This window comes from Nocardioides sp. BGA-UO-ETr-FS32, assembly GCF_059567905.1.
In genome coordinates this window covers 1-56504 of sequence record NZ_JCAQOX010000006.1, presented here as the reverse complement: position 1 = coordinate 56504, position 56504 = coordinate 1, and the positions used below count along the sequence as shown (strand labels likewise).

The following is a 56504-nucleotide window of genomic DNA, read 5'->3' as shown; positions in this document are numbered from 1 at the left end:
ACGCCACCCCGCCGCGCGAGCCGCGTGAGTCGCCGTTCGACGGTCCGCCGCTGTCGCTGGAGGAAGAGCTCGCGGCCGCGCGCGCCGAGCCCGAGGCCGGCCCCGACATCGACACCGTCAACGAGTCGCTGTCCGACGGTCTCAACCGCTGCCCGAAGTGCGGCTCCACCGACGTACGGCTGCGCGGGTCGACCGAGATGCTGGTCTGCCTGTTCTGCCGCCACCAGTGGCAGGAGGCGCGCGTCGAGGAGGAGCTCGGGCTCGGCGTGGGGATCGACGACCTCGAGGGGACCGTCGTGGCAGGCGGTGCCGAGGAGATCTCCAGCGACGACGACGTGATCACGATGACGTGCGGCGGGTGCGGCGCCGACGTCGTGGTCGACACCGCCCACGCGATGAACGCCCGGTGCCACTGGTGCCGGCACACCCTCAACGTCAACCAGCGCACGCCCAACGGCGCGGTGCCCGACGCGGTGCTGCCGTTCCGGCTGACCCGCGACGAGGCGGTGGAGAAGATCCGCGCGTTCGCATCGAAGCGGCGCCTCTTCGCCCACCCGCGGTTCAAGAAGGAATTCGTCCCGGAGAACGTGCTGGGCGTCTACCTGCCCTACCTCGTGATCGACGCCCGCGCGGAGGCGGCGTACGTCGGGCAGGGCGAGGTGCAGACGCGCCGGTGGACGGAGAAGCAGGGCGACAACTCGGTCACCTACTACGCCGCCGACGTCTACCGGGTCGACCGCTCAGTCGCCTTCACCGTCGACGACCTGACGGTCGAGGGTGCCGCGGACCGCGCGGACTTCGGCTCGGGCACGACCAACAACATCGTGAACACGGTCCTGCCGTTCGACACCAAGAACGCCGTGAAGTGGAACTCCAGCTACCTCGTCGGGTTCACCAGCGAGAAGCGGGACCTCGACGTGTCCGAGCTGCAGCCCGTCCTGGAGGACCAGCTGCTCTCGATCGGTCGCGCCCAGGTCCACGACACGCTGGGCGAGTTCGACCGGGGGGTGCGCTGGGAGGCCGAGAAGGTCGACGTCGGCGGCTCGCGGTGGGTCTCGATGTACCTGCCCGTGTGGCTCTACTCCTACTACCAGGAGAACACCCGCATGCTGCACTACATCGCGGTCAACGCCCGCACGGGGGAGACGATGGGCAGCGTCCCGGTCTCCCAGCCGCGCCTGATCGCCGCGGCCCTGACCGTCGGAACGGTGCTCGAGGGCATCGCCGGCGCGATCCTGGTGGCGACGGCATGATCGACGCGATCGTCTGGGCCACCTCCGGCGACGAGGCCCCGCTGTGGCTCCTCGCCGCGGGTCCTGCCGGCGCGGTCGCGACCTACTGGTCGCTGTACCGCTACTACCGCAACACCGACAAGTCCCACGCCTACGAGCGCGACACCCTGATCTCGGCGCAACCCGTGCAGGGGCACCGCGAGAAGGTGCGCCACATCTCCAGGACGCGCGACTCCGACATCGACGGCGACAACAGCGGCGACTACCGCGTACGCGTGCAGCGCCTGCAGTGACGACCGCTCAGGCCCCAGCTCCGACCCCGTTCACACGCCCTGCGAGACGCTCGACATGTTGAAGTCGGGGATCCGGAGCGCGGGCGTGGCAGTGCGTGAGAAGTAGTCGTCGCCCCACTCGCGGCTGAAGCTCGGCACCGTGTCCGTGGCGGCGCTGAAGCGGTTGAGCAGGTCGATCGGGCTCTCGTTCCAGCGGAAGTTGTTGGCGGCGCCGACGATCTCGCCGTCCTCGACGAGGTAGACGCCGTCGCGGGTGAGACCGGTCAGGAGCATGGACTGCGGGTCGACCTCGCGGATATACCACAGGCAGGTGAGCAGCAGGCCGCGCTGCGTCCCGGCGACCATGTCGTCGACGGTGCCGGCGCCGTCGCCGACCTCGAGGACCAGGTTGTCGATCATCGGGGTGACCGGCTGGCCGGTCATCCGGGCCGAGTGCCGGGTCTGGATGAGCCCGGTGAGGAGGCCGTCTCGGATCCAGTCGGTGCGCTCGAGCGGGAGACCGTTGTCGAAGACGGAGTCGGTGTTGTCCGAGGCCCCGGTGACCACGAAGGGCGCGCACTCTAGTCCGGCGTAGGCGGGGTCGGAGAACAGGCTCACGCCGGGCGCGGCGACCTTGTCGCCGATCCGGGTGCCGCCGCCACGGCGGCTGTAGACGGACTCGCCCTCGTGCGCGACGCGGGCGCCGGCGCCCCAGTAGGCGTCGATCATCAGGTCGGCGACCGAGGAGGGAGGCAGGATCGTGTCGTAGCGACCCGCCGGGAGGTCGACCCGCCGCTCGGCCCAGCCCAGCCGCTGCTTCACGGTGGCAGCCATCGCGGCGGCATCGACGTCGCGGAAGTCGCGCGTCGCCCCGCCCGTCCACGCGCTGCGTGTCAGGGCGTCGTCCTTGCCGGTGCACGCGTAGTGGCCGGTGGGCTGGACGTGACGCAGCCGCAGCCCGCGACTGGAGCCGAGGTAGGTCGTGGTCACGTCGTGGTTGACGAAGCCGTAGAGCAGTCGCCGCTCGGCGGTGGCCTCGGCGAAGGCATCGCCGAGCGCTGGCGCGAAGGCGTCGTAGACGCCGATGTCGGTGGTCTCCGGCTCCACGTCCCAGTCGGACGAGGCCACGTCTGCCACGAGCTCGGCCGCGTCCTCGGCGGGCGATGCGGCGCGTGCGGCGGCGTCCGCGGCCTCGACGAGGGCGGTCACCTGCTCGGTCGTCGAGGCACTGCCCGACACCGACCCGGTCGCCGTCCCGCCGTCGACCGCGACGAAGCTGACCACGGTCACCGAGACCTCGGTCATGACGCCGTTGGTGGTGAGGGTGTTGTTGGCCCAGCGCAGGTTCGCGCTGGTCACGTCGCGGACGATGGCGATGCAGTCGTCGGCGGTGGAGGTCGCCAGCGCGTGCTCGACGAGCTGCTGGGCCGTGGTGCGCAGGGTGGTCGTCATCAGCGGCCTGCCTCGTCGATGGTGTTGAGGATGTTGACGCCCCGGAAGAGCGCTGTCGGGCAGCCGTGGCTGACAGCCGCGACCTGGCCCGGCTGGGCCTTGCCGCAGTTGAACGCGCCGCCGAGCAGCCAGGTGTCCTGCCCGCCGACGGCCTCCATCGACCCCCAGAAGTCGGTCGTGGTCGCCTGGTAGGCGACGTCGCGCAGCATGCCGTCCAGCTTGCCGTCGGTGATCTTGTAGAACCGCTGGCCTGTGAACTGGAAGTTGAACCTCTGCATGTCGATCGACCACGACTTGTCGCCCACGACGTAGATGCCGCGCTCGACCCTCGAGATCAGGTCGTCGGTGCTGAGCCCCTCGGCGCCGGGCACCAGCGACACGTTGGCCATCCGCTGGATCGGGATGTGGCCGGGGGAGTCGGCGTACGCGCAGCCGTTGGAGCGGCCCTGCCCCGAGTCGAGCCCCGAGAGCTCGGGCTTGAGGTGAGCCATGGCGCGGTCGAGCTGGTAGCCGACCAGGACGCCGTCGCGCACGATGTCCCAGGCCTGGGTCTGCACGCCCTCGTCGTCGTAGCCCACCGTGGCCAGGCCGTGCTCCTGGGTGCGGTCGCCCCGGACGTTCATCACCGGAGAGCCGTACTGGAGCGTGCCGAGCTTGTCGTAGGTCGCGAACGACGTGCCGGCGTAGTTGGCCTCGTAGCCCAGCGCACGGTCGAGCTCGGTCGCGTGACCGATGGACTCGTGGATGGTGAGCCAGAGGTTGGAGGGGTGGACGACGAGGTCGTACGTCCCCGCCTCGACGCTGGGCGCCCGGAGCTTCTCCGCGAGGAGCTCCGGCACCTCCGCGAGCTCGGCGTCCCAGTCCCAGTGGCCGTCGGTGAGGTACTCCCAACCGCGGCCGACGGGCGGCGCGATGGACGCCATGGAGTCGAAGATCCCGGTCTCCGCGTCCTCGCCGGTGGCCTCGAAGCCCGGTTGGAGGCGTACGCGCTGCTGGGTCGTGCGGGTGCCGGAGAGGTCGGCGTAGTACTTGTTCTCCTGGACCTGCTGGAGGAACGCCGTGGCGTGCGCGACGGCGGCACCGGAGCGGAGGCGCTCGGTCCAGTCGACGAGGAGCGCGGACTTGTCGCGGGTGGGCACGTCGAGCGGGTTGACGTCGTAGCCGGAGACCCAGGTGACGTCGTCGTGGACGGGCTCGGGCGCGAGCTCGACGGGCGTGGTGGTCATCGCGGCGGCCACCCTGGCGACGGCGACAGCCGTCTCGGCCACGCGCCGGGCCTCGTCGTCGGTGAGCACCACGCCGGAGGCGAACCCCCATGCGCCCTCGTGGACGACGCGGACCGCGAAACCGAGGTCCTCGGCGTCGCTGGCGGTCTGGAGCACGCCGTCGCGGGCGCCGAGGTACTGGTAGCGGTTGCGCTCGAAGCGGAAGTCCGCGTGGCTGGCACCGAGCTCCTGGGCCCGGGAGAGGGCCACCTCGCCGAGCCGGCGGTGCGGCAGGTCGCTGAAGGTCGGGTCGAGCCCGGGCGCACTCATGGGCACGAACCTAGCCGAGCGTGCACGCGGCGTACGCACGACCTCCCGGGCGTGCGCGCGCCACGGCCGACTAGGCGAGGGAGAGGGTCGTGTGGCTGCCGGTGCGGCCCCGGTGCACCCGCAGCTGGGTGGGGATGCGGGTCTGGAGCTCGGGGACGTGGCTGACCACGCCGACGACCCGACCGCCGTCGCGGAGGGTGTCGAGGGTGTCCATGACGCCTTCGAGGGTCTCGGCGTCGAGCGAGCCGAATCCCTCGTCGACGAACAGGGTCTCGAGGTCGGTGCCGCCGGCCTCGTCGGTGATCACGTCGGCGAGCCCGAGGGCGAGCGCGAGGGACACGACGAACGTCTCGCCGCCCGACAGCGTGGCCGGGTCGCGGTTGTCGCCGGTCCAGTCGTCGCGCACGAGCAGGCTCAGCCCGCCGCGCGTCTCTCCGGCGCCGCGCCGGCCGGTGTGGACGAGCGAGTAGCGCTGGTCGCTCATCGTCGACAGCCGGAGGTTGGCGGCGTCGACGACCTGGCCGAGGCGGTGTGCGAGGACGTAGGCGGACAGGCGCATCTGGAGGCGGTTGTCGGCGTGCTTGCCCTCGACCATCGCTGCCACGTCGGTGACGAGGTCGAGCTCGGTGAGGACCGGCTGCCAGGCGGCGAGCGCCGACGTCATCTCCTCGGAGAGGCCGCGGAGCCGACGACCGCGGTCGCGCAGACCCATGTCGCGGTGGCGCGCCGCGGCGGCCTGCTCCTTGGCGCGGTGGTGGGCGAGGGCGAGCGCCTCGAGGTCGGGCGGTTGCGCGCTGGCAGAGCGGACGAGGTCGTCGTCGGCCAGCAGCTCGCTCACCCGGGCGACCTCGCGCTCGTGGCGCTCGATGGCCTGGACCAGGGCGGCGAGCTCGTCCTCGCCCAGCCAGGCCGCCGCCGCGGCGGCCGAGGAGTCGAAGCCGGCCGTCGCAGCCACCTCGTCGGCCGCAGCCTGGGTGCTGGTCGCGGTGGCGCGGGCGCGCAGGAGGTCGGCGGTGAGGTCGGCGTGGCGCTGGGCGAGTGCCTCGACCTGCTGGTGGTGTGCGGTGAGGGCGTCGAGGTCAGCGCCGTCGGCGCCGTCCACCCCGGCGGGGACGACGGCGGCGATCTGGTCGCGCAGGTCGTCGAGCCTCGACGCGAGCACGGCCGCCTCGGTGTCGTGGCGCGCGAGCGCGGCCGACAGCGCCTCGCGCTCGCGGACCAGGCCGTCCTGCTCCGCCTCGAGCTCGGCGACCCGGGCGGCGTGTGCCTCGACCGTGGCGCCGACGGTCCGTGCGCGGTCGAGGCGTGCGAGGACGTCCTCCTCCTCGACGAGGAGGCGCTCGACGGGCTCGCCGGACTCCGCGAGAGCCGCGGCGAGACGGGTCTCGAGCCCGCGGACCTGCTGGGCATGGGCCTCGACGACCACCTCGAGGTCGTCGACCTCACGGCGCGCCTCACGCTCGGTCGCGTCGTCGGGCGCGCCGGGCGCGGGGGAGGCGGGGGAGGGGTGCTCGGCGGAGCCGCACACCGGACAGCACGCCCCGACGGCGAGCTTGACGGCGATCTCGGCGGCCATCCCGTCGAGCCGTTGCTCACGGATCTCGACGAGCGCCTCCCTGGCCAGCAACCGCGCCGAGGTCGCCTCGGCGAGCGCCTTCTCGGCGGAGACCAGCTGCGAGGTCAGGGTCTCGGCAGTGCGCGCGGCACGGACCCGGCCGTGCAGCACGTCGAGGTCGCGCTCGAGGGTGTCGGTCGCCGCGAGGGCCTCGCGGGCGGCCTCGAGGACCGGTGCGAGGTCGGTGAGCTCGTGGGGCACGGCAGCCGCGCGGGCGTCGACCCGCCGCAGCTCGACGTCGGTCGCCTCCCGAGCCCGTGTCGTACGGGCAAGCTGCCGGTGCAGGTCGAGGGCTTGTCGCTGGAGCGGCCGGACCCTGGCGATGTCGGTGAGGGCGCGGGTGGCCGTGCGCCCGAGCTCGGCGACGGCCTGGGCGTCCAGCGGGGGGTCGTCGAGCAGGTCGACCAGGGTCGCGAGCGCCGCCGAGCAGTCGCGCTCGAGCCCGGCCACGTCGGCGCGGGACTGGGCGGCCAGCTCGTGCAACGACAGCACCGCGGTGGCCCGCTGGGCCTTGTCGGCACGGCGCTTGCGGCTCGCGTGCTCCTGCGCGGCAGCCTCGACGGCCGCCCATGCACGGCGGGCAGCCGCATGGGTGGCGCGCAGCCCGGCGAGCTCGATCCCGGCGGCACTCGCCTCCGCCGCCGCGACCTCCGCGGCCGCTGCCGCCTCGACGACGACGGCCTGCTCGACCGATGCGGCCACCGCGGACTCCGTGAGCCCGGTGAGCCATGCGTCGAGCGAGCCCGGGTCGGCCGACCAGTCCTCGGGGGCGACGTCCCCGCCGACCTCGCTGATGCGGCTGACGAGGTCGGCGACGGTGGCGCGGTGCTCCTCGGACGTCCGACGGAGCTCGACGCGACGATCGCGCAGCCACCGCTCGGTGCGGTCGAACCGGCCTGTCTGGAACACCTGCTGGAGCAAGGCGTGGCGCTCCTCGGAGCGGGCCCGGAGGAAGGCCTGGAACCGGCCCTGCGGGAGCATCGCCACCTGGCAGAACTGCGGCAGCGTCATCCCGACCAGGCGGGTCACGAGATGGCCGGTCTCGTCGAGGCGGGTGCTGAGCGGCTGCCAGGCGCCCTCGTCGGCCTCGGCGGAATCGCCGTCGGTGACTCCCGCCCGGTGCTCGGAGATCACCACGCGAGCCTGCTCGGTGGTGGTGCCGGTGCCGCGCTTCTTGGGACGGACCCACGCCGGCGAGCGGTCGATCCGGAACCGGCGGCCCGACAGGGTCACCTCGAGCACGACCCGCGGGACGACGTCGGGCCCGGCGTGGTCGGAGCGCAGGCGCTTGGCCACGGCGCGGTCGCCGGGGACGTCGCCGTAGAGGGCGAAGCACACCGCGTCGAGGACGCTGGACTTCCCGGCGCCCGTCGGCCCGCTCAGGAGGAAGAGCCCGGCGTCGGACAGGGTGTCGAAGTCGATGGAGACCGGGTCGGCGAAGGGACCGAAGCCGACGATCTCGAGGTGGTGCAGCCTCATGCCGCACCATCCGGACGTCCGGTCGCGGCCCCGGCGCGGACGGCGACGTCCTGCTCGGGGTCGTGGCAGCAGGCGTCGATGGCCTGGAGGAGGAGCGCCGACTCGGCCTTGGTCGCCTTCGACCCACGGACGTGGCGGACGAAGTCGAGGGCGATCGCGTGGTCGCTGGTGCCGGCCGCAGGACGGGCGGGGACCTGACCCTCGCCGGCCACGCTCGGGAACTGCAGGACGAGGGTGTGGGGGAAGCGGCGGCGCAGCTGCTCCATCGCGCGGGCCGGTCGGCGGCTGTCGGTGAGGGTGACCTGCACCCAGTCGTCCTCGTGCTCGGTGAGGGAGGCGTCGGAGAGCAGGCCCTTGAGGGTGCCGGTGAGTCGGGTGAGGCGCCGGGGGACCGGTGCGTCGACCCAGCTGGCCGAGCCGAAGCCCGTGGCATCGAGGTCGACCAGCCACGACCCCTTGACGTGGTCGGCCTCGGAGAAGGAATAGGCCAGGGGGGAGCCGGAGTAGCGCAGGCCGTCGGCCAGGACGTGGCGCCCGTGGAGATGGCCGAGCGCGGTGTAGTCGATGCCGTCGAAGACGCTGGTCGCGACGCGCGAGACCCCGCCGACGCTGATGTCGCGCTCGGACTCCGACGGCGTCGCGCCGGCGACGAAGGCGTGGGCGAGCACCACCGAGCGGGTCGACGCGGGACGGGCGGCGAGGTCCGTACGCACCCGGGTCATGGCCTCCGACAGTGCCGCCTCGTGACTGCGTGCACCCAGTGCCCACGGTCCGAGGAGCGCGGACGGGTCGAGGTAGGGGAGGGCGTGGATCGCGACGTCGCCGTGGCGGTCGGAGAGCACCACGGGGGTGCCCACCGAGGTGGGGTCGGTCCGCACGAAGACGCCCGCGGCGTCCATCAGGCGCGAGCCGAAGCCGAGGCGCTGGGCGCTGTCGTGGTTGCCGCTGCTGACGACGACCTGGGCGCGGGAGGCGGCCAGTCGCGCGAAGGTCTCGTCGGCGAGCGCGACGGCGTCGACGTGGGGGAGCGCGCGGTCGTAGACGTCGCCCGAGACCACGACGACGTCGACCTCCTCCGCGGCGACGACCTCGAGGAGGTGGTCGACGAACGCGGCCTGGTGGCCGAGCAGGTCCTCGCGGTGGAAGGACCTCCCCAGGTGCCAGTCGGAAGTGTGGAGGATGCGCACACTGCGACCGTAGATCGCGGCACCGACAGCGCCGGGCCACCACGCCGCGGGGAGCGCATCAAGCCCCGGTCGATCCTCGCCCCGGGCTCAGGTGTAGCTCACCGAACGACCCGCCGAGGTGAAGCCCCAGAGGTCGATGCCCGCCTCGACGGCGAGCCGCGCGGCGAGGCTGGTCGGCGCCCCGACCGCGACGATCGATCCGATGCCGCTCGCCGCGGCCTTCTGCACCAGCTCGAAGCCGACCCGGCCGCTCAGCACGAGGCACGCCGCCGCGGGCGACTCGCCCGCCAGCACCCGGGCACCGACCACCTTGTCGACGGCGTTGTGGCGTCCGACGTCCTCGCGCACGACGAGGATCGTCCCGTCGGCGTCGGCCAACCCGGCTGCGTGGACGCCGCCGGTCCGCGCGAAGAGGACCTGGCGCTCGCGCAGTGCTTCCGGCAGGCGGCGTACGACCTCCGCGTCGGGGCGCGTGCCCGACCACGGGGGAGCGGTGCGGGTGGCGAGCGCGTCGGCGACGCTGTCCTTGCCGCACACACCGCAGGCGGAGGACCCCGCTGACGCGGCGACGTGCCGGTGGGGCAGGTCCGTGCCGGCGGCGAGGGACACCGTGACGACGTTGAGCTCCTGGTCGGGCGTCAGGTCGGCGTCGGTGCAGTAGGCGACCTGCGTCACTGCGCCGGGTGCGGCGAGTCCCTCGTTGACCAGCCATCCCGCGGCAAGCTCGAAGTCGTGTCCCGGCGTGCGCATCGTGACCCACGCCCGACGCGGGTCGAGCCCACCGGCCCGGACGCGGATCTCCAGCGGCTCCTCGGTGACGAGCCGGTCCTCGCGGACCACCTCGGCGTCGACGGTGTGCTCGACGACGCGGGTGCGGACCGAGGGTCCGGGCCGTCGTGCTCGTTGCATCGTCACGCGTCGACCCTAGCCCTCGGGGCCACGCGACTGGTGGCCGAGATCACCCCGTCGCTGATGCATGGGGCGCGGCTCGCGCTCCGTAGAATGTAAGAGCCGCAAAGGAGCGGCTACCTCTTACATCATCTGCTCGCCACGTGAGGGCCGGACGCCCTCGGAAGGACTGACCTCCATGAACCCGCAGCTGCACCTCGCCATCAGCCTCGTTGACGCGCGAGCACGGTCGACCGAGGACCGGGCGCTCCTGCGCGACGTGGAGATCGCCCGCCGCGAGGAGCGGCGCGCCCGTCGCGCGTCGCGTCGCGCCACCCGCTGACCCTCGCAGGGGCCCGGGCCGCGTACGGCTCTGGCAGGGTGGTCGTCATGACGGACGACACCCACGACGAGAACCTCCGCAGCGTCGAGATCGCCCGGATCGGGCCCGCCCGGTTCAAGGCGACCAACGCCCGCGGCGGGGAGACCTTCTTCGGCACCGGGGGAGAGGACCCCGACTTCACGCCGGTCGAGCTGCTGTTGGCCGCCATCGCGGGCTGCAGCGCGCTCGACGTGGAGGCCATCACCCACAAGCGCACGTCGAGCACGACGTTCGACGTGCACGCGGAGGGACGCAAGGTCCGCGACGAGCACGGCAACCACATGACCGGTCTGCGGGTCTCGTTCGACGTCGACTTCCCCGAGGGGCCCGACGGCGATGCCGCCCGCGCCCGTCTCCAGGCGGCCGTCGAGATGTCGCGCGACCGCCTGTGCACCGTCTCGCGGACGGTGCAGCTGGGGGAGGACGTCGTGTACGAGCCGGTCAGCCGATCGTGACCTGCTCGATGGTGACGTCCTTGTTGGGCGTACCGCCGCCGGCGGGGTGGGCGTTGTCGTTGCCCTCCGCCGCGATGGCGTCGATGACCTCGAGGCCGGCCTCGTCGATCGTGCCGAACACGGTGTAGCTCGGCGGGAACTGCGAGTCGCGGAACACCAGGAAGAACTGCGAGCCGTTGGTGTCGGGACCGGCGTTGGCCATCGCGAGCGTGCCGGCTGGGTAGGTCTCGTCACCGCTGAGCTCGTCGGCGAAGGAGTAGCCCGCGCCGCCCGAGCCGGTGCCGGTCGGGTCGCCGCACTGGAGGATGCCGAAGCCCTCCTGGTCCCCGATGCGCGGGCACGGGGTGTCGTCGTAGAAGCCCTGCTCGGCCAGCGAGGCGAACGAGTTCACGGTGCACGGCGTCGTGGCGGCGTCGAGGGTGATGCCGATGTCGCCGAAGTTGGTGGTGATGGTCGCCGGGATCGTGCCCTCGGCCGTGGCCTCGGTGTCGGGTGCGTCGACCTCCCGGGCCGGCTCCTGGCCGTCCTCGGGGTACTCGCAAGTGGTGGTCTCGCCCGCCGCCGCCGAGTCCTCCGACGACTCGGAGGAGGGGTCCGTCGCGGTGTCCGAGCCGTCGGACTCGTTGCCGCAGGCGGACAGGGCGAGGACGGACAGGCAGGCGGCCACAGTGGCGAGTCGCTTCAGCATGCCGGTGATGGTAGCCAGCGCCCAGTCACATCTCCTCGTGGGTGTCGGGGTCGCCGCCGAACAGACGCCCGTCGGGCTCGGCGAGCCCGGACACGGCGGCCATCTCGGCGTCGGTGAGCTCGAAGCCGAAGACGTCGAGGTTCTGCCTCTGCCGCTCGGCGTCCGCCGACTTGGGGATGGGCAGCGAGCCGAGCTGCACGTGCCAGCGCAGGATGACCTGGCCGGGGGAGACCCCGTGCGCGTCGGCGGCTGCTGTGACGGCGTCCTCGTCGAGCGGTGCCCGCCGCTTGCCCATCGGGCTCCAGGCCTCCGTGCGGATGCCGAGGCGCTCGTGCACCCGGCGCAGCTCCTCCTGCGGGAACCGGGGGTGCAGCTCGACCTGGTTGACGGCGGGCACGACGCCGGTGTCGTCGATGATCCGGGTGAGGTGCTCCTCGGTGAAGTTGGAGACACCGATCGAGCGCACGAGCCCGTCCTTCTGGAGCTGCACGAGCGCGCGCCACGCCTCGACGTACCTGCCCTGGCTCGGGTTGGGCCAGTGGATGAGGTGCAGGTCGGTCTGCTCGACGCCCAGCCGCTGCAGCGACTCGCGGACGGACGCGATGGCGTCGTCGTACGCGTGGTGCCGGCCGGGGATCTTGCTGGCGACGAGGACCTCCTCGCGAGGGAGCCCGGAGCGACGGATCGCCTCGCCGACCTCGAACTCGTTCTCGTAGTTCACCGCGGTGTCGATGAGCCGGTAGCCGGCCTCCAGCGCGGACACGATCGCGCCCGTGCCGGCCTCGCCGCGCAGGGGATAGGTGCCGAAGCCGATGGCGGGGATGGTCGTGCCGTCGTTGAGGGCGTACGTCGGGATGTCAGCCATGGGTCCAACGTACGGTGAGGTCCATGCCGCGGTTCGTGCTCCATGACCACCGCAAGCCTCGCCCGCACTTCGACCTGCGGCTCGAGGAGGACGGTGTGCTGCGCAGCTGGGCGGTGCCCAAGGGCCTGCCGGACGACCCGGCGCGCGACAGGCTCGCGGTGGCCGTCGACGACCACGACCTCGACCACGTCGACTTCGAGGACGAGCACAAGACCGTCGCCGACACCGGGACCTGGGAGGAACACGACCGCAACGAGCGCCGACTCGTCTTCTCGCTCCACGGTCGCACCGGCGTACGTCGCTATGCGCTGATCGACACCGGGAACGGGCAGTGGTTGCTGCACCTCACCAAGGACCAGCCGCAGGGGACCGGTGGGTGAAGAGACTCGGGAGCCCGGGCTCTGTTTAGTGACATAATGTCAGTTATCGGCGATAAAAGGACGGGAGTAGAAGTGGATGCGACTACTCCCGTTCCTCGAGTCTGAACACGTTTCTGCAGGTCAACCCGGCCATCGTTGCTCAGCGGCCTCCCACGCTCCGTGCTGAAACTTGCCGGATCCGCGCAGGTCGCCGTAGGTTTCCTGCATTAGATGCAGGTTTCCACGACTGAGGTGCGTTCATGCAAGGTGTTCCGGGCTTTGTCCCTCGGGTCCTCCGAGATGCCGAGGTCGGCCTCTTCCGAGCCGACGAACGGGTGTTCGAGGCGNCGTCCCGACTGGCACAGACACACCCACCTTCAGCGCCGCCTCGGCCGAGGTGATGCCAGTCGCGATCAACCGCCAGAACTGCCGTTGCACGGCCCGCGATGGATCAGGCCGCCCGGGTGAGCGCATCGGCGGCCGAAGCGCTCTGTCAGCACGCCACTGCCGACGCGCACCCTCGGGAACATCGCTGGTCTTCTTGCTCCAGTCCGCCGTCGCCATCTGTGAACACCTCCGACATCAGGGGGTGTTGCGACGACCAGTTGAATCCGCCCTGTGACCCGCGGTCGGTGTGGACCACGCAGCCGGCCACATCACCGCCTTCGATGCGGCGGCGAGCGACGGCGTTGTTCAGCGCAGTGACCGCCAACCGAGACTTCATCCGTGAGTCGATCGAGTACCCGACGATCCGGTTGGAGTAGACGTCCTTGATCGCGCAGACGTAGAGCTTGCCTTCCCCGGTCCAGTGCTCGGTGATGTCGCTCAGCCAGAGCTCGTTCGGGCCCCCGGCCTTGAACTCGTGGCGGGTCACGCCGTGCTTGTCGACGACGGCGCACAGGTCGTCGTGGACCGGCGGTCCGGGCTTCTTGCCGTTGCTGCCTCGCTTCTTGCCGTGCGAGGACCACCAACCCAGCTCCGAGCAGATCCGCCAGGCCGTCCGCTCGGCCATCGACTCGCCAGCCTCCTGCGCTTCGTCGACCAGGAATCGGTAGCCGAACTCAGGGTCGTCGCGGTGAGCATCGAACAGGGCGTTGGCGCGGTACGCCTCGGTCAGTTCGGCGTCGGTGACCGGGTTCGCAAGCCAGCGGTAGTAGGGCTGGCGGGCGAGGCTGAGCACCCGGCACGTCACCGCCACGGGCACCCGCAGCGGGGCGTCCTTGGCAGCCAGCTCACGGACGAGCGGGTACATCATTTTCCCGGCAGGTTGGCCTGCGACAGATAGGCGGCCGCGCGACGCAGGACCTCGTTCTCCTGCTCGAGGAGCTTGATCCGCTTGTTCGCCTCACGCAGCGCATCGGATTCAGTCGCCGGGCTCGTGCGACCTGATGATGGTGACGAGTTCCGCTCGTCGATCGACAGCCACCGCTTCAGACACGACGGCGAGATGCCGAAGTCCTTCGCGACCTGGGCCATCGAGGCATCCGAGTCCTGGTAGACCCGGATCACGTCCTCGCGGAACTCCTTGGGGAACGCCTTCGGCATGGTGAACATCCTTCCAGCGCCGACACATCGACGCAGATTCAGATGTCACCTATCCGTGCAGCAGTCCCAAATGATGTCGCTAAGCACGAAGACGATTCGTCGTCGCATCAGCGACGGCTCGATCCCGGCCTACCGATGCAGACGCCGCAACATCCGAATCCGCCTGGACGAGTTGGAGACAGCCTTCCGAAAGCTCGCCGCTACCCGCCACTGATGGACCGTTGGTGGACACGTAGTGGACACGCGCGGCAGATCGACACAGCCCCCTGATCCTGCATTCCCGGAGGTCAGGGGCTGCTTGTGACTCGGTGGGCGATACTGGGTTCAAAGGAGTGATCCAGGATCGCTAGTCAGTCGGTCCGGTCATCCAGCCGTCGCGGAGCAAGCGACTCCAAGATCTCAGCGGTAACTGGATTCACGCGTTCGTCGGGTTCGATGTAGTGGGCCCGAGTGATGTCGGACGAGGTGTGGCCGAGCATTTCGGCGGCGAGGTCCGCTCCCCCGGCCCGGTCGACGACCGTTGCGACGGTCCGCCGGAACGAGTGCGGGGTGACGCCACCGATGCCGGCTTCCTCGAGGATTGCACGCAGACGCCGTCGCACGTTGTTCGTGGTCAGTGGGGTGCGGTTGCGGCTGAAGAAGACCAGGTGCTCTGGATCCTCGTTGGCGATCACGACCAGACGTTGCCGCAACACCTCGGCGGTGAAGGTGGGGATCGAGATGGTGCGCCGTGACTTGGAGGTCTTCGGATGATCCTGGCGATAGGTGGGCTTGCCTTTCGGAGAGATCACGGTGCCGCAGATCCGCACGGTGGGGGGCGAGCATGTGACGTCGACGTCGCGTTTCCGGATTGCCAACACTTCGCCGATACGCGCCGAGGTTCCCAACATGACTTCGATGATCGCTTCGAGCTGGCCATCAGGCTTGGGGCCGGAGAGCCCCTGTCCGCGACGCCATCTCCGGACCGCTTGTCGGATGGCTTCGACCTGGGTGATGGTCAGCGCCATGACTGTCGGGGGCGGTGGCCGCAGCCGGGCTGTCCCGACGACCGGGTTGCGCGGGATGGCTTCGTACCGCAGGGCCAGCCCCAGCGCGAGGTTGAGCACGACCTTGGAGTGCTTCGCTCGGCTGTAGCTGATCTTGGCTTGTGCTTTCAGGAAGCGATCGATCTTGCTGATCGACATCTCTCGAAGCGTGTGGTGCTCGAAGGCCGGCAGCACCAAGGTACGCATGTCGCGCTCGTACAGCTCGCGGGTGCTGGCAGAGATGCGGTCCTCGAGCTCGATGTCTTCGAGCCACACCTCGACGAGCTTGGCGAAGGTCGAGTCGGGTGAGAGCTCGCCCGTCCCCGCTGCGTAGTGCCCACGGTGGGCGATCTTCTCTTTCAGGTTCCTCTCGGCGGCCTTGGGCGTGGGCCCGGTGGCTTCGACGGGGCGCAGTTGTCCGTCGTCGTCGCGGAACCGGGTTCGTGCCCGCACGCTGCCATTCGGATTCGTCCGGAAGTCGATCTGACCGAACGTGCCGATCGGGGTACGCGGCCTAGCCACGGTTCGCTACCGATCCCCCGGCCCATGACCCGGTGAGGTCTCGCGATGATGTGCGATCCAGTCGCGTACATCGCTGACGGCGAACTTCAGCGAACGCCCCACCCGGATGGCGCACGGGCCTTTGCCCGCCACCCGCCAGTCGTAGATCGTGGTGACGGGCACGCCAAGGTACTCGGCGAGCTCTTCGATGTTCATCAGCGGCTCCAGGCCGCGTTCGGTAGTGGTGTCGGTGCTCATACCGATGAGGTGGGTAGAGCGTTCCGAGACGACCGGGGCGGTCCGTGACTGGTCCGTGGTCGTCACCGTGATCGGGCCAGCGAGGGCCACGCGAGCGGGGTTTGTGGAGGGTTTCTGGAGAGCGGTTCAAATCTTCGAGTCTTTCCTGAACGGAAACCCGCGACTCTCCGAGACCGGAACCCGGCTCTGACCAGCATGATTGCTGGTCAGAGCCGGATTCAATCGGTCGGGCTGACAGGATTTGAACCTGCGACCCCTTGTACTGGTGATCCGCCCGACTGATTCTTGCGCTCGGCTGCGAATTGTTGTCCTGACCTGCGGAAACGCTTGGGGCGTTCCTGCCCTACTGACTCGAGGCATGCCCAGGTTTGCTGTCTTGGGACCGAATAAACGGGGAATAAGTGCGGCACTATCCGAGGAGGCTACCTGAGCCCTCGGCCCACACCACCCGGCGACACGAACGCCAGGCGGAGCAGATAGCCACATGCGTTACCCGTGCGCCAGCCGGGAACATTGTCGTCGACGCTTACTTCAGGCCAATGGCGGGTCCGCCTCCACGGCACGCCAAAAGTGGGCTCCCTCCTCGTCGCCTCCCTCAGCGAGAAGCGTCACGATGCTGAAGGGAATCGTGTTCTCTTCGTGGTGCCACATGATCCTGCCCCAATGCCTGGCTCCCCCCAGATCGCCTTGCTCGTATAGGCAGAAGGTCAACTCGAACATGGATTGCCAGTCGCCAGCCTCGGCACCCTGCCGCCACCAATGGCGAGCGTCGTAAGGGTCTCCGCGACTGTGACTCACCTTCCCCAAGGTGGCATAGGCGCCAGGCTCACCGGCTTCGAGTGCCTTCATCGCCCACTGGCTCGCGCCTTCATGGTCGCCTGCCTGTTCCAAAGCCACGCCGAGGATGCTCATCGAGCCAATGTGCCCCCCTCGCGCAGCCTCCTCCCACCAGCGCTGAGCCTCTTCCATGTTCGCCCGGCCGTGATGAGCGCTACCCAGGAAGAACATCGCGTCTAGATGGCCAGCCTCGGCGGCTCGAACGTAATGGTGTTCGGCCTCCTCGTGCATCCCCAGCTCCGCAAGAAGCCGACCCAAATTGAAGTCGCTCGAGACGTTTCCGGCTGAAGCGGCTCGGGCGTTCCAAATGCGAGCCTCTTCGACGAAGCCCTCCTCCTTGCATGCTATTGCGAGACTGTGCATTGCTTGTATGTGCCCGTCCTCGGCGGCGCCTTGGAGATGGCGTCGCGCGCCGGAGAAGTCGCCCGTTTCCTTGAGCCGAATGCCCAGGATGTGCATGCTGTCCAGATCCCCCGCATCGGCCGCCCTCTGGTACCAAGCCAGAGACGACTCGGCGTCATCTAGTTCCCCGTACGTCTTGCCGAGGCTGAACATGGCGTCGACCATGCCCGCGTCGGCGGCACACTCAAGCCAATGGCGTGCGCCAGCAAGATCGCTTCGCTCACTCAGCACGAGCCCAAGGTTGTGCATGGCTTCCGCACCTCCGGCGCCCGCCGCACGCTCGAGCCATGACTGCATGGTCTCTCGATCGCCAGCCTCGCCCAGCATGGTGGCCAGGTTGTTCATGGAACCTGGGTCCCCCGCGTCAGCGCCCATGCGGTACCAGAGCAGTGCGCCTTCTTGATCTCCTTGCTCGGAAAGAAGCAGTGCCAGATTGAACATTGAGCCCAAGTCGCCTTCATCGGCAGCACGCCCCCACCAGATCGTGGCCTGGTCGTGGTCGCCTGCCTCGTAGGCGGCCAGTCCCGCATAGAAGTGGCCTTCCGGTGTGAGGGGTGCGCCGTGGAGGTGGTCGGGAGTCCAGGGGTGGGGGTGGAGTTTGGGGGTGAGGGCGTCGAGGAGTTGGTAGCGGTCGGGGGTGCGGGTGAGTTGGAGGATGGCGTGGGGTGACCGGGGTCCGAGTCCGGTGGTGGCCCAGTCGAGGGCTTGTTGGTAGCGCTCGGGGTTCCAGATCTGGTTGGGGCTGATCTGGGAGTGGTGCCATTCGGCGAGGTCTTCGAGCTCGTGGGGTTCGGCGCCGGTGGGGTAGAGGTGGTGGGCGTCGATCGCGGTGGTGATTAGGACGGCCTGGTAGCCGCCTGCAGTGAGGCCCTCGCGGGCTCGTTTGGTGAGTTGGTCGACCGCGGCGAGGGCTTCGGGGAGCCGGTCATAGCGGAACCCGTGTGTCTGCTCGGCGTGGGGGCTGGTCTGCGCGATCTCGGTGGCGGCGGTGATCTCGTCGGTGTCCAGGGCGGGTTCGTAGTCGATGCGGGCGGCCTGGAGGAGCTCGACAAGGCCGTGGGTGGCGCCGATAGCGGCCGCGTGGGCGTGGTCGCTGGTGTGGTCGTGGACAGCGTGGGCGTAAGCGCTCAGGTCGGCCTCGTGGAGGGTGGCGGCCACGGTGGCGTGGCTGGTGAGCCGGCGTAGGCGGGGTTCGGTGAGACCGTCGGCGGGGTGGGTGCCGAGCTTTTGGTGGTCGTCGATGTCCACGACCAGGTTCGCGGGGAGCTCACCCTTGGTGGCGTGGGTATCCAGGGCGGCGATCAAGGCCGGGATCAGGCCGGGGGCGGTGTTGGCCCACCACACGGTCCGCCCGGCCAGATCGGGGTGCTGCAGAGCCTGGTACAGGCTGCGGGTCTTGCCGGCCTTGGGTGGCCCGACGACTACGACCAACCCCTTCCCGGGGCCGCGGTCGGGGTCGGTGAGCACGGCGAGCAGGTCGGTGTCGGAGGTCCGGGCCGCGTAGGGCGGCAGATCGCCGTCGAAGAACCACGACCCCAGCCCCAGCGCGACCGGGTCCAGCTCACCGGCCCGACACGGATCCCCACCCACCAACCAGCCCGCGAGATTTGCTGAGCGCTTCTGCTTCCCGGCCGTCTGCGCGGTGTCGCGGCCGACCCGGCGGGCCCCCTCGTGCCGGATTGCAGCCAGCCGCTCGACCACCTCCCCGAACGAGGTCCACGCCCCGACCGTGTGCGGTGCAGTCGGCACCAAGTCCTCCACCCCGGCGACCAGCGCGGCGCGCACCACTGGTTCGGCGGGCACACCAGCGCGGTCGTACCAGGCCTTGAACTTCGCCGAGGCGCCCGAGTTCCACTTCTCGGTCGTCGCCACCCAGGCCGCCCGATCACGTCCCGCAGCCGCCGCGGCCGCATTGTTCCCCGCCCGCTCAGCACGCGCGATCTGGGCGTCCAGACGCTGCTTGCGCAGGTCCCGGACCCGCAACGTCACCCGAGCCTTGTTCCCCGCTGCCGACTCAGCCGCGGCCAACCACGACCGGTACGCCGACTCCAGCTCCACCCTCGAGCCATCAGCCGGCGGTACCGCGGACCCCGCAGCCCGCCCTCCAGCCATCCCCTACCCCGATCGCCACCGGACACCGACACCAACATCCTGCGCCCCATCATCACCGAACACCCGCCACACCGAACACCGAACTGGCCGAAGACCCCTCCCCCGTTCGGCGCCTTCCATGAACCAACAACCCCGGGAAACCACCCGGCCACACAGGAAGGCACCGACATGTCCGACTACCCGATCACCCCCAGCACCAACGGGACCCACACCCCCAATGCTCTCGCAAGCACGCTCGATGGGCCCCTGGCCGCCCCGCGCCCGAGCAGCACGTTCTCCCGCGCTACGGTGCCGTGGCCGCATATCCTGACCTCGCTGCTGTTCATCGGCCCGATCCCCTTCACGAAGATCATTACGGTGCTCGCCCTGGTCGCCGAGGCCAACCGTCACCACTCGAGCACGCGGTCCTCCGACCGCTTGACCGACCTCGAGGCGTCCGTCCGTGCTCCGGTCGAGACCCGGGCCCAGCGCCGCCTCGACCGTCAGGTGGGCGGCCCCGTCGAGAAGCTGGTCGCCGCGATCAAGCCGCTGCACGCCCTGGTCAAGGTGATCGACGAGCAGCTCTCCTTTCTCCCGTCCACCCCGATCATCGGCAACACCGGTGAGCAGCTCAGCCCCGTCGAGGCCGAGGAGCTCCACGACGACCTGCGCGAGCAGATCGCCTCCGCCACCCGCCAGAACTTCAAGAAGCACCTGATCAACCGGCGCCGCCGGGTCAAGGAGATCGGGCTGCTCATGCTCGACTTCCCCGTCTTCCTCTTCGCCTTGATCGGCATCCTCAACGTCAACCTTCGCCTCGTCGGCACCGAGACCACGATGACCATCCGGCTGGCGATCGCCGCCACATTCGCCCTCCTCGGCACCTTGCTCCTCGCGGTCGTCATGCGCACCATGGGCCGTCGCCACCGCGACCACAAGGGTCCCAGCTCTAGCATCGAGGCCGACCCCCAGACCAAGCCCCGGATCCGCCTCGAGCTCGGCGGCCTTATCGCTGTCGTCGCCGCCGCGGCCCTGGTCATGGGCACCCGGATCTACCTCGAGGGCCACAACGCCCAGGCCCCCCAGGTCATGGTCATCGCCCTGGCCAGCATGTTCGCCCTGCTGATCGCGTTCTCCGCCTACCTCAACTACACCGCCGAGTACGACCACGGCTCCGCCCAGACCGACCAGCTCCAGCACCTCGCCTTCCAGCTCCAGTACCGCGCCAACCTCACGAACCAGCTCACCAACGCCCGCAGCGTCACCCTCCAGGACGCCCACCTCAAGACCGACAAGTTGATCCGGCTCACCACGAAGGCCCGCACCGACGCCGAGCACCGCGTCACCGGCAGCCACAACGACAAGGCCATCCGCATCGCCCGCAGCTACCACGGCCACAACGGGACCCACAGCCAGCTCCCCGCCCTGGCCCTCGACTACACCGCCCTGGCGCTCGCCGCCGCCCAGGCCGTCGAGCTCAACACCACCCAGCACCACCTGGAGAACGCGGCGCACACCGGCCCCACCACCACCGCCAACAACCTCGACGTCACCCTCTAGGAGACCAGGCCATGAACATCACGAACCTGACCGACAAGGCCAAGCGCGGCCTCGCGGTTGTCGGCATCGCCAGCAACATCGCGACCATCCCCCTGACCAAGGAGACCACCGCCAGCCTCACCAAGCAGTACACCCAGTACGCCAAGGACGTCCGCCTCCCCGAGACTGCCCGCCAGCGCACCCGCCAGATCACCAAGACCCAGCACCCCATCCCCGTCGTCGACAAGCGCACCACCAAGCGCCTTCAGAAGAAGTAGTAGACGCCCGCGCAGAGCGCCCGCGTCGCTCGGATACTCCGAGCGACGCGGGCGTGTTCGGTGTACCGAGGAGAGACGCGCCACCACCAGTGCTTCAGCCGGGGCATCGTCGGGCGCCTGGATCAGCTTACTCGGGTGCAACCGGACGGAGCGATGTTCGTTCTCCCCGCGATCGCAAGTACCAACGGGCCGCTTTATCGATGCCAACACATGACGCAAATGAATGGCGGGACACGCCTCGCCTTGGGCGAAGCCACTCGCCCTACTTGAGCGCTCCCGGAAACCATTCAGCGGCGCTGACGACACACCCCACGGAGATCCATTCTCGGCGAGAGCGTGCACCTTCGCTGAAACCTGTTGCTGGGGCCGGTTGCGGGCTTTGGCCGAAAACCCGGACGCTGCCGCCGGCATGCACAATAAAGCTCGTGCCCTCGGCAATGACCTTCGACAACTTTTCGCAAACCTGCTCAAGCGTTGCAGAATCGATGAACTCGGAGAGCATGGCGCCATCCATGCGCTCCACATCCTCATGAACCAGCCGATAACGAATGAGAACTGGGGGGAAGATAAGGTCGCGTCGCTCGGGAAGTATGCGATACAGGTTTCGCCGGCCTTCCTCACTGCCATCGTCCGCGGCTAATTGAAACCAATGACGCGCCGCGACAAGGTCGCCACGCGCTTCGTGGAGACGGCCCAGAGCGTTCCAGGCGTTAACTCGGTCGAAGAACATCGGTAGGGCATACCGCACGCTCGCGCAGTCGGTGTCGATCGCTCGGCGAAACCACTGAACAGCCCCGTGGGTGTCGCCCAACTGTTCAAGAGCCCTCCCAAGGTGGCACATGGCCGAGGAACTGCCGAGGACGGCCGCGCGCTCAAACCAGTAGCGGGAACCGTCCAAGTCCCCACGGCTCTCTAGACGTTTCCCGAACATGTCCATTGCGTCCGGGTGGCCCCCCTGCGCCGCCAAGCCCAGCCATTGGAATTCCTGGTCACTATTTGACGGCAGCGTGAGAGCCCAGTCGAGCATGGCGTCGATGTCGCCGGCCTCGGCTCGCCGTCTTTTCTGCAGTCGGTAATCGATGGCCTCGAGAAACCAGCCAATACCCGACACTCCATGGTCGATGGCGCGTGCGATCCAGACCCGTGCCTGCTCCGGCTGCGATGAGGATAAAAATACGCCCGCACTTGCTTCCGCCGGAGCTGTGAGGGGTGCGCCGTGGAGGTGGTCGGGAGTCCAGGGGTGGGGGTGGAGTTTGGGGGTGAGGGCGTCGAGGAGTTGGTAGCGGTCGGGGGTGCGGGTGAGTTGGAGGATGGCGTGGGGTGACCGGGGTCCGAGTCCGGTGGTGGCCCAGTCGAGGGCTTGTTGGTAGCGCTCGGGGTTCCAGATCTGGTTGGGGCTGATCTGGGAGTGGTGCCATTCGGCGAGGTCTTCGAGCTCGTGGGGTTCGGCGCCGGTGGGGTAGAGGTGGTGGGCGTCGATCGCGGTGGTGATTAGGACGGCCTGGTAGCCGCCTGCAGTGAGGCCCTCGCGGGCTCGTTTGGTGAGTTGGTCGACCGCGGCGAGGGCTTCGGGGAGCCGGTCATAGCGGAACCCGTGTGTCTGCTCGGCGTGGGGGCTGGTCTGCGCGATCTCGGTGGCGGCGGTGATCTCGTCGGTGTCCAGGGCGGGTTCGTAGTCGATGCGGGCGGCCTGGAGGAGCTCGACAAGGCCGTGGGTGGCGCCGATAGCGGCCGCGTGGGCGTGGTCGCTGGTGTGGTCGTGGACAGCGTGGGCGTAAGCGCTCAGGTCGGCCTCGTGGAGGGTGGCGGCCACGGTGGCGTGGCTGGTGAGCCGGCGTAGGCGGGGTTCGGTGAGACCGTCGGCGGGGTGGGTGCCGAGCTTTTGGAGGTCGTCGATGACCACGACCAGGTTCGCGGGGAGCTCACCCTTGGTGGCGTGGGTATCCAGGGCGGCGATCAAGGCCGGGATCAGGCCGGGGGCGGTGTTGGCCCACCACACGGTCCGCCCGGCCAGATCGGGGTGCTGCAGAGCCTGGTACAGGCTGCGGGTCTTGCCGGCCTTGGGTGGCCCGACGACTACGACCAACCCCTTCCCGGGGCCGCGGTCGGGGTCGGTGAGCACGGCGAGCAGGTCGGTGTCGGAGGTCCGGGCCGCGTAGGGCGGCAGATCGCCGTCGAAGAACCACGACCCCAGCCCCAGCGCGACCGGGTCCAGCTCACCGGCCCGACACGGATCCCCACCCACCAACCAGCCCGCGAGATTTGCTGAGCGCTTCTGCTTCCCGGCCGTCTGCGCGGTGTCGCGGCCGACCCGGCGGGCCCCCTCGTGCCGGATTGCAGCCAGCCGCTCGACCACCTCCCCGAACGAGGTCCACGCCCCGACCGTGTGCGGTGCAGTCGGCACCAAGTCCTCCACCCCGGCGACCAGCGCGGCGCGCACCACTGGTTCGGCGGGCACACCAGCGCGGTCGTACCAGGCCTTGAACTTCGCCGAGGCGCCCGAGTTCCACTTCTCGGTCGTCGCCACCCAGGCCGCCCGATCACGTCCCGCAGCCGCCGCGGCCGCATTGTTCCCCGCCCGCTCAGCACGCGCGATCTGGGCGTCCAGACGCTGCTTGCGCAGGTCCCGGACCCGCAACGTCACCCGAGCCTTGTTCCCCGCTGCCGACTCAGCCGCGGCCAACCACGACCGGTACGCCGACTCCAGCTCCACCCTCGAGCCATCAGCCGGCGGTACCGCGGACCCCGCAGCCCGCCCTCCAGCCATCCCCTACCCCGATCGCCACCGGACACCGACACCAACATCCTGCGCCCCATCATCACCGAACACCCGCCACACCGAACACCGAACTGGCCGAAGACCCCTCCCCCGTTCGGCGCCTTCCATGAACCAACAACCCCGGGAAACCACCCGGCCACACAGGAAGGCACCGACATGAAGAAGGACATCAAGAAGCTCCTCAAGGAGCTGGCGCGCCAGGGCTTCACCGTCCGCACCACCCGCCGCGGCCACCACCTCGTCTCCCGCGACGGTGTGGTGGTCGGCGCGCTCCCCGGCACCCCCAGCGACTGGCGCGCCCTCAAGAACGCCGTCGCCACCTTGCGCCGCGCCGGCTTCACGACCGCCTGACAACCACGATCAAACTGAACGAAAGGCACCAGAGATGCTCGTCGACCATGACGCCCCGACCACCGCCGTCCCCCACCGCCGCATCGTCGGCCGCGACAAGCTGAATGCACTCCTCGGCACGGCCATGCTGCTCGCCCTCACCACGACCATGCTCACCGCCTGTGAGAAGCCGAAGCCCCCGGCCGCCCTCACCCTCGCCATCAACGCGGCCAGCTCCGAGCCCGCCCCGTCTATCGCCTCGGTCACGGACCTCCTCGTTCCGCACGCCCTCGACGCGCTCTACCCCAAGGACGGAGCCATCCAGATTGTCACCCAGGGCTCTCCCGAGCCAGTTGTTTTCGATCTCACGCCCATGCGCGGCAAGGAGGTCGAGGCCGAGCCCACCAAGGCCGAGGCCCTTGTCGAGGAGCACCTGTCGTCCCTTGAGGAGACGATCAGCACCGCAGCAGCCACCACCGCGGGCCTCGACACCTTCGCCGTCTACGACCACGCCCTCCAGGAGACCCCCGACGGTGGGACCGTGATCATGCTGGGCAGCGGCATGAGCACCGTGGACCCCGTCGACCTCACCCACGCCGGGGACTGGATGCTGAACCCCAAGGCGTTCGTCACCGCAATCAACGCCAGGGACATCCCGGTCGCCACCGGGCGTCACATCGTCTGGGTCGGCCTCGGCTACGCCAACCCCTCAAGTCGCCAGCCCACCGCTGGTCCCGCCGCACGCACCGCCCTGCGCATCATCTGGGCCGGCATCTGCCGGCGCAGCAAGGCCGCCAGCTGCACCATCCTCGACGGCCCCGCCGGCACCCGGCCCACCACCGCCGACAACGACGTGCCTCTCGTGAAGCTCGACGCGATCAAGACCCACTGCGTGGGAACCACCACAATTTCGACCGACATCGCCTTCCAGCCCGACAGCTCGACCCTGCTCCCCGCCGCCGACAAGCAGCTGCGCCCCCTGGCCCGGGCCCTGAACTCGTGCCCCGCCGACCGGGTCATCAATGCCATCGGCCACGCCGCCGAGGTCCCCGGCGGCGGCGACGGCAACGCCCTGTCCTACGACCGTGCCGCCGCCGTCCTGGACCGCCTCCGCGCGCTCGGCGCGCCCCACCAGGTCATCGGCACCGCCACCGGCCTCGGCAGCACCATCGACCAGCCCGTCGACAACACCCCCAATGGCATCTACAACGAGCGCCTCGCCCGCCTCAACCGCGTTGTCGAGCTCATGGCTAGCACTCGGCCCTAGCCACTCGAATCGATGCTGTCCTAGTGCCTTCACCGGTGCGGGACAGCATCGAAGCCTCCGGCCAGCGCGCCGAGATGATCGTTAGGGCAATTACCACCTGCTTCGACCCAGGACTCTACGGAAGGTCTCGCGGCCTCGGGCAGACGTTGTCCGGCGCCAGCGTGGTGCGATTCGCGCACCCCCCCCGGCCGCTGAAGGCGGCTGGACAGGGACGGGGTTATGGACCACGCGCGCCGCGCAGACCCGTGGCCACCCGCCCGAAAGCCATGTCTCTGCCGCGGCGAGACTTCGCGTCACCACTTCAAGTCTCGGCGGGATTTGAACCGCAATCCTCTGGCTAAGAAATCAAGCCACAGCAAACTGGATCACGGCAGATCACGCGAGCCGCTCGCAACCAAGGTGTTCTCGACTCCCCACGAACTTCTCGGCGCGGCGAGCGCTGCGCCTCCATGGCGTCACTTCACCCGGGGGTTCTCCACAGGTAGGCCGGTTTCCGCTGCACACCTTCAGTTGCGAGGACAAACCTGTTCTCGTCACGACGAAGGAGCACATCATGAGCACGACGGTCGAAAACACCGTGGAGGGCGGCATCCTCACCATCGACCAGGCAGCGGCGTACCTCTCGATCCCGAAGGCGACGCTGTACACCTGGCGGACCCGGCGTGCGGGCTTCGGGCCACGAGCCGTGAAGCTCGGGGGCTGCCTGCGCTACCGCCGTTCCGATCTGGACACCTGGGTCGCCGAACACCTGGAGAGCTTCGACGACACCCCGGCCATCCCGGAACAGCGAGCGGGAGACGGCGTTTCGCTGTCCCGAGCGAGCCGGCCGCGTTGAAGGGAGGTGCGAGATGGGACGCGGACGTCCGCCGACATCGCTGGGCACCTGGGGAACGATCCGAACGACGCGGGTCCGCGAGGGTGTGTACAGGGCGCGCACCCGGATCCGGGACAGGGACGGCGTGACCCGCGAGGTCACGGCCACAGGCACAACGATCGCTGCCGCGGAGCGTGCGTTGCGAGAGAAGCTCGTCGACCGGGCGACGCCGACGCAACAGGCGATCACCGCCGACACCACTATCGCGGCCCTCGCCGCCCTGTGGCTCACGTTCCTGCGTGACGAGGGCCGGATCGAAGCCACCACCGTCAACGAGTACGAGCGCGTGCTCGACAAGGTCGTCATCCCGGAACTGGGTGGCCTCCGACTTCGGGAGGTGACGACCAGTCGACTGGATCTGTTCCTCGTCCGACTCCGGGCGACAAGCGTGAGCCGTCAACGGAAGACGAAGGTCGTGATGGGCGCGATGTTGGGGATGGCTGTGCGTCACGACGCGCTCGCCGTGAACCCGGTCCAGCAGACGTCACGCATCCACCGCGAAAGGTCCGAGACTCGATCGCTGACCCTTGAGGACCTCACCATCGTCCGCGAGGCTCTCCGCGCGTGGACGGCCAAGCAACGGCCCGGACCAAAGGCGACCAGCGACATGGCCGACATCATCGACCTGATGCTGGCCACCGGCGCGCGGATCGGTGAGATCCTTGCGGTGCGCTGGGTCGACGTCGCACTCGACGCCACCCGTCCGAACCTCACCATCAACGGAACGATCAAGACCGAGCCGGGCAGGGGCACGTACCGCAAGGCAAGCCCGAAGTCGGACGCCAGCGTGAGGACGGTCGTCCTTCCGGACTTCGCCATCGCAGTGCTCAAGCGCCGTCAGGCGGCAGCGCGAGAGAACCCGAACGACGCGGTGTTCCCGACACGCAACGGCACCTGGCAACAGGTCAACAACGTCGAACGCCGCTGGCGCCAGATTCGCAAGGATACCGGCCTTGACTGGGTCACGCCCCACACATTCCGCAAGACCGTAGCGACGCTCATCTCTGAGCGGGTCGACGCCGAGACCGCCTCTCAGCAGCTCGGCCACTCCTCCCCCGCCATCACCCGTGAGTTCTACATCTCGAAGCCAGCGATCGCCGCCGACGTCGCGCACGTCCTGGACGAGTTGGCCGAGGCAGATGCGGAGGGCGGTCTGAATACTTCGGGAATAAGTGGGGAATAGCGCCTTCGGGTTCAAATGAAGAACCGGCTCCGACCCAGCGTTTCCGCAGGTCAGAGCCGGTTCACCTTGTCGGGCTGACAGGATTTGAACCTGCGACCCCTTGACCCCCAGTCAAGTGCGCTACCAAGCTGCGCCACAGCCCGAATGCCTCCGGCACGAGGCCTGCGAAGCGAGTGGAACACTACCGCAGCCCCTCCGCGTGCGCGGAATCGACCCGCCCACCTGATCTGGTCCGTAGTCCGAGTGGGCCATTTGAGTCGATTCCCGCCCGCGCCCCCGCTCCCTGCCCTGAGGATGAACCGTCAACCTGTGGGGGGTTCACATGTCATCCATGCTTCAACGTGCGGGCATGGCGGTCGCCGCGGCCGCCGCCGCACTGGCACTCGCCGCGCCGTCGGCCCACGCTGCCCCGGAGGTCACGGTGCGCGAGGAGAGCCGGCAGCTGGAGGCGATCGAGCTCGCGCGTCAGGTGGCCGAGCGCCAGCAACGGCTAGCGGCCCTGAACCGCCGGGCCGACGCACGCGACCGCGCCCTGGTCGGGCGCAAGCAGCTGCTCGCCAGGTACGGCTACACGGGCGACCCGGAGAAGGTGCGCGTCGTGCTGCCGATGGCGTCGTACGACATCTCGGCGGGCTTCGGCCTGACGGGCCCGCTGTGGGAGGCCGAGCACGGCGGCCAGGACTTCAGCGCCGGCGCCGGCGAGCCGCTCGTCGCCGTCGCGGGCGGCGTGGTCACCGAGGTGGCGTACGCCGGCCCGTACGGCCTGCGCACGATCCTCGAGCTCCCGGACGGCACCGAGGTCTGGTACTGCCACCAGACGGACGCCACGGTGGCGATCGGCCAGCAGGTCGAGGTCGCGGACGTCATCGGGAGCGTGGGCTCGACCGGCAACTCCACCGGCCCGCACCTGCACCTCGAGGTCCGACCCGCCGGCGGCAGCCCCGTCGACCCGATGGACTGGCTGCGCGCCGCGGGCCTCGCCCCCTGACGATCACGCCTCGACGTTCACCGCTTGCGCTTCTCGCGCGGCTTCTGGTTGATCACGATCGGCGTGCCGACGAAGCCGAACTCCTCCCGCAGGCGCCGCTCGATGAACCGCTCGTATGCCGCGTCGAGCTTGCCGCTGGTGAAGAGCACGAAGGTCGGCGGCGCGGTCGAGGGCTGCGTGGCGAACAGGATCTTCGGCTGCTTGCCGCTGCGCACCGGGTGCGGGTGCTCGGCGACGAGGCGCCCGAGGAACGTGTTGAGCGCACCGGTGCCGATGCGGGTCTCCCAGCCCTCGAGCGCCTTGTCGATCGCCGGCACAAGCCGGTCGACGTGCCAGCCGGTGCGGGCGGTGAAGTTGATCCGCGGAGCCCACTTGAGCTGCACGAGGTCGCGCTCGATCTCGCGCTCGAGGTAGTAGCGGCGCTCCTCGTCGACGAGGTCCCACTTGTTGAACGCGATGACCATCGCCCGGCCTGCGTCGCGGATCGTCTGGATGATGCGCATGTCCTGCTCGGAGACGGTCTCGCTGGCGTCGAGCACGAGCACGGCGACCTCGGCGCGGTCGATCGCGGTCGTGGTGCGCAGCGACGCGTAGTACTCGTGGCCGGACGCCTGGTTGACCCGCTTGCGGATACCGGCGGTGTCGATGAAGCGCCAGGTGCGGTCCCCCAGCGTGATCAGCTCGTCGACGGGGTCGACGGTCGTGCCGGCGGCGTTGTCGACGACGACCCGGTCCTCCTTGGCCAGCATGTTGAGCAGCGAGGACTTGCCCACGTTGGGCTTGCCGACGATGGCGATGCGGCGCGGACCGCCGACCTCCTCGAAGGACTGCTCGGGGGTCTCCGGCAGGGCCGCGAGAATCGCGTCGAGCATGTCGCCCGAGCCGCGCCCGTGGAGCGCGGAGACCGGCCACGGCTCGCCGAGACCGAGGTTCCACAGGCCGTACGCCTCGGCCTCGGTGCGGGCGTCGTCGACCTTGTTGGCCGCGAGCACGACCGGCTTGCCCGACGCGCGCAGGATCCGTACGACCGCCTCGTCGGCGTCGGTGATGCCCACCGTCGCGTCGACCACGAAGAGCACCGCGTCGGCGAGCGAGACCGCCACCTCCGCCTGCCCGGCGATCCGCTCCGCGAGGCCGCGGGCGTCGGGGTCCCAGCCGCCGGTGTCGACCACGGTGAAGGCGCGCCCGCCCCAGTGGGCGTCGTAGGACACGCGGTCGCGCGTCACGCCCGGCCGGTCCTCCACGACGGCCTCGCGGCGACCGATGATCCGGTTGACGAGGGTGGACTTGCCGACGTTGGGCCTGCCCACGACCGCCAGGACCGGCGTCGGTCCGGCAGCGTCGGTCGAGTCGGTCGGGTCGACAGGCTCGACGCTCGTGGCGTCGTACTCACTCATGCGTGATCACAGCTCTCTGGATGGCTCGACGAGCCCGGTGTCGGGGTCGTCCTCGGATTGTCCCGCAGGAAGCGGCCCGGGCAAGGATCGGCGCGTGTCCGCGAGCGCAGCCGCGAGCTCGGACAGCATGTGCCCCCGGAGCAACACCGACGTGGCGGCGACGTGTTCCCGGGTGCGCGGCCACGGTTGCTGTGTCGTCCGCCACGGTCGACCGAACACGATCTCCACGGCGCCGCCGCGCTCGGGGAGGGCGTTGGACCCGCCACCGGGCGGGCGGGTGCCGATCATCGTGACCGGGACGACCGGGACACCGGTGACGAGGGCGAGGTACGCGGCCCCGTGGTGGAACCGGTGCAGCTCTCCGTCACCCCGGGTCCCCTCGGGGAAGATGCCGACCACTCCCCCGTCGCGGATGATCCGCAGGCACGTACGGATCGCGCCGGGGTCGGGGCGGAACCGGTCCAGCGGGATCTGCCCGGACGCGCGGAGGAACCCGCCGAGGGCACCGGCGAACATCTCCTGCTTGGTCAGCGCGTGGACGGGTCGCGGAGCGAGGACAGCGAGCAGCGGCCCGTCGATCAGACCGATGTGGTTGGCCGCCAGGACCACGCCGCCCGCTGTGGGCACCCGGTCGGCATGGTGCACCGCGACCGCCCAGCGACGCCGGACCAGCGCCGCTGACGGGGCCCGCAGCAGCTGCAGGAGGCGGGTCGGTGGGTGCCGATCGGCGCTGGCGGGGAGCTGGGCCCCGCTCACGCGTCCCGCGTCCCGGGGTCCCCGGTGGTGGGGGCCATGGCGACGATCTGGTCGATGACCTCGAGGAGCGTGAGGTGCGTGCTGTCGACGTGCACGGCACCGTCGGCCATCGTCAGCGGCGCGGTGGCGCGGCCGGAGTCGATCCGGTCGCGCTCGAGCAGCGACTGCTGCGTGCTCGCGACGTCGGTGGCTCCCTGCTCGGCCGCCCGCCGCTGGGCCCGGGCGTCGGGGTCGGCGCTGAGGTAGACCTTGACCTCGGCCTGCGGCCACACCACGGAGCCGATGTCGCGCCCCTCGACGACGATGCCGCCGTCGCCGATCACCTCGCGCTGCAGGTCGAGCAGCCGGGCCCGCACCTCGGGGACGGCGCTGACCGGGCTGACCGCGCCGTTGACCTCGTCGCTGCGGATCTCCACCGACACGTCGACGCCGTCGACTGTGATGGTGGGGTCGCGCGGGTCGGTGCCGGACTCGATCGCCGGGCGCCCCACCACGGCGGCGACCGCGGCCGCGTCGCGTACGTCGACGCCCTCGCGCAGCAGCCACCAGGTCATCGCCCGGAACATCGCGCCCGTGTCGAGGTAGCGCAGGCCGAGTCGCTCGGCAACCCCGCGCGAGGTGCTCGACTTCCCGGAGCCGGACGTACCGTCGACGGCGATGACGAGACGGTGCCTGTCGAAGGGGGTGCTGTCGGCGTGGGTCACGGGCGAGAAGATTACCGGTGAGTCGTCCACCCGCGGGATTCGAGAGCCGCGAGGAGCCGCTCGGCACTGCCGCGCTCCACGACCAGCTCGGTGAGGCCGACCGGCCGCCCGGGATCGTGGTCGATGTGCACGTCCTCGATGTTGACGCCGATCTCGCCGGCGTCGCCGAACAGGCGGGCCAGCTCGCCCGGGTGGTCGGGCACGGCGACGAACACCGAGCGGGTCGGCCGCGCAGGCCCGCCGTGCTTGCCGGGGATGGCGGCCGTGCCGGCGTTGCCGCGGGCGAGGATCTCGACGAGGTCGGGACCGGAGTCCGCCGCCACGGCGGTCATCAGGGCGTCGAGGTCGGCTCTGACCTCGGCCAGGAGGTCGAGAACGGCCTCGCTGTTCGCTTCGAGGATCTGCTGCCACAGCGCAGGGTCGCTGGCCGCGACCCGGGTCACGTCGCGCACGCCCTGACCGGACAGGGCGAGGTGCTCGACGGGCGCGGTGGCGAGCCGGCCGGCGACGAGGACGGCGGCGAGGTGGGGCAGGTGCGAGATCCGGGCCACCGCACGGTCGTGCTCGGCGGGCCCCATCCGCACCGGCGCGGCACCGCACTCGAGGACGAGCGACTCGACCAGACCGAGCGCGTGCTGGTCGGCCGCCCCGTGCGGCGTGACCGCCCATGGTCGGCCGTCGAAGAGAGCGGCGCTGGCGGCGAGCGGGCCGGAGCGCTCGCTGCCGGCCATCGGGTGCGACCCGACATAGCGGGCGAGGTCCGCGACGCCCACGCGTGCCGCCACGTCGGCGAGCGGGGCCGCCTTGACGCTGCCGACGTCGGTGACGACCGCGTCCGTGCGCCCGAGGGCATCAACGATCGCGTCGGCGATCCTCGCCGGTGGCACGGCCACCACGACGAGCTGGGGACGGTCCGCTTCGGTGGCGGCCCGCCCCGCCCCGAGGCCATGGGCCGTTCGGACGTTCTCCGCCGAGGTGTCGCGCAGCACGACCTCGATGCCGAGCCGCCTGCACACGAGGGCGACCGAGGTGCCGATGAGACCCGCGCCGACCACCTCGACCGGCCCGGTCAGGGCCGGCAGCGAGTCGTCAGTCATGGCTGGTGGTCCGGGTCAGGTCGCGCCGGAGGTTGGCGGCCCCGTGGAGGTAGACGTGCGTGACGTCCGAGCGCGGGAGGTCGGTCTCCACGTGCGCCATCAGGCGCACGACCCGCGGCATCGACCCCTCGATCTCCAGCTCGCGGGCGCACACCAGGGGGACGTCGGAGAAGCCGAGCTGTCGCGCGGCGTACGCCGGGAACTCGCTGGTGAGGTCGCTGGTCGCGGTGAAGATGATGGAGATGAAGTCGTCGACCTCGAGCCCGTTGGCCTCCATCACGTCGGTGACCAGCTCGGCCACCCGGTCCAGCATGTGCTCGCGGGTGTCCTCCTCGAGCTGGGTCGCGCCACGCACTGCTCTCACTGCCACGCGAAGAGCCTAGGCCAGCGCGGTGCCTCCTCCGCGGGGTGTCTCGCAGGCGGGGATCACCCGGGCGCGTAGCTCCCGAACGACCAGTGGTTGCCCTCCGGGTCGGTGACGCTGCCACCACGCCCGCCGTAGTCGTGGTCGACCATCGCCCGGACCACCGTCGCGCCCGCTGCCACAGCCTGCTCGAAGGCCGCGTCGGGGTCCTCGGTCACGAGGTACGCCGCCGCGGGGCCCGTCCCGCTGATGGCGCTGTCGTCACGGTCGGATCCGAACATGATCCCGCCCCCGGCCGGCCACACCCACTCGGCATGGACGACGACCGAGGGGTCCTGCTCGTCGCGGTGGGTCGCGTGCTCGGTGAAGCCGACGGCGCGCAGCCACGTCATCATCGCGTCGGCGTCGCGCACCGAGAACGTGTGCCACAGCCTGATGTCGGTCAGGTCGGTCATGGTTCCTCCTCGTCGTCGGGCCGGGCGGCCCGACTCACCCCCACTGTGCTGCGACACCAGCGCCGGTGGCTTGGACGATTGGGAACTCCCGCCGCACCCACTCGGTGGGGCTGCACCCGGCGAGCTCCGTCCACTCGCGGGCCAGGTGGGCCTGGTCGGCGTACCCCGACTCGGCGGCGACCGCCGCGACCGACGCGTCGCCGTCGAGCGCCGCCCGACGCATCCGCGCATGGGCGCCGGCGAAACGCGCGAGGCGCTGGTAGACCTTGGGCGGGACGCCGACCTCGTCCCGGACGAGGGTGTGCAGCCGTCGTCGGCTGTAGCCCACGTCGTCGGCCGCGGCCGCGACGGACGCTCCCCGGGTCAGCATCGCCAGGGCGCGGGCCACCTCCGGACGAGGTGCGGGCTGCCGGTGGCGGTGCAGCGCCCGCAGCAGGCACCGCTCGAGCTCGGCGAGGCGGGCATCCCACCCGGTGTGCCCGGCCAACCGGTCGGGCAGGTCGGCGAGGCCAGGGTCCACGTCGCCGACCCCGAGCAGCTGTCCGGCCAGGCTGCCTGCCGGCACACCCCAGAGCGCGCGGGCGCCGGCGGGCGTGAGGGAGAGCTGGATGCCGCACTGGCGCAGGCCGTGCTCCACGGCCGCGGGCGCGGTGTGCAGTCCGGAGACCGACGTCCACGCCGTCGTGCGGGTGTCCGGGGCTCCGCCCCACGAGACCGTCAGCGGCTCGTCGAGCGGGAGCACCCAGGTGAGCTCGGCCGACGGCATGCCGATGTCCACACCAGGCCCCGCGTGGTCGACGTCGTAGACCACCGTCGAGCGGACGTACGGCGCCAGTGCGGGGTGCACGACGGCCATGCCGCCACCGTACGCCGCCTCAGAGCTGCGCGCTGTCCATCAGCTCGCCCAGCTCGGCTACGGTGAGTTCGCGCATCTCCCCCGGCGCCAGCCGCGCCAGCGTGACCGGGCCGATCTGGGTCCGGGTGAGCCGGCGCACCGGGTGGCCGACGTGGTCGAGCAGCCGGCGGACGATGCGGTTGCGGCCCTCGTGGATCGTGAGCTCGACGATCGACCGGTTGCCGCCCTCGCGCCGCGGGTCGCCACCGATGACACGGGCGTGGGTCACGGTGACCGGGCCGTCGTCGAGGGTGACCCCCGCCAGCAGCTCGCGGATGGTGCGGACGTGCACCTCGCCCTCGACCTCGGCCACGTAGGTCTTGTCGACCTCGTGGGAGGGGTGGGCCAGGTGCTGGGCGAAGTCGCCGTCGTTGGTGAGGATGATCAGGCCCTCGGTGTCGGTGTCGAGCCGACCGACGTGGAAGAGCCGTTCGGGCCGGTCGGCGACGAGGTCGCCGAGCGTGCGTCGTCCCTCCGGGTCGGACATGGTCGACACGACGCCACGGGGCTTGTTGAGGACCAGGTAGGCCTTGTCGCTGATCGGCGGGAGCCGCTTGCCGTCGACGCGGACGACCGCCGTGCGCGGGTCGACCTTGGTGCCGAGACGGGTGACGACCTCGCCGTCCACCTCGACCAGCCCGTCGAGCATCAGCTCCTCGCACTTGCGGCGGCTGGCCACGCCCGACTGCGCCAGCAGCTTCTGGAGACGGATCAGGCCGTCCTCGTCGGTGTCGGGACGCTGCGAGGCGGGCTGGTCGTTGTCGGGTGCGTCGTGCGGCTTCATGCGATCCTCATGCGATCTCGGTCCCGCCGTCGGGCTCGGTGCCCGATCCCGAGTGCGGCGAGTGGTGCACGCCCGGCGTGGGAGCGGGGGTGGGAGCGGGTGCGGGAGCGGGTGTGGGCTCGGGGGTGGGCTCGGGGGTGGGCTCGGGCGCCGGCGCGTCGAGGCCGGCGACGCTGGCCAGCTCGTCCTCGAGGTCGTCCATGTCGGGCAGGTAGGGGGCGAGCTCGGGGAGCTCGTCGAGCGAGGTGATGCCGATGCGCTCGAGGAAGTAGGAGGTGGTGCGGTAGAGGTTCGCACCGCTCTGCTCGTCCTGCCCGGCCTCCTCCACGAGGCCGCGGGTCAGGAGCGTGCGCATGACGCCGTCGACGTTGACGCCACGGATCGCCGAGACGCGGGCACGCGACACGGGCTGCTTGTAGGCGACCACAGACAGCGTCTCGAGCGCCGCCTGCGTGAGCCGGGCCTGCTGGCCCTCGAGCACGAAGGACTCGACCACGCCGGCGAAGTCGGCGCGGGAGTAGAACCGCCAGCCGCCGGCGACCGCCCGCAGGTCGAAGCCGCGGCACTGGTCGGTGTACTCCGCGGCCAGCGCCACGAGGGCCGCCTCGACCTCCTCGACGGGATGGCCCACCACGGAGGCAAGCCGGACGGTGCCGACGGGTTCGTCGGAGACCATGAGGATCGCCTCCAGCGCCGGGCGCAGCTCGGCCACCGCCACGGCGAGGGTGTCCACCTCGCTCGGGTCGACGTCGGGCTGCTGGCTCACTGATCCTCCTCCGGCACGTCGGTTGCCACCGACGGCATGTCTGCATCATCGTCGTCGACGGGCGCGCCGTCGAACTCGTCGTGGATGTCCACGTCACCGTCCTCGGCGCCGGTCCAGCGCACGGTCAGCTCGCCCAGCGGCGTGACCTGGTCGAACGACACGGCACCCTCGCGGAACAGCTCGAGGAGCGAGAGGAACCGCGCGACCGTGGTGAGCCGGTCGGGCGAGTCCCCGCACAGGGCGCGGAAGGTCATCGTGCCGCTGCGGCGCAGTCGGTCGACGACGACCTGCGCCTGTTCGCGCACGCTGACCCTGGCGGCGTGGATGTGCTGGAGCGACACCTCGAGGACCGGCTTGGGCTCCATCGCCCGGGCCGCGAGCCGGGCGAAGTCGTCGAGCCCGATCCCGATGAGCACCTCCGGCAGGAGGGTGGCGAACCGCTCCTCGAGCCCGACGGCGCGCGGGTGGCGCCGGGACTCCGAGGCGAGACGCCCTTCGAGGACCGCCGCGACCAGTTTGAACGCGCGGTACTGCATGAGGCGGGCGAAGAGCAGGTCGCGGGCCTCGAGCAGCGCGAGGTCCTCCTCGTCCTCCACGTCGCCCTGCGGCAGCAGCCGTGCCGCCTTGAGGTCCAGCAGGGTGGCGGCCACCACGAGGAAGGAGGTGGTCTGCTCGAGGTCCCAGGAACCGCCGAGGTTCTTCACGTGCGCGATGAACTCGTCGGTGACCTGCGAGAGCGCCACCTCGGTGATGTCGAGCTTGTGCTTGGCGATCAGGCCGAGGAGCAGGTCGAAGGGACCCTCGAAGTTGTCCAGCCGTACGGCGAACGCCGGGGCCTCGCTCCCGGGCTCGAGCGCGCTCGACGCGGGATCCGAGGGGGCGTCCGAGGCAGGTCGCGCGGGGGCGTTCACTCGTCGAGCAGCCGCTGCACCAGGGCGCTGTCGGCCCCCTGGGCCTCGAGGTCGGCGAGCACCATGGCGAGGGCCTCGCGGACCAGGCGTCCGCGGTCGACGGCGAGGCCGTGCTCGCGGCGCAGCACGAGGCGGGCGTGCTCGATGTCGAGCAGCTCGTCGGAGGTGACGTACACCGTCATCTTCTCGTCGTGGCGGACCCGCCCGCTCGGCCGCTTCGGCCCGGCAGGCTCGGCGTCGTCGGCCACCGCGCGGACCCGGCGCGGACGCTCGCCCGCGTCGGTCCCGGTCGCATCGCCCGTCTCGGACGTCGGCCGGAACAGGTCGTCCGCGGCCGGCATGCTCACTCGGCGGGCCACCGGGTCAGCACCTCCCTCGCGAGCTGGCGGTAGTGCTCGGCGCCCGTGGACGACGAGGCGTAGGAGGTGATCGGCTCACCGGCGACCGTGGCGTCGGAGAACTTCACGGTGCGTCGGATGACGGTGTGGAACACGGTGTCGCCCCACGCCGAGACCAGGCGCTCCATCACCTCGCGGCTGTGGAGCGTGCGGCCGTCGAACATCGTCCCGAGCACGCCGTCGATCTCCAGCTTGGGGTTGAGCCGCTCGCGCACCTTGTCGATGGTCGTCTTGAGGAGAGCGACGCCCCGCAGCGCGAAGTACTCGCACTCGAGGGGGACGATGACGCCGTCGGAGGCCGTCAGCGCGTTGACCGTCAGCAGGCCCAGCGAGGGCTGGCAGTCGATCAGGATCACGTCGTAGTGCTCGAGCGCCGGCGCGAGGACCCGCTGCAGGGTCTGCTCCCGGGCGACCTCGTGCACGAGCTGCACCTCGGCCGCGGACAGGTCGATGTTGGAGGGCAGCAGGTCCATGCCCTCGATGCCGGAGGGCACCACGACCTCGTCGAGCGTGGTCTCCCGGTCCATCAGCAGGTTGTAGATGGTCGCGTCCATCTCGTGCGGGTTGAGGCCCAGGCCGACCGACAGCGAGCCCTGCGGGTCGAAGTCGACCAGCAGCACCCGGCGACCGAACTCGGCGAGCGACGCCCCGAGGTTGATCGTGGTGGTGGTCTTGCCGACGCCGCCCTTCTGGTTGCACATCGAGATCACCCGGGCGCCACCGTGCTGGGCGATCGGAGCCGGCTCGGGGAACACCGGCATCGGACGCCCGGTGGGGCCGAGGGGCTGCTCCTCCGTGGCGGTCGCGGCACGCGCCTCGGTGCGCGTCTCGAGGGGGCGTTCGAAGGGGATCGGCTGGGTCACGGGCTGCTCGTCTCGCGGGGTCGGGCCGGGCTGTGGGCTGTGGTGCGGCTGCGGAGGTCGCACGAGGGGCGGCATCTGCGAGGCACTGCTGCCCGTGTCGTGACCCGGGAATCCACCGCTCATGTCTGCTCCTCGTGCATCCGTCGTGCGTCGGCCTGGACCTCGATTGGACCACGCCGGAGGCCTCCGGCTTTGTCGACACGTCGACAGTTCCTGCACCAGTTCCAGGCCGGTCCGGGACGCGTCCCGGGCCGCACCGCGCGGGACTCTACGCCCCCCGCAGCACCGATCTCACAGCCCCGCCCTCACAGCCGCCGCATCGCTGCGGTCGCCAGCACCAGCTCGCCTGCCGCGTCGGTCGCGTCGCAGTCCACGACGGCCTCGATCACCCAGTCGTGGTGGTCCTCGGGGTCGTGGATCGTCTGGCGTACGTCGCGCACGCGGGCGGTGGTGCCGTCCTCGGCGCCCACGGGCTCACCCGTGCGCTCCTCCCCCACCACCAGCAGGTCGGGTCCGCGCGCGTCGCCGTCGGTCAGCACCCGGTCGTGATCCGCGTAGTAGTCCTCCAGCGCGGCGTCCCAGACGGATCGGCCGACGACGACCTGGCGCGGCGGGTCGGTGCGGTCGGCGGCGTTGCGCTCGAGGCGTACGAGCGTGTCGAGGTCGTCGCGGGAGACTGCGTCGACCCGCGCCCACATCGCGTTGCGCAGCATCACCCTGAAGGGGCGTTCCTGCCTGGACAGCGGGCGCGGAGGTGGTGGCGGCTCGTGGTGGGCGACGGCGCTCGACGCGTGGTCGGGGTCCGACAACGCCTCCCACTCGTCGAGCAGCGACGAGTCGGTCTGGCGCACCGTCTCCCCCAGCCACTCGATGACGTCCTCGACCTCGGGGGCGCGGTGCGCCTCGGGCACCGTCTGGCGCAGGGTGCGGTAGGCGTCGGTGAGGTAGCGCAGCACGAGGCCCTCGGAGCGGGCGAGCTGGTAGCGACCGACGAAGTCGGTGAACCCCATCCCGTTCTCCCACATCTCGCGCACGACGGACTTCGGCCCGAGGGCGTCGTCGGGCAGCCACGGATGGGTCTGGCGATAGGTCTCGTAGAGCGCCTCGAGGAGCTCACGCAGCGGCTGCGGCCAGGTGATCTCCTCCAGCAGCGCCATCCGCTCGTCGTACTCGAGGCCGTCGGCCTTCATCTCCGCGATCGCCTCGCCGCGGGCGGCGTGCTGCTGCGCCATGAGGATCTGGCGGGGGGCCTCGAGGACCGCCTCGACCACCGAGACGACGTCGAGGCCATAGGTCTCCGACTCGGGGTCGAGCACGTCGAAGGCCGCGAGCGCGAAGTGGGCCAGTGGCTGGTTGAGCGCGAAGTCGTCGGGCAGGTCGACCGTCAGCACGAAGCGTCGACCGTGCTCGTCGGGCTCGTCGAGGCGCGTGACGATGCCCGTGCGCACGAGCGAGCGCGAGAGCCGCAGAGCGCGACGCGCGAGACGGAGCTGGGCACGCCGGTCCTCGTGGTTGTCGGTGACCAGGCGGCGCATCACCGCGAACGCGTCCTCCTCGCGGGAGAACACGTTGATGAGCATGGCGTTGTCGACCTTCATCCGGCTGCTCAGCCGCTCCGGCACACCCGCGACCAGCTTGTCGAAGGTCTGCTCGGTCCACACGACCGTGCCCTCGGGTGGTTTCTTCAGCTGGGCCTTCGACTTCTTCTTGCCGGCCGCGACCCGCGCGGCCGACTTGGCCTTGGCCTGCTCGTTCTCGATGACGAACTCCGGCGCTTGGACGACGACGTAGCCGGCCGTGTCGTAGCCCGCCCGGCCGGCCCGGCCGGCGATCTGCTGGAACTCGCGCGTGCGGAGCACCCGCTGCCGGCTGCCGTCGAACTTCGCGAGCCCCGAGAACAGCACGGTGCGGATCGGCACGTTGATGCCGACGCCGAGGGTGTCGGTGCCGCAGATGACGCGCAGCAACCCGGACTGCGCGAGCGTCTCGACCAGCCGGCGGTACTTCGGCAGCATCCCGGCGTGGTGCACGCCGATGCCGTTGCGCACCAGTCGCGAGAGCGTCTTGCCGAAGCCGGCGCCGAAGCGGAAGGCGCCGATCCGCTCGGCGATCGCGTCCTTGTCGACCTTCTTGGGCGGGTGCCGCAACAGGTTGGTCGCGTGCTCGACCGCGGCCGCCTGCGTGAAGTGCACGACGTAGACGGGGTCCTGGCCCGTGGACACGAGCTCCTCGAGCGTGTCGTCCAGGGTCTCCATCGACCACCGGAAGCTGAGGGGTACGGGCCGCTCGGCGTCGTCGACGACGGCGGTGTCGCGGCCCGTGCGTCGTCGCAGGTCCTCCACGAAGAAGGAGACGTCGCCCAGCGTCGCGGACATCAGCAGGAACTGGGCGTCGACCAGCTCCAGGAGCGGCACCTGCCAGGCCCAGCCGCGGTCGTGCTCGGAGTAGAAGTGGAACTCGTCCATCACCACCAGCCCGACGTCGGCCGACCGGCCCTCGCGCAGCGCGATGTTGGCCAGCACCTCGGCGGTGCAGCAGATGATCGGGGCGTCCGGGTTCACCGCCGCGTCACCGGTCAGCATGCCGACGTTGTCGGCGCCGAAGACCTCGATGAGCGCGAAGAACTTCTCGCTCACCAGCGCCTTGATGGGCGCGGTGTAGAAGCTGACCTTGTCCTGGGCGAGTGCCGCGACATGGGCGCCGATCGCGACCAGCGACTTCCCGGAGCCGGTGGGCGTGGCCAGGATGACGTGGTTGCCGCCCAGCAGCTCGATGACCGCCTCGTCCTGGTGCGGGTAGAGCTCGAGGCCCTGGTCGGACACCCAGCCGGCGAAGGCGTCGTAGACCGCGTCCGGGTCGGCACCCGTCGGCACCCGGGTGTCGAGGCGCGCACGGTCCGGCATGGGTCGATCCAACCATCCTGCCGGAGTGGACGCGCAGGTGGACGGCGCGGGAGCGGCGGTCAGTCGCGGGCGCGGGGGTGGGCGGTCGCGAACACCTCGCGCAGGTTGTCGACGGTGACGAGCGTGTAGACCTGCGTCGTCGTCACCGACGCGTGGCCGAGCAGCTCCTGCACCACGCGTACGTCCGCCCCGCCGTCGAGCAGGTGCGTGGCGAACGAGTGCCGCAGCGTGTGCGGCGACACCGACGCCGTCACGCCGGCCCGCTCGGCCGCCTTGACGAGCACCGCCCACGCGCTCTGCCGCGACAGCCGCCCGCCCCGGGAGTTGAGGAACATCGCCGGCCCGCCGCGCCCGGCGCCGACCAGCTCCGGGCGCGCGCGGGTGAGGTAGGCGGCCACTGCGTCGCGGGCGTAGCCGCCCACCGGCACGAGTCGCTCCTTGCCGCCCTTGCCCCGCAGCAGCACGGTGCCGTCGACCTGGTCGATGTCGTCGACGTCGAGGCCGACGGCCTCGGAGATGCGGGCACCGGTGCCGTAGAGCAGCTCGAGGAGGGCGCGGTCGCGCAGCGCGAGCACCGTGTCGGGCGCCCCCGCGGCCTCGAGGATGGCCTCCACGTCGGACAGCGGGAGCGCCTTGGGCAGCCGCTTGGCCGGTGTGGGCGGCTTGACGGCCGCCGCCGGATCGGCCTGGGACAGCCCGTCGGACACCGCGAACTTGTGGAACCCCCGCACCGCCACGACGGTGCGTGCCGCCGACGTCGCGCTCAGCGGCGGGTGCGCCGGGCTCCCCTCCCGCAGGCTCACCAGGAACGCGGCCACCGTCGCCTCGGTGACCGCGTCCAGGTCGTCGATCCCCTGGCCGGCCAGGAACTCGTCGTAGCGGCCCAGGTCACGGGTGTAGGAGCTGAGCGTGTTGGCCGCGAGGCCGCGCTCGACCGCGAGGTGGTCGAGATACGTGCGCACGGCCCGGCGCAACGGAACCCCGGAGCTCACTCCAGGACGGTGTCGAGGTCCACCGACTCGATGCCCACCGCTGCGCCGACAGGGGCGTTGGTGAGCCGGCCGGCGTGGGTGTTGAGGCCGAGCGCGAGGCTGCGGTCGTCGCGCAGCGCCTGGGCCCAGCCCTTGTCTGCCAACGCCACCGCGTAGGGCAGCGTCGCGTTGGTCAGGGCGTACGTCGAGGTGTTGGGCACCGCGCCCGGCATGTTGGCCACGCAGTAGAACACCGAGTCGTGGACCTCGTAGGTCGGGTCGTCGTGGGTGGTGGCGTGGGAGTCCTCGAAGCAGCCGCCCTGGTCGATGGCGATGTCGACGAGGACCGAGCCGGGCTTCATCCGCGAGACCAGGTCGTTGCTGACCAGCTTGGGCGCGGCCGCTCCCGGGATGAGCACGGCGCCGATGACCATGTCGGCCTCCATCACCTGCTGCTCGATCGCGAGCTTGGAGGAGGCGAGGCCGTGGACGCGGTTGTTGTAGCGCCAGAACGACATCCGCAGCTTGTCGAGGTCGGTGTCGAGCAGGGTCACGTCGGCGCCCATGCCGAGCGCGATGTTGGCGGCGTTCTGGCCCGAGACGCCCGCGCCGATGATGACGACCTTCGCGTTGGCAACGCCGCCGACGCCGCCCATGAGGACACCGCGACCGCCATTGGCCTTCATCAGCGAGTACGCCCCGACCTGCGGCGCGAGGCAGCCCGCGACCTCCGACATCGGGTAGAGCAGCGGCAACCCGCCCGACGGCAGCTGCACCGTCTCGTACGCGATCGCGGTGACCCCGCGGGTCATCAGCTCCTCGGTCAGGGGCTTGTCGGCGGCGAGGTGGAGGTAGGTGAAGAGGGTCTGGCCCTCCCGCATCCGGGCGTACTCCTCGGCGACCGGCTCCTTGACCTTGAGGATCATGTCGGCGCTGCCCCACACGTCGTCGGCCGTGTCGAGCATCGTGGCGCCTGCGGCGACGTACTCCTCGTCGGGGATCTGCGATCCCACACCCGCGGACTTCTCGACCACGACCTCGTGACCGTGCTGGACCAGCTCGTGCACGCCGATGGGGGTCAGGGCCACGCGGTACTCGCGGTTCTTGACTTCCTTGGGTACGCCGACCTTCATGCCTTGCTCCTCAGGGTCCGGGTGGCCACGACGGTGTGGCTTGCCTCACAGCGGGAGCGAGACTACTCCCGGGACGCCTCACGGGGCGTCGAGGGCCCCACGCTGCTTGAGCACCGCATAGGCCAGCACGGCCTGGACCAGCGGACCCTGCCGCACCCGACCCTCGAGCACCGCGTCCAGCAGGTCGGCCATCGGCACCCAGAAGCGCTCCATCTCCGCCTCCTCGTGGCGCAGGTCGAAGTCGCCGCGCGAGGCGTGCGTCAGTCCTCGGGCCAGCAGGATCTCGTGCACCTCGTCGCTGATGCCGGCGCTCCCGTAGGTGCTGAGCAGGGGCCGCCACTCGCGCGCCTCGAGCTCGACCTCCTCACGCAGCTCGCGCCTGGCGGTCTCCACGGCGGGCTCGTCGCCCGCGTCGCGCAGGCCGGCGGGGAGCTCGACGAACTCGTGCCCGCTCGTGTGGCGGTACTGCCGCAGGCACATCACACGCTCGTCGTCGTCCACGGCGAGCACGACCACGGCGCCCGGGTGCTCGAGGCTGATCCGGGTGAACTCCTCCGGATGGCCCGGCCGGGTGATCCGGTCCTCGCGCAGCGCCACGACCCAGTCGTCACGGTGCAGGTCGCGGCTGGCGACCACCGGCCACGACATCGGCCGGTCGGCGAGCGGCTCGGCGGGAGATCCTCCGGTCTGGCCTGCATGCGGGGCGGACATGCCCAGACGCTAGCGCGACTGGACGGATTGAGTACGGTCGGGCCCATGACGTTGTCGAGCCTCACCAAGTCCGAAGCAGCGATCCGCTCCGACCTCCTCGAGGTCCAGCGCTACGACATCGCCGTGGACATGACCGGCCTGCTCGAGGGTGAGCGCTTCGCCTCGGTCAGCACCATCACCTTCACCTGCTCCGACCCGGGGGCCACGACGTTCGTCGACGTCGCCATGGACGTGCGGAGAGCGACCCTCAACGGCGAGGAGGTCGACGTCTCGCAGGCCGCCGACGGTCGCCTCCCCCTCCCCCCGCTCGCGGCCGCCAACGTCCTGGTCGTCGAGGCCGACACCACCAACACCGGTCGCGGCGAGGGCATCCTGCGCACCGTCGACCCCACCGACAAGCTCGTCTACGTCTGGACCAGCCTGGAGCCCGACGAGGCCCGCCGCGTCTGGGCCTGCTTCGACCAGCCCGACCTCAAGGCGCCGCACCGGTTCGTCGTCACCGCCCCGTCCTCGTGGGTGGTGACCTCCAACGGCGCCCCCGAGTCGGTCGCAGACGCCGAGACCGACGACGCCCGCGTCTGGACCTTCCCCGACACGCCACGCCTCTCGACGTACGTCGTGGTGGTCAACGCCGGCCCGTTCCACGAGGTGCGGCGCCGGCACGACGGCTACGACCTCGGCTTCTACTGCCGGCAGTCCCTCGTGCCGGTCCTCGAGCGCGACCTCGACGAGATGGTCACCCTGACCCGGCAGGGCCTGGCGTTCTTCGGCGAGAAGTTCGGCTACCCGTTCCCCCAGGAGCGCTACGACCAGGTCTTCGTGCCCAACCTCGGCGGCGCCATGGAGAACTGGGGCTGCGTCACCTACGGCGACGGCCAGCTCTTCCGCACGCCCCCGACCCACGCCCAGCGAGCCGTCCGCGCGGAGTTCATCTTCCACGAGATGGCGCACATGTGGTTCGGCGACCTCGTGACGATGCAGTGGTGGGACGACCTCTGGCTCAACGAGGCCTTCGCGTCCTGGGCGGCCAACTGGGGCATGGCCGGCTCCAGCGAGTTCACCGAGCAGTGGGCGACCTTCCTGGCAGTGTCCAAGCGCACCGCCTACGAGATGGACATGAGCCCGGCCCGCCACCCGATCCGCAGTGACGTCCCCGACGTCTCAGCGGCGATGTCGAACTTCGACGCCATCACCTACGTCAAGGGGCAGAGCGTGCTGCACCAGCTCGTCGCCTTCATCGGCGAGGACGCGTTCGTCGAGGGGCTGCGCGACTACTTCAGGCGTTTCGCCTTCACCAACACGCGGCTCGACGACCTCATGGACTGCTACTCCCGCTCCTCCGGCCGCGACCTGTCGGCGTGGACCAAGGCCTGGCTCGACGAGGCGGGCACCGACGTCATCTCCCTCGTGGACGACGAGCTCGTCGTCGAGACGACCGATGACCAGGAGCCCCGGCCGCACCGCCTTGACATCGCCGTCTTCGACACCACCGGCGACGACCTGGTCCCGGTGGGTCGCTCGTCCCACGAGGTCGGCGGCCGGCGCACGCCGGTCGACCTCCCCGCCGGCGACCTGCGACTGGTCAACGCCGGCGACTACACCTTCGCGGCGGTGAAGCCCGACCCGGTGTCGCTCGCCCGGATGCTGGAGCGGGTGCAGCAGCTCGACGACCCGCTCGACCGCGCGCTGGTGGCCGCCACCGCCGGACAGCTGCTGCTGCTCGGCGACGTCGCGCCCCGCGACGTCTCGGCCGCGCTGAACCGCGCCCTCGGCTCCGAGACCAGCCCCGCCCTCACCGAGCCGTTCCTCTCGCAGGCGCTGCAGGTCGCCGACCGGTGGGCGCCCGCCTCGGAGTCCCCCGACCTCCTGCGGGGCCTCGCTGACGCGGCCGTACGCCTCGTGGACCTGCCCGACGCGCGACAGGCGGCCCTGCGCACCCTCGCCGCGTCCGCCTCGACCGACGCGCACTGGGCGACGCTGGAGACTGCCGCCGAGGACGCGACCGACCTCGACCTCGCGTGGCGGATGGCCGTACGCCGCTCGGAGCTCGGCGACTACGACGAGGACCGGGTCGCCCGGCTGCTCGAGTCCGACCCCGACCCCGACGCCGGCATGCGTCGGCTCGCGGTGCTGGCCGCCAACCCGAGCGTCGAGGCCAAGGAGGAGGTGTGGCGTGCCTTCTTCGTCGACTACGCCGTGCCCGCCAGCCGCGAGACGCTCGTCCTCGGGTCCACGTTCTGGCGACCCGGCCAGGCGGAGCTGCTGGCCCCGTTCGCCCATCGCTACCTCGAGGAGCTGCACACGCTCAAGGGCGGACTGCTCAACCAGGGCCTCACCATCCGCGCGATGTACCCGCTGGGTGCCGGCGACGCGGAGTTCCTCGCCGCCGCCGAGGCGGCCGCCGAGGACCACAGCCTGATGGCCTACGCCCGCAACCAGCTCCGCTCGAACTCGTTCGTGCTCAGCCGGATCCTCCAGGCCCGCCAGCTCTGAACGAGCGGGCACTTCGTGCCCGTCACGCGCGCTGAGCGGGCAATTCGTGCCCGTCTCGTCGTCCGCACGGGCACGAAGTGCCCGCTCGACGGTCCGCGCCGCTCAGACCTCGGAGTCCTCGTCCTTGCGGCGCAGCCCCGTCTCGTCGATCGGGAACCGCTCGGAGCGCTGCCGCTCGATGGCGGCGCCGACCAGACCCGCGAAGAGCGGGTGCGGTCGGGTCGGGCGCGAGCGCAGCTCGGGGTGCGCCTGCGTCGCGACGTAGTAGGGGTGCACGTCCGCGGGCAGCTCGACGAACTCCACCAGCCCCAGCTCGGGGTTGGTGCCGGAGAAGACCAGCCCGGCCTCGGCCAGGGTCTCGCGGTAGGCGTCGTTGAACTCGTAGCGGTGGCGGTGGCGCTCCTCCACCGTCGCCGATCCGTACGCCGCGCGGACCACGCTGCCCTCGAGGAGCTCGGCCTTCTGCAGGCCGAGACGCATCGTGCCGCCGAGGTCGCCGGCTCCCTCGACGAACTTCTTCTGCTCCTCGATCGTCGAGATGACCGGCTCGACGGTGTCGGGGTCGAACTCCGTCGACCCCGCCTTGGCGAGCCCGGCCACGTTGCGGGCGTACTCGATGACCATGCACTGCAGGCCCAGGCACAGGCCCAGTGTCGGGATGCCGTGGGTGCGGGTGTAGCGCAGCGCCCCCAGCTTGCCCTCGATGCCGCGTACGCCGAACCCACCCGGCACCAGCACCGCGTCGACGTCGTGGAGGTGCTTGGCTGCGCCCGCTTCGGTCTCGCACTCGTCGGAGGCGACCCAGCGGATGTTGACCTTGGCCTCGTGGGCGAAGCCGCCCGCGCGGAGTGCCTCGCTGACCGAGAGGTAGGCGTCGGGGAGGTCGATGTACTTGCCGACGAGCGCCACCGTGACTTCTTCCGAGGGGTGGTGCACCCGCCGCAGCAGGTCGTCCCAGGTGGTCCAGTCGACGTCGCGGAACGGCAGGTCGAGACGGCGCACGACGTAGGCGTCGAGACCCTCGCGGTGCAGCACCTTGGGGATGTCGTAGATCGACGGGGCGTCGGCGGCCGTCACGACCGCCTCGTCGTCGACGTCGCACATCAGCGCGATCTTGCGCTTGATGCCCTCGGGCAGCTCACGGTCGGCCCGGCAGACGATGGCGTCGGGCTGAATGCCGATCGAGCGCAGGGCGGCGACGGAGTGCTGCGTCGGCTTGGTCTTCAGCTCCCCCGACGGCCCGATGTAGGGCACGAGGGAGACGTGGATGAAGAAGCAGTTGTCGCGGCCGATCTCGTGACGCGTCTGGCGCGCGGCCTCCAGGAACGGCAGCGACTCGATGTCGCCGACCGTGCCGCCGACCTCGGTGATCACGACGTCGATGTCAGGGCCGCCCATCGCAAGGATGCGGTCCTTGATCTCGTTGGTGATGTGCGGGATCACCTGGACGGTGTCGCCGAGGTAGTCGCCGCGGCGCTCCTTGGCGATCACCGTGGAGTAGACCTGTCCGGTCGTCACGTTGGCGATCTGGTTGAGGTCGGTGTCGAGGAACCGCTCGTAGTGGCCGATGTCGAGATCGGTCTCGGCGCCGTCGTTGGTCACGAAGACCTCGCCGTGCTGGAACGGGTTCATCGTGCCCGGATCGACGTTGAGGTACGGATCCAGCTTCTGCATCGTGACGCGCAGTCCGCGCGCCTTCAGCAGGTTGCCCAGGCTGGAGGCGGTGAGCCCCTTGCCGAGGGAGGAGGCGACGCCTCCGGTCACGAATACGTGCTTGGTCGGCGTGCGGCTCTTCACGGGCTTCGATCCTACCCGAGTGGGACCGGTCCGTCCGCACCCGACGCACCGAACGCACCGCCCTTTGTCGCCAGCGAGCGTTGCAGTGTGATCATCGTCGCCACCCGCCCGGCCGTCGTGTCGATGCCGTCGAGGCTGGCAACGCCGGCCGCAGCGGGGTCGGCGCGGAAGCGCCCGAGCTGTCCGTCCCCACCGTCGGCGGTGGTGCCGGCGAGCACGACGCCCACCGACTGTGCCGCGAGGCCCTGGGCGAGTCCGGCGAGGATCGCGTCGGCCCCCTCGTCGCCGGCGTCGGTGCCGAGCACGAGCAGGACCAGCGGAGCCCGCCGCGCGACGTCGCCGGGCTTCTCCATCAACCCCGCGCCGCTGACGGCGTCGAGGATGGCACGCGCCTTGCCGTTGACGTCCTGGCCCTCGACCTCCTTGGTCGCCACGGCCAGTCCCAGCAGTTGCCCGATCCGGTCGTACGTCGAGGCCTCAGCTGCCACGTCGCCCTCGGCCTGCTGGGTCAACAGCTGGCTGCCGAGGGTGTCCACCAGCGACTTCTGGCCCGGGTCGACGAGGTCGTCACCGAGCTCGTAGCGAGCGCTGACCGTGCCGCCGGACGCCTCCACCTGCTCGGCGAGCGCCGCGACCACCTGCTCGTCGGCACCGGGCAGGGTCACGAGCGCGACCGAGCGCTCGGCCAGCCGGCCGCCCACGGCGCCCGGGCCGAGGGCCGCGACGAAGCTCTCGGTGTAGTCGGTGCGGGCCTGGTCCTCGACGGGAGCAGGCTCGGCGTCGTTGCCCGTGGCGGCGACGTTCTGGCCGACGTCGGACAGGGGGCCGCCGCCCAGGACGATGCCGGCCGCGAGGGCGAGGAAGACGGCGACGATGGTGAGCAGGTGGTGGCGCAGGGTGATCACGGGAGGATTCCTCGAACGTTGTCGATCAGGTCGGACGTCGTGCTCGTGACGCCCGGGGACAGGTCGTCGACCCACTGCTGGCCGACCGGCGTGACGCTGACCGCCGCGGCCAGCGTCAGCATCCCGGCGGCGAGCACGCCGGCGAGGTGCCGCGGCCGTACCGCTCCGTCGTAGAGCCGGGGCAGGGCCGCAGCGTCGACGAGGTCGGGACCGAGCTTGAGCCGGGTCAGGAAGGTGCTGGCCAGGCCGGTGCGGCGGCTGTCGAGGAACTCGTCGAGCGTGGCGTGCATGCCCACTCCCACGACGAGCGACGCCTCGCTGGCGGAGGCCAGCAGCAGCGCCGCGTCCTCGGTGGTCGCTGTGGTCTCGAAGCGGAGCGGGCGGATCCCGAGGCGCTCGAACGGCTCGGTGACGCTGCGGGGTGCACCCCGCTGGACGAGCACGACGACGTCGCGCGCCGCGCGCAGCACCGCGGCTGCAGGAAGGTCGTCGGAGGCGCCGGTCACCACGACGACGTCGGGGCTGTGCCCGGCGCTGACGAGCGCGTCGGCTCCGCGGTCCACACCGATCAGGATCGGCCGCTGCTCGCGCAGGAACGGCTTGATGCCGCGCAGCTCGGACTCCCAGCCGTGGGAGCGCACGGCCACCACGACCGCCCGTCCGGCCATCTCGGTCGCCGTCCGCGGCACGCCCTGGCCGTGCAGGAGCAGGTCCTCCTCGCGGCGGAGGAACTCGGTGCTGTTGTGGGTGAAGCTCTCCAGCTGCGCGACCAGGCCCGACCGCGCCTTGTCCATCTCGGTTCGCACCAGCTCGGCGGTGAGCTCGCGGGCGGGCGCGACGAGGGTCTCCCCGACGTAGACGTCGCCCCCGTCGATCCGCAGCGGGGCGCCGTCCTTGACGTGGTCGAAGACCGCTGGTCCGGCGTTGTCCACGACCGTCAGGCCGGCGTCGACGAGCAGCTCGGGACCGAGGTTGGGGTAGCGCCCCGAGATCATCGGACCGGCGTTCACCACGGCCACGACACCGGCGTCGACGAGTGCCTGGGCGGTGGCCCGGTCCATGTCGAGGTGGTCGAGCACGGCGACGTCGCCGTCGTGCAGGCGGCCGAATGCGCTGGCCGTGCGGCGGTGGACCCGGGCGGTGCCGTGCACACCGGGGAGGGTGGGGGCTGAGCGGGAGCGGACTGCGAACTTCATGACCGCGCCATGGTGTCAGCCGCGACCCTGCCCTTCGGGGAGGCACGCCCGCTCGGGCGCGGCGGCATCGAGCAGCTCGCGGGCGTGGGCGCGCGCGCTGTCGGAGTCCTCGACCCCGGCGAGCATCCGGGAGAGCTCGCGCTCGCGATCCCCCTCGGCCAGCGACACGAGGCCGGAGGTGGTGACCGACCCGTCGCTGGACTTGTGCACGACCACGTGCCGGTCGGCGTACGCCGCCACCTGGGGCAGGTGCGTCACCACGAGGACCTGCGAGGTGCGTGCGAGCGCCGCCAGCCGGCGCCCGACCTCGATGGCCGCCTTGCCGCCGACGCCGGCATCGACCTCGTCGAAGACGAAGGTGGGCACGGACCCGGTCTCGGCCAGCGACACCTCGAGCGCCAGCATCACGCGCGACAGCTCTCCGCCTGACGCCCCCTTGTGCAGCGGTCGGGCGTCGGCGCCGGAGTTGGCCGCGAGCAGGAACTCGACGTCGTCGACGCCGTGCGAGCTGGCCCGCACCCACCTCCCGTCGACCAGCAGCTGGGGCCCGGCCGGGATCTCGGGCGTCGGGGTCTCCTGTTGCGTGAGCGCGATGGTGACGCTCGCGTGCGGCATCGCGAGCGACGTGAGCTCGTCGCTCACCGCGGCACCGAGGCGCTCGGCAGCGTCGGTGCGCTGCGCAGTCAGCGTGGCCGCGTGGCGCCCAAGGTCGGCTCGGAGGCGGTCCCGCCGCTCCTCGAGCTCGCTGATCCGACCGCCTGTGTCCTCGAGGTCGAGCAGCCGCTTGGCACCGTCCTCGGCCCACGCCAGCACCTCGTCGATCGTCTCGCCGTACTTGCGCGTCAGCGCCGTCAGCGCCGCCCGGCGCTCCGAGACCGCGGCGAGCCGGGCGGGGTCGGTCTCGAGGGAGGCGGCGTAGGAGGCGACGTCGCCGGCCACGTCGACCAGGAGGTGGCCCAGCTCGGCCAGCCGGTCGGCCAGCTCGCCGGCGGTCGCGTCGTGGTCACGCACGCCCTCCAAGGCCTGGCGCGCAGCACTCGTGGTCGCCAGCGCGTCGGTGGCCCCGTCCTCGCTGGAGAGGGCCTCGCGGGCCGTCTCGGCCGCGGTGCGGAGGGTGTCGGCGAAACCGAGCCGGGTCTCCTCCGCGGCGAGCTCGGCGTCCTCGCCGGGCCTCGGGTCGACGGCCTCGACCTCCCCGAGGCCGAAGCGCAGCTGGTCGGCCTCGCGCGCCCGCTCGCGGGCGGAGCCGACGACCTCGGCGAGGGTGCGTTCGGTGGCTGCCAGTTGGGCCCACGACTCGGCGTAGGCCGCGAGGGTGGTCGCCAGCGCGTCGCCGCCGAACCGGTCGAGCGCGGCACGCTGCGCGCCGCCCCGGAGCAGGCGGTGCTGGTCGGACTGGCCGTGCACGGCCACCAGCGGCTCGGCGAGCTCGGCGAGCGTGGTCACCGGCACGGCCGCACCTCCGATCCAGGCGCGCGAGCGCCCCTGGGCAGCGACGTTGCGCGCCAGCACGACCAGGCCTTCCTCGACCACACCGCCGGTGTGCTCGACCGACTCCCTGAAGCCCGCCAGCGACCCGGTCGCGACGACGCCCTCGACCCTCGCCTGCTTGGCTCCGGAGCGTACGGCTCCCGGGTCGGCCCGGCCGCCGAGCAGGAGGCCGAGCGCGGTGACGACCATCGTCTTGCCCGCACCGGTCTCGCCGGTGATCACCGTCAGGCCGGGACCGAGCTCGAGGGTGGACGACTCGATGACGCCGAGCTGGCTGATCCGCAGCTCCTCAAGCATCCCTCTCACCCCCGTCGTGGTCGCCGCCGTCCCGGCGCCGACGCTCGGCGGCGCCACGCCAGCCCTCAACCGGCAGGTCGAACTTCGCGACCAGTCGGTCGGTGAAGGGCGCCTGGTGCAGGCGGACCAGGCGTACGGGGCGCGCGCCGCGCCGCACCTCGATGCGGGCGCCCGGCGGCAGGTCGACGGTGCGACGGCCGTCGCACCACAGGACGCCCGATCCCTCGGTGTTGGCGAGCACCTCGACGGCGAGCACCGAGGTCGGCGCGACCACCATCGGGCGTGCGAACAGGGCGTGGGCGCTCAGCGGCACCATCAGCAGGGCCTCCACCTCGGGCCACACCACCGGTCCCCCGGCGCTGAAGTTGTAGGCGGTGGAGCCCGTCGGCGTGGCGCACACGACGCCGTCGCAGCCCCAGCGGGAGAGGGGACGGCCGTCCACCTCGACGACCACCTCCAGCATCCGCTCGCGCGCGGCCTTCTCGACGCTCGCCTCGTTGAGCGCGAAGGTCGAGAACAGCACCTCCTTGCCCACCAGGACGCGTACGTCGAGGGTGAGGCGGTCCTCGGCGGTGTAGTTGCGCCGGACGATGGCGGTGATCGTGGACTCGACGTCCTCCTGCTCGGCCTCGGCGAGGAAGCCGACGTGACCGAGGTTGACCCCCAGCAGCGGCGTGCTCGTCTCGTGGGTGAGCTCGGCGGCCCGCAGGATCGAGCCGTCTCCCCCGATGACGAGCACCAGCTCGCAGCCCTCACCCGGCACGTGGTCAGGAAGGGTCGTCTCGACGCCGTCAGCCTCCGCCAGTCCCAGGTCGGCGGCCTCGTCGGCCAGCAGGCGTACGGCGATGCCGTGCGCGGTGAGGCTCTGCACGCACTCGCGCGCCACGTCGCGCACCTCCGCACGACCGGTGTGGGCTAGCACCAGGACTCGGCGCACGGGGCTCTCATCACTCACGGATCCACCCTCTCACCCGCCACCCCCATTGCCCGGGCGCGCTCCACCTCGGCGCGGATCTCGTCCGCGCCGATCGAGGCGGGGCCGTGGCGCAGGAGCAGGAAGAACTCGACGTTGCCCGACGGTCCGGGAAGCGGGCTCACGGTCACGGCGACCGCTCCCCAGCCGCGCTCCGCAGCCAGGTCCGCGATGGCGGTGACGGCTTCGGCCCGCAGTCCGAGGTCGCGGACCACGCCACCCTTGCCGACGCGGTCCTTGCCCACCTCGAACTGCGGCTTGACCATGAGCGCGAGCTCGCCGTCCTCACGGGTCACCGACAGGAGCGGGTCGAGCACCAGGGCCAGCGAGATGAAGGACAGGTCGCCGACGACGAGGTCGACCGGCTCGCCGACGACGTCGAGGGTGAGGTCCCGGATGTTGGTGCGGTCGTGGACCTGGACGCGCTCGTCGCTCTGCAGCGACCAGGCCAGCTGGCCGTAGCCGACGTCGACGGCGACGACCTCGCGCGCACCGGCGCGCAGCAGCACGTCGGTGAAGCCTCCCGTGGAGGCGCCCGCATCCAGGCAGCGCTTGCCGTCCACGGTGAGGCCGTGGTCGGCGAACGCCGCCAGCGCCCCGGCGAGCTTGTGGCCGCCGCGGGAGACGTAGTCCACGGTCGACGGGTCGTCCTTCACCACGATCGCGACGTCGGTCGTCACCCCGGTCGCCGGCTTCGTCGCCGGTGCCCCGGAGACTGTCACCCGGCCGGCGGCCACCAGCTCGCTGGCGTGCTCGCGCGAGCGGGCCAGGCCGCGCCGGACGAGCTCCTGGTCCAGGCGTAGTCGTCTGGGCGGCACGGTCGCTCAGGCGTCCCGGTCGTCGCCGGTCGGTCCGGGCTGGGCGTCGAGGGCGCGGCGCAGCTGGTCATGGGCGCGCTCGAACACCTGCACGTGCTGGTCCACCGGGGAGTCGGCGAGCGCCGCCACCTCGGCCAGCACCCGGTCCACTGCCTCGACACCGGTGGACTCGTGGTCGGCGGACACCTCGCTCATGGCCGCGAGCCTACTCGGCGCCGAGCTGTCGAACCGGTCCGGGCGGCGTCGTGTCGGAGACGTCGGCGACCTCGCCCGACTCGTCGAGGTGGCGCCAGCAGGCGGTGGCTGCCACCCGCCACCAGTCCGCGTCGGTGCCGTCCCCCGTCACCCGCAGGCGGCCGTCGACCACGCGTGCGGCCCAACCGCCGAGCTCGACATTCCCGGCGTCCTCCACCGGGACCGGGTGTGGTTCGAACAGCCCCTCCAACGTCGGTGAGATGTATGTGGGGCGGAGCTGCGCGGTCGCAGCCGCCAGCTCCTCGAGCCACGTCACCCCGGTGAGCACCAGCAGGGACGGCGCCGCGATCGCGTTCGCGCCCTCGATGTCGGTGTCCAGCCGGTCCCCGACCATGATCGGTCGGTCGCCACCGACGCGCAGGACCGTCTCCTCCATCAGCGGCTTCTCGGGCTTGCCGGCCACGAGGGCGTCGACGCCGGCGAATCCGGTGATCGTACGCACGAGGACGCCGTGTCCCGGGGCGAGCCCGTAGGGGGTCGGGATGGTCAGGTCCGCGTTGCTGGCGACGTAGGGCAGGCCGTCCCTGACGAGTGTCGAGACCCGCATGATGTCTCGCCACCTGACATCGGGGCCGTAGCCGCTCGCGACGGCCGCCACCCCGTCGGGCTCGTCCGTCGGCTCGAGGCCCGCCTCGAGGAGCGCCACCCGCAGTCCTTCCCCGCCGAGCAGCAGGATCCTGGCGCCTTCGCCGTGCGCCTCGGCCAGCAGTCGTGCGGCCGCCTGGGCGGAGGTGACGACGTCTGCGGGCTCGGCGTTGACTCCCACCCGGGTGAGCCTCTCGGCCACCTGGGCCGGCGTACGGGACGCGTTGTTCGTCACGAACGCGACGTGGCGCCCGGTCGCGCGTACGCGATCGACGTGCTGCGCGACGCCATCGATCGCCTCCGCCCCGACGTAGACCACGCCGTCGAGGTCGAACATGACCAGGTCGTGCGCCTCGACGAGCGGCGTCGTGGACTCCTCGAGCATGCTGAACCCCTCTCCGGATTGTGGCGGGCGCCCCCCTACGATGCTCCGATGGACTCCGCCACCATCGTGCCTCCCTACGTGGCGAAGCCCCTCGAGCTCATGCCGTTCAAGGCCGTCATGCTGTCGCCGGAACGCGTGGGCGACCCGGCCTCCGCGCGAGCGCTGGCGCGACCCTACCGTGACGTCGCCACCCGGCTGACGCAGTGGATCGAGCGTGGGCGTGCCAGCACCGACACCGCACCCGCGCTGTACCTGCACGAGTACACGTCAGGCGGATTGACGGTCCGCGGTCTCGTCGGGGCGCTCCGCGTCTCCGAGAGGGCCGCCGAGCCGACAGATCGGGCGGTGTGGCCCCACGAGGCGATCCATCCCGAGCAGGCGGGCGAGCTCGCGGACAGGATGTCGCAGATGTCGCTCAACCCGGCACCGATCCTCCTCGTCCACCACGGGCCGGACGCCCTCCGTGACGTCATCACCGACGTCGCCCGCGCCACGCCCGACTGGCGGTACTTCGACCGGACCGGGCAGCGTCAGCGGATCTGGGCCATCCGCGACCCGGACCTGATGCGCTCCATCGATGCGCTCCTGGCCACCTCCCGCTGCCTCATCGCCGACGGGCACCACCGGTACGCCGCGTACCTCCGCCTCCAGGAACAACACCCGGGTACGGCGTGGGACGCCGGTCTCGCGATGCTCGTCGACCAGCACGACACGCCCCTGTTCCTGGGAGCGATCCACCGGACGCTCCCAGGCGTCTCGCTGCCGACGCTGGCAGAGGCCGCCCGCGCCGCCGGCGCCGACGTCACCGAGCACGAGCGCCCGCGAGCGCTCGGCGCTCTCGACAGCACTCACCTCGTGCTGACCGACGGCACGACGTGGTACACGGTGGCCCCGAGCGACCTCGCACGCCAGGCGGCCGTGTCCTGGCTACACGAGCAGGTGCTCGGTCGACTGACCGTTCCCCCGCCGCGGGTGGAGTACCACCACAGCGTCGACGGCGCTCTCGCTGCGACGTCCTCCACCACCCCCGCGGTGCTGTTGCCGAGCCCGGACTTCGAACAGGTCCGCACCATCGTCGAATCGGGCGGACTCCTGCCCGAGAAGGCGACGTCGTTCCAGCCGAAGCCGAGCCTCGGGGTGCTCATGCGGCCGATGAACGACGAATGATCCGCGCCGACGATGCCTCCACCTCGACGCGCGACCGGGTAGCACCCCCAGCCTGGTAGAACCGGCACCGAACCGCTCCCACCACCTCGACGACATCCCCCGCCCGCCACGTGGCGATGCTGCGGCGGAGCCGCGGCGCCCACGCGGTGCACGGAACCGAGTCGACCCGCTGCGCGGACGTCGGGCCGCGCCCACCCGGTGACGCGCGAGGAACCGAGATGCGGAACGTCACGAGGGCGTCTCCACTCGGTAGCTCCACCACCGCCGGAGCTCCGCTCAGTCGGCCCAGAAGCCGCACCTCGTTGGCAACGACCTCCGCGTCGTCAGCACCGGCCGCACCCGGCGTCCTCTCTGGCGTCGCCCTCGTGGCCCGACTCTTCTTGGCGTGTGTCTTCACGATCTGTGTTTTCGTCACAGTGCACCTCCTGGGAGGAAGACTCCTCGACGGCACCGACTGCCGGCGCCGCGAAGCGACATGCCCTGTGGACGACGGCTCGAACCGGCGGCCTGTGGACGATTCGTGGCGGTCCACGGGCGGAAGGCCCGGGTGACGACTCCGTGGCGGGAACGCAAAAGTGGGGCCACCCGAAGGTGACCCCACTTTCACAATGTTTGTCCGGCGGCGTCCTACTCTCCCACAACCTCTCGGTTGCAGTACCATCGGCGCTGAAAGGCTTAACTTCCGGGTTCGGTATGGGACCGGGTGTTTCCCGTTTCGCTATGGCCGC

The 56504-nt window shown here is 70.9% G+C and carries 51 protein-coding genes, 1 tRNA gene, 1 rRNA gene and 2 pseudogenes (1 of these 55 running past the window's edge); 15 read left to right on the top strand and 40 right to left on the bottom strand.

Annotated features, from left to right (window positions below):
* Together AC57BS_RS02365 and AC57BS_RS02360 are read left to right on the top strand one after the other, a co-directional pair.
* Positions 1 to 1253 carry the 3' portion of a hypothetical protein gene (locus AC57BS_RS02365; protein ID WP_496409888.1) on the top strand. 10 nt of this gene lie to the left of the window's left edge, so 1253 of the gene's 1263 nt are visible here — the last part of the coding sequence; its start codon lies beyond the left edge, outside the window; its stop codon occupies positions 1251 to 1253.
* A complete protein-coding gene (locus AC57BS_RS02360; RefSeq protein WP_496409887.1) occupies positions 1250 to 1525 on the top strand; it encodes a hypothetical protein in 276 nt (91 codons plus the stop codon). Before AC57BS_RS02365 ends, AC57BS_RS02360 begins: the two co-directional genes overlap by 4 nt.
* Before the next feature lie 30 nt (positions 1526 to 1555).
* Here AC57BS_RS02360 and AC57BS_RS02355 read toward each other — a convergent pair whose 3' ends face one another.
* The 5 genes from AC57BS_RS02355 to AC57BS_RS02335 form a co-directional block, all read right to left on the bottom strand.
* Positions 1556 to 2956, bottom strand: coding sequence for a metallopeptidase TldD-related protein (locus tag AC57BS_RS02355; protein WP_496409886.1), 1401 nt, complete (start codon positions 2954 to 2956; stop codon positions 1556 to 1558).
* A complete protein-coding gene (locus AC57BS_RS02350) occupies positions 2956 to 4491 on the bottom strand; it encodes a TldD/PmbA family protein (protein WP_496409885.1) in 1536 nt (511 codons plus the stop codon). Before AC57BS_RS02350 ends, AC57BS_RS02355 begins: the two co-directional genes overlap by 1 nt.
* Positions 4492 to 4561: 70 nt before the next feature.
* Positions 4562 to 7585: an AAA family ATPase gene (locus AC57BS_RS02345; protein WP_496409884.1), complete on the bottom strand. Its 3024-nt coding sequence runs from the start codon at positions 7583 to 7585 to the stop codon at positions 4562 to 4564.
* A complete protein-coding gene (locus AC57BS_RS02340) occupies positions 7582 to 8772 on the bottom strand; it encodes an exonuclease SbcCD subunit D (protein WP_496409883.1) in 1191 nt (396 codons plus the stop codon). Before AC57BS_RS02340 ends, AC57BS_RS02345 begins: the two co-directional genes overlap by 4 nt.
* A gap of 87 nt (positions 8773 to 8859) precedes the next feature.
* The gene (locus AC57BS_RS02335; RefSeq protein WP_496409938.1) at positions 8860 to 9681 is read right to left on the bottom strand and encodes a formate dehydrogenase accessory sulfurtransferase FdhD; all 822 of its coding nucleotides are present in this window, start codon (positions 9679 to 9681) and stop codon (positions 8860 to 8862) included.
* A 178-nt stretch (positions 9682 to 9859) separates the two neighbouring features.
* Between AC57BS_RS02335 and AC57BS_RS02330 the strand changes: the two genes are divergently transcribed.
* Both AC57BS_RS02330 and AC57BS_RS02325 read left to right on the top strand, forming a co-directional pair.
* A complete protein-coding gene (locus AC57BS_RS02330) occupies positions 9860 to 10003 on the top strand; it encodes a hypothetical protein (protein ID WP_165356007.1) in 144 nt (47 codons plus the stop codon).
* Positions 10004 to 10050: 47 nt separating this feature from the next.
* Positions 10051 to 10497 (top strand): OsmC family protein, encoded by a 447-nt coding sequence (locus AC57BS_RS02325; RefSeq protein ID WP_496409882.1) that lies wholly within the window; start codon positions 10051 to 10053, stop codon positions 10495 to 10497.
* On the opposite strand, the gene AC57BS_RS02320 is transcribed toward AC57BS_RS02325, so the two are convergent.
* Together AC57BS_RS02320 and AC57BS_RS02315 are read right to left on the bottom strand one after the other, a co-directional pair.
* Entirely contained in the window at positions 10484 to 11185 is a 702-nt protein-coding gene (locus tag AC57BS_RS02320; protein ID WP_496409881.1) for a peptidylprolyl isomerase, read from the bottom strand. The two genes, AC57BS_RS02325 and AC57BS_RS02320, sit on opposite strands and share 14 nt — an antisense overlap.
* A gap of 25 nt (positions 11186 to 11210) precedes the next feature.
* A complete protein-coding gene (locus AC57BS_RS02315) occupies positions 11211 to 12050 on the bottom strand; it encodes an aldo/keto reductase (RefSeq protein WP_496409880.1) in 840 nt (279 codons plus the stop codon).
* A 23-nt stretch (positions 12051 to 12073) separates the two neighbouring features.
* Between AC57BS_RS02315 and AC57BS_RS02310 the strand changes: the two genes are divergently transcribed.
* The gene (locus AC57BS_RS02310) at positions 12074 to 12430 is read left to right on the top strand and encodes a DNA polymerase ligase N-terminal domain-containing protein (protein WP_496409879.1); all 357 of its coding nucleotides are present in this window, start codon (positions 12074 to 12076) and stop codon (positions 12428 to 12430) included.
* Between the two features lie 327 nt (positions 12431 to 12757).
* Here AC57BS_RS02310 and AC57BS_RS02305 read toward each other — a convergent pair.
* Together AC57BS_RS02305 and AC57BS_RS02300 are read right to left on the bottom strand one after the other, a co-directional pair.
* Positions 12758 to 12973: pseudogene (locus AC57BS_RS02305) on the bottom strand (IS30 family transposase); the annotation flags it as partial.
* 52 nt (positions 12974 to 13025) lie between these two features.
* Positions 13026 to 13954, bottom strand: a pseudogene (locus AC57BS_RS02300) (IS3 family transposase); the annotation flags it as partial.
* On the opposite strand from AC57BS_RS02300, the gene AC57BS_RS02295 reads away from it, so the two are divergent.
* The gene (locus tag AC57BS_RS02295; RefSeq protein WP_493824451.1) at positions 13953 to 14168 is read left to right on the top strand and encodes a helix-turn-helix domain-containing protein; all 216 of its coding nucleotides are present in this window, start codon (positions 13953 to 13955) and stop codon (positions 14166 to 14168) included. The pseudogene AC57BS_RS02300 and the gene AC57BS_RS02295 sit on opposite strands and share 2 nt — an antisense overlap.
* Before the next feature lie 136 nt (positions 14169 to 14304).
* Here AC57BS_RS02295 and AC57BS_RS02290 read toward each other — a convergent pair whose 3' ends face one another.
* From AC57BS_RS02290 to AC57BS_RS02280, 3 genes are all read right to left on the bottom strand, one after another.
* Entirely contained in the window at positions 14305 to 15432 is a 1128-nt protein-coding gene (locus AC57BS_RS02290) for a tyrosine-type recombinase/integrase (RefSeq protein WP_496409878.1), read from the bottom strand.
* Between the two features lie 75 nt (positions 15433 to 15507).
* Positions 15508 to 15738 carry a helix-turn-helix domain-containing protein gene (locus tag AC57BS_RS02285; RefSeq protein ID WP_493824449.1) on the bottom strand — a complete coding sequence of 77 codons (231 nt, stop codon included), beginning with the start codon at positions 15736 to 15738 and terminating at the stop codon, positions 15508 to 15510.
* Between the two features lie 531 nt (positions 15739 to 16269).
* Positions 16270 to 18966 (bottom strand): hypothetical protein, encoded by a 2697-nt coding sequence (locus tag AC57BS_RS02280; RefSeq protein ID WP_496409877.1) that lies wholly within the window; start codon positions 18964 to 18966, stop codon positions 16270 to 16272.
* 291 nt (positions 18967 to 19257) lie between these two features.
* Between AC57BS_RS02280 and AC57BS_RS02275 the strand changes: the two genes are divergently transcribed.
* Positions 19258 to 20628 carry a hypothetical protein gene (locus AC57BS_RS02275; RefSeq protein WP_496409876.1) on the top strand — a complete coding sequence of 457 codons (1371 nt, stop codon included), beginning with the start codon at positions 19258 to 19260 and terminating at the stop codon, positions 20626 to 20628.
* A gap of 11 nt (positions 20629 to 20639) precedes the next feature.
* Entirely contained in the window at positions 20640 to 20885 is a 246-nt protein-coding gene (locus tag AC57BS_RS02270) for a hypothetical protein (protein WP_496409875.1), read from the top strand.
* A 262-nt stretch (positions 20886 to 21147) separates the two neighbouring features.
* Here the strand turns inward: AC57BS_RS02270 and AC57BS_RS02265 are convergent, their stop codons facing one another.
* Positions 21148 to 23529, bottom strand: coding sequence for a tetratricopeptide repeat protein (locus tag AC57BS_RS02265; RefSeq protein ID WP_496409874.1), 2382 nt, complete (start codon positions 23527 to 23529; stop codon positions 21148 to 21150).
* A 291-nt stretch (positions 23530 to 23820) separates the two neighbouring features.
* Here AC57BS_RS02265 and AC57BS_RS02260 point away from each other — a divergent pair, with 291 nt between their 5' ends.
* From AC57BS_RS02260 to AC57BS_RS02245, 4 genes are all read left to right on the top strand, one after another.
* Entirely contained in the window at positions 23821 to 24015 is a 195-nt protein-coding gene (locus AC57BS_RS02260) for a hypothetical protein (protein WP_496409873.1), read from the top strand.
* A 34-nt stretch (positions 24016 to 24049) separates the two neighbouring features.
* Complete coding sequence (locus AC57BS_RS02255; protein ID WP_496409872.1) at positions 24050 to 25261, top strand: OmpA family protein; 1212 nt, start codon at positions 24050 to 24052, stop codon at positions 25259 to 25261.
* 553 nt (positions 25262 to 25814) lie between these two features.
* Entirely contained in the window at positions 25815 to 26096 is a 282-nt protein-coding gene (locus tag AC57BS_RS02250; protein WP_496409871.1) for a helix-turn-helix transcriptional regulator, read from the top strand.
* A 124-nt stretch (positions 26097 to 26220) separates the two neighbouring features.
* Positions 26221 to 27318, top strand: coding sequence for a tyrosine-type recombinase/integrase (locus AC57BS_RS02245; protein WP_496409870.1), 1098 nt, complete (start codon positions 26221 to 26223; stop codon positions 27316 to 27318).
* A gap of 69 nt (positions 27319 to 27387) precedes the next feature.
* On the opposite strand, the gene AC57BS_RS02240 is transcribed toward AC57BS_RS02245, so the two are convergent.
* A tRNA-Pro gene (locus tag AC57BS_RS02240) sits at positions 27388 to 27461 on the bottom strand.
* A 179-nt stretch (positions 27462 to 27640) separates the two neighbouring features.
* On the opposite strand from AC57BS_RS02240, the gene AC57BS_RS02235 reads away from it, so the two are divergent.
* On the top strand, positions 27641 to 28306 hold the full coding sequence (locus AC57BS_RS02235; RefSeq protein WP_496409869.1) for a M23 family metallopeptidase: 666 nt from the start codon (positions 27641 to 27643) through the stop codon (positions 28304 to 28306).
* A gap of 17 nt (positions 28307 to 28323) precedes the next feature.
* On the opposite strand, the gene der is transcribed toward AC57BS_RS02235, so the two are convergent.
* The 16 genes from der to AC57BS_RS02155 all read right to left on the bottom strand — a co-directional run bounded on the left by der (position 28324) and on the right by AC57BS_RS02155 (position 43414).
* Positions 28324 to 29703, bottom strand: a complete 1380-nt coding sequence (gene der, locus AC57BS_RS02230; RefSeq protein ID WP_496409868.1) for a ribosome biogenesis GTPase Der — start codon at positions 29701 to 29703, stop codon at positions 28324 to 28326.
* A 6-nt stretch (positions 29704 to 29709) separates the two neighbouring features.
* Positions 29710 to 30459: a lysophospholipid acyltransferase family protein gene (locus AC57BS_RS02225; RefSeq protein WP_496409867.1), complete on the bottom strand. Its 750-nt coding sequence runs from the start codon at positions 30457 to 30459 to the stop codon at positions 29710 to 29712.
* A complete protein-coding gene (gene cmk, locus AC57BS_RS02220) occupies positions 30456 to 31163 on the bottom strand; it encodes a (d)CMP kinase (protein WP_496409866.1) in 708 nt (235 codons plus the stop codon). The genes AC57BS_RS02225 and cmk overlap by 4 nt, the downstream gene beginning before the upstream one ends.
* 11 nt (positions 31164 to 31174) lie before the next feature.
* On the bottom strand, positions 31175 to 32260 hold the full coding sequence (locus AC57BS_RS02215; RefSeq protein WP_496409865.1) for a prephenate dehydrogenase: 1086 nt from the start codon (positions 32258 to 32260) through the stop codon (positions 31175 to 31177).
* Positions 32253 to 32630: a chorismate mutase gene (gene aroH, locus AC57BS_RS02210; RefSeq protein ID WP_129457000.1), complete on the bottom strand. Its 378-nt coding sequence runs from the start codon at positions 32628 to 32630 to the stop codon at positions 32253 to 32255. Before aroH ends, AC57BS_RS02215 begins: the two co-directional genes overlap by 8 nt.
* 56 nt (positions 32631 to 32686) lie before the next feature.
* Complete coding sequence (locus tag AC57BS_RS02205) at positions 32687 to 33079, bottom strand: VOC family protein (RefSeq protein ID WP_496409864.1); 393 nt, start codon at positions 33077 to 33079, stop codon at positions 32687 to 32689.
* Between the two features lie 34 nt (positions 33080 to 33113).
* Positions 33114 to 33935, bottom strand: coding sequence for a helix-turn-helix domain-containing protein (locus AC57BS_RS02200; RefSeq protein ID WP_496409863.1), 822 nt, complete (start codon positions 33933 to 33935; stop codon positions 33114 to 33116).
* 19 nt (positions 33936 to 33954) lie between these two features.
* Positions 33955 to 34758, bottom strand: coding sequence for a pseudouridine synthase (locus AC57BS_RS02195; protein ID WP_496409862.1), 804 nt, complete (start codon positions 34756 to 34758; stop codon positions 33955 to 33957).
* Between the two features lie 7 nt (positions 34759 to 34765).
* Entirely contained in the window at positions 34766 to 35524 is a 759-nt protein-coding gene (gene scpB / locus AC57BS_RS02190; protein ID WP_496409861.1) for an SMC-Scp complex subunit ScpB, read from the bottom strand.
* A complete protein-coding gene (locus AC57BS_RS02185) occupies positions 35521 to 36435 on the bottom strand; it encodes a segregation and condensation protein A (protein ID WP_496409860.1) in 915 nt (304 codons plus the stop codon). Before AC57BS_RS02185 ends, scpB begins: the two co-directional genes overlap by 4 nt.
* Positions 36432 to 36794 carry a hypothetical protein gene (locus tag AC57BS_RS02180; RefSeq protein WP_496409859.1) on the bottom strand — a complete coding sequence of 121 codons (363 nt, stop codon included), beginning with the start codon at positions 36792 to 36794 and terminating at the stop codon, positions 36432 to 36434. The genes AC57BS_RS02185 and AC57BS_RS02180 overlap by 4 nt, the downstream gene beginning before the upstream one ends.
* Complete coding sequence (locus tag AC57BS_RS02175; RefSeq protein WP_496409858.1) at positions 36779 to 37696, bottom strand: ParA family protein; 918 nt, start codon at positions 37694 to 37696, stop codon at positions 36779 to 36781. Before AC57BS_RS02175 ends, AC57BS_RS02180 begins: the two co-directional genes overlap by 16 nt.
* A 305-nt stretch (positions 37697 to 38001) precedes the next feature.
* Entirely contained in the window at positions 38002 to 40599 is a 2598-nt protein-coding gene (locus AC57BS_RS02170; RefSeq protein ID WP_496409857.1) for a DEAD/DEAH box helicase, read from the bottom strand.
* 59 nt (positions 40600 to 40658) lie between these two features.
* Positions 40659 to 41591, bottom strand: coding sequence for a site-specific tyrosine recombinase XerD (xerD, locus tag AC57BS_RS02165; protein WP_496409856.1), 933 nt, complete (start codon positions 41589 to 41591; stop codon positions 40659 to 40661).
* Positions 41588 to 42703 (bottom strand): alanine dehydrogenase, encoded by a 1116-nt coding sequence (gene ald, locus AC57BS_RS02160; RefSeq protein ID WP_496409855.1) that lies wholly within the window; start codon positions 42701 to 42703, stop codon positions 41588 to 41590. The genes xerD and ald overlap by 4 nt, the downstream gene beginning before the upstream one ends.
* A 78-nt stretch (positions 42704 to 42781) precedes the next feature.
* Positions 42782 to 43414, bottom strand: a complete 633-nt coding sequence (locus AC57BS_RS02155) for an NUDIX domain-containing protein (protein WP_496409854.1) — start codon at positions 43412 to 43414, stop codon at positions 42782 to 42784.
* A 45-nt stretch (positions 43415 to 43459) separates the two neighbouring features.
* Here AC57BS_RS02155 and pepN point away from each other — a divergent pair, with 45 nt between their 5' ends.
* Positions 43460 to 45907, top strand: a complete 2448-nt coding sequence (gene pepN / locus AC57BS_RS02150; protein WP_496409853.1) for an aminopeptidase N — start codon at positions 43460 to 43462, stop codon at positions 45905 to 45907.
* A gap of 102 nt (positions 45908 to 46009) precedes the next feature.
* Here pepN and pyrG read toward each other — a convergent pair whose 3' ends face one another.
* From pyrG to AC57BS_RS02110, 8 genes are read right to left on the bottom strand one after another with little or no spacing between them, the layout of a single operon-like run.
* Positions 46010 to 47704, bottom strand: coding sequence for a CTP synthase (gene pyrG, locus AC57BS_RS02145; protein WP_496409852.1), 1695 nt, complete (start codon positions 47702 to 47704; stop codon positions 46010 to 46012).
* A gap of 11 nt (positions 47705 to 47715) precedes the next feature.
* Positions 47716 to 48609 carry a copper transporter gene (locus AC57BS_RS02140; RefSeq protein ID WP_496409851.1) on the bottom strand — a complete coding sequence of 298 codons (894 nt, stop codon included), beginning with the start codon at positions 48607 to 48609 and terminating at the stop codon, positions 47716 to 47718.
* Positions 48606 to 49805 (bottom strand): putative cytokinetic ring protein SteA, encoded by a 1200-nt coding sequence (gene steA / locus AC57BS_RS02135; protein ID WP_496409850.1) that lies wholly within the window; start codon positions 49803 to 49805, stop codon positions 48606 to 48608. The genes AC57BS_RS02140 and steA overlap by 4 nt, the downstream gene beginning before the upstream one ends.
* Before the next feature lie 15 nt (positions 49806 to 49820).
* Positions 49821 to 51593 (bottom strand): DNA repair protein RecN, encoded by a 1773-nt coding sequence (gene recN / locus AC57BS_RS02130; RefSeq protein ID WP_496409849.1) that lies wholly within the window; start codon positions 51591 to 51593, stop codon positions 49821 to 49823.
* Positions 51586 to 52548, bottom strand: coding sequence for an NAD kinase (locus AC57BS_RS02125; RefSeq protein WP_496409848.1), 963 nt, complete (start codon positions 52546 to 52548; stop codon positions 51586 to 51588). The genes recN and AC57BS_RS02125 overlap by 8 nt, the downstream gene beginning before the upstream one ends.
* Positions 52545 to 53384 (bottom strand): TlyA family RNA methyltransferase, encoded by an 840-nt coding sequence (locus AC57BS_RS02120; RefSeq protein ID WP_496409847.1) that lies wholly within the window; start codon positions 53382 to 53384, stop codon positions 52545 to 52547. Before AC57BS_RS02120 ends, AC57BS_RS02125 begins: the two co-directional genes overlap by 4 nt.
* A gap of 6 nt (positions 53385 to 53390) precedes the next feature.
* Positions 53391 to 53579: a hypothetical protein gene (locus AC57BS_RS02115; RefSeq protein ID WP_496409846.1), complete on the bottom strand. Its 189-nt coding sequence runs from the start codon at positions 53577 to 53579 to the stop codon at positions 53391 to 53393.
* Between the two features lie 10 nt (positions 53580 to 53589).
* Positions 53590 to 54609: an HAD-IIA family hydrolase gene (locus tag AC57BS_RS02110; protein WP_496409845.1), complete on the bottom strand. Its 1020-nt coding sequence runs from the start codon at positions 54607 to 54609 to the stop codon at positions 53590 to 53592.
* A gap of 48 nt (positions 54610 to 54657) precedes the next feature.
* On the opposite strand from AC57BS_RS02110, the gene AC57BS_RS02105 reads away from it, so the two are divergent.
* Positions 54658 to 55776, top strand: coding sequence for a DUF1015 family protein (locus tag AC57BS_RS02105; RefSeq protein ID WP_496409844.1), 1119 nt, complete (start codon positions 54658 to 54660; stop codon positions 55774 to 55776).
* On the opposite strand, the gene AC57BS_RS02100 is transcribed toward AC57BS_RS02105, so the two are convergent.
* Both AC57BS_RS02100 and rrf read right to left on the bottom strand, forming a co-directional pair.
* Positions 55751 to 56074, bottom strand: a complete 324-nt coding sequence (locus AC57BS_RS02100) for a single-stranded DNA-binding protein (RefSeq protein WP_496409937.1) — start codon at positions 56072 to 56074, stop codon at positions 55751 to 55753. The genes AC57BS_RS02105 and AC57BS_RS02100 overlap by 26 nt on opposite strands.
* 316 nt (positions 56075 to 56390) lie before the next feature.
* Positions 56391 to 56504: ribosomal RNA gene (rrf, locus tag AC57BS_RS02095) — 5S ribosomal RNA — on the bottom strand; the annotation flags it as partial.

Bases quoted from the DNA above. Each gene is read 5' to 3' on its own strand.
- AC57BS_RS02360 (WP_496409887.1), top strand. From the start codon at position 1,250: ATGATCGACGCGATCGTCTGGGCCACCTCCGGCGACGAGGCCCCGCTG.
- AC57BS_RS02355 (WP_496409886.1), bottom strand. From the start codon at position 2,956: ATGACGACCACCCTGCGCACCACGGCCCAGCAGCTCGTCGAGCACGCG.
- AC57BS_RS02350 (WP_496409885.1), bottom strand. From the start codon at position 4,491: ATGAGTGCGCCCGGGCTCGACCCGACCTTCAGCGACCTGCCGCACCGC.
- AC57BS_RS02345 (WP_496409884.1), bottom strand. From the start codon at position 7,585: ATGAGGCTGCACCACCTCGAGATCGTCGGCTTCGGTCCCTTCGCCGAC.
- AC57BS_RS02335 (WP_496409938.1), bottom strand. From the start codon at position 9,681: ATGCAACGAGCACGACGGCCCGGACCCTCGGTCCGCACCCGCGTCGTC.
- AC57BS_RS02330 (WP_165356007.1), top strand. From the start codon at position 9,860: ATGAACCCGCAGCTGCACCTCGCCATCAGCCTCGTTGACGCGCGAGCA.
- AC57BS_RS02325 (WP_496409882.1), top strand. From the start codon at position 10,051: ATGACGGACGACACCCACGACGAGAACCTCCGCAGCGTCGAGATCGCC.
- AC57BS_RS02320 (WP_496409881.1), bottom strand. From the start codon at position 11,185: ATGCTGAAGCGACTCGCCACTGTGGCCGCCTGCCTGTCCGTCCTCGCC.
- AC57BS_RS02315 (WP_496409880.1), bottom strand. From the start codon at position 12,050: ATGGCTGACATCCCGACGTACGCCCTCAACGACGGCACGACCATCCCC.
- AC57BS_RS02310 (WP_496409879.1), top strand. From the start codon at position 12,074: ATGCCGCGGTTCGTGCTCCATGACCACCGCAAGCCTCGCCCGCACTTC.
- AC57BS_RS02295 (WP_493824451.1), top strand. From the start codon at position 13,953: ATGGTGAACATCCTTCCAGCGCCGACACATCGACGCAGATTCAGATGT.
- AC57BS_RS02285 (WP_493824449.1), bottom strand. From the start codon at position 15,738: ATGAGCACCGACACCACTACCGAACGCGGCCTGGAGCCGCTGATGAAC.
- AC57BS_RS02275 (WP_496409876.1), top strand. From the start codon at position 19,258: ATGTCCGACTACCCGATCACCCCCAGCACCAACGGGACCCACACCCCC.
- AC57BS_RS02270 (WP_496409875.1), top strand. From the start codon at position 20,640: ATGAACATCACGAACCTGACCGACAAGGCCAAGCGCGGCCTCGCGGTT.
- AC57BS_RS02260 (WP_496409873.1), top strand. From the start codon at position 23,821: ATGAAGAAGGACATCAAGAAGCTCCTCAAGGAGCTGGCGCGCCAGGGC.
- AC57BS_RS02255 (WP_496409872.1), top strand. From the start codon at position 24,050: ATGCTCGTCGACCATGACGCCCCGACCACCGCCGTCCCCCACCGCCGC.
- AC57BS_RS02250 (WP_496409871.1), top strand. From the start codon at position 25,815: ATGAGCACGACGGTCGAAAACACCGTGGAGGGCGGCATCCTCACCATC.
- AC57BS_RS02235 (WP_496409869.1), top strand. From the start codon at position 27,641: ATGTCATCCATGCTTCAACGTGCGGGCATGGCGGTCGCCGCGGCCGCC.
- der (WP_496409868.1), bottom strand. From the start codon at position 29,703: ATGAGTGAGTACGACGCCACGAGCGTCGAGCCTGTCGACCCGACCGAC.
- AC57BS_RS02215 (WP_496409865.1), bottom strand. From the start codon at position 32,260: ATGACTGACGACTCGCTGCCGGCCCTGACCGGGCCGGTCGAGGTGGTC.
- AC57BS_RS02205 (WP_496409864.1), bottom strand. From the start codon at position 33,079: ATGACCGACCTGACCGACATCAGGCTGTGGCACACGTTCTCGGTGCGC.
- AC57BS_RS02200 (WP_496409863.1), bottom strand. From the start codon at position 33,935: ATGGCCGTCGTGCACCCCGCACTGGCGCCGTACGTCCGCTCGACGGTG.
- AC57BS_RS02195 (WP_496409862.1), bottom strand. From the start codon at position 34,758: ATGAAGCCGCACGACGCACCCGACAACGACCAGCCCGCCTCGCAGCGT.
- AC57BS_RS02170 (WP_496409857.1), bottom strand. From the start codon at position 40,599: ATGCCGGACCGTGCGCGCCTCGACACCCGGGTGCCGACGGGTGCCGAC.
- ald (WP_496409855.1), bottom strand. From the start codon at position 42,703: ATGAAGGTCGGCGTACCCAAGGAAGTCAAGAACCGCGAGTACCGCGTG.
- AC57BS_RS02155 (WP_496409854.1), bottom strand. From the start codon at position 43,414: ATGTCCGCCCCGCATGCAGGCCAGACCGGAGGATCTCCCGCCGAGCCG.
- pepN (WP_496409853.1), top strand. From the start codon at position 43,460: ATGACGTTGTCGAGCCTCACCAAGTCCGAAGCAGCGATCCGCTCCGAC.
- steA (WP_496409850.1), bottom strand. From the start codon at position 49,805: ATGAAGTTCGCAGTCCGCTCCCGCTCAGCCCCCACCCTCCCCGGTGTG.
- recN (WP_496409849.1), bottom strand. From the start codon at position 51,593: ATGCTTGAGGAGCTGCGGATCAGCCAGCTCGGCGTCATCGAGTCGTCC.
- AC57BS_RS02115 (WP_496409846.1), bottom strand. From the start codon at position 53,579: ATGAGCGAGGTGTCCGCCGACCACGAGTCCACCGGTGTCGAGGCAGTG.
- AC57BS_RS02110 (WP_496409845.1), bottom strand. From the start codon at position 54,609: ATGCTCGAGGAGTCCACGACGCCGCTCGTCGAGGCGCACGACCTGGTC.
- AC57BS_RS02105 (WP_496409844.1), top strand. From the start codon at position 54,658: ATGGACTCCGCCACCATCGTGCCTCCCTACGTGGCGAAGCCCCTCGAG.